Raw genomic sequence first — 51728 nt, forward strand, 5'->3', positions numbered from 1 at the left:
CAAAGCGCAGGCGGTCGTAATCGGCCCAGCCGGTGAGAACATGGTCCGCTTTGCCTGCGTGGAGAATAACTACTGGCGCTCGTCCGGCAGGGGCGGCATGGGCGCCGTGATGGGCAGCAAGAACGTGAAGGCAGTGGTCTTTCACGGAAGCAAGGCGGCGGCAATTGCCGACGAGGAGACGCTGAACAGTTTTGTAAAAAACTTAATAACCTCCTCCAAAGACCTGCCGGGCGTTAAGAATTACAAAAAATACGGCACCGCCCAGATGGTCGCTCTCCTGAACAGCGCCAAAGCATTTCCCACCAGGTACTGGTCAAAAGGAGTAAAGGAAGGCTGGGAGAAAATCAGCGGCGAGGCTCTGATCAGCAATTTCAAGGTAGTGCCGAAGACCTGCCCGGGCTGTTTTATCTCCTGCGGCGACCTGACCACCATAGAGGAGGGGCCGCGGGCGGGCCTTACCCTGGAAGGGCCGGAATATGAAACGATCTACGCCTTCGGCGGGCTGTGCTGTATCGACCGGCTCGACGACATAATTTACTTAAACGACGTCTGCGACCGTCTGGGCATGGACACGATCACCGGGGGCAACCTGGTGGCGCTGGCCATGGAGGCACGCGAAAGAGGCCTTAATAAAGACTTTCCGCAGTACGGAGACGCCGACGGCGCGGCCAGGCTGCTGGAAGACATGGCCTACAGGACGGGTCCCGGCGCAGTCTTTTCCAACGGCATTATCGCGGCCGCCAAAGCACTGGGCATGGCCGGCGAAACTATCCACGTCAAGGGGATGGAGCCGCCCGGTTACGATCCCCGCGTGCTGAAGGGGATGGGCCTGGGCTATGCCACATCCGCCCGCGGCGCCTGCCACCTGAGGGCTACCTTCTACAAGCCGGAATTGTCCGGGATAATATCACCTGACGCCATTGAGGGCAAAGCCGCCCTGTTTATCGAATACGAAGATAGGCTCACCATCTTCAACACTTTCATCAACTGCACCTTTTACCGGGACCTGCTGCAGTGGAACGAGCTGCAGACCGTGATCAAGGCGATCACGGGCTGGGAATATACCGTGGAGGAACTGCGGCGCATGGCCAACGAGATCGTTACCATGACCCACCTCTTCAACCTGCAAAACGGCCTGGGCAAAGAAAGCGACGCCCTGCCCAAGCGCCTGCACAAGCAGCCGCTGCCCGAGACCGGCGCTATCATCAAGGAAGAAGACCTGGCATACATGCTCAAGGATTACTACACGCTGCGCGGATGGGACGAGTAATGAGGTATTCTAACCTGGCGGCTTACCGGCCTGCCCGGTTAGTTAGCTGAATAAAGCGAGACGGACTAATTTAAAAGGGGGCTGGGAAAAGCTAAACAGGGTTATCGGCGATTAAGGTAGAGCGGCCTTATAGTCCTTTAGTAAGAAAATAATGACAGGAGGTTAATTAAAGAATATGGATCAAAAATATTATGATGTCATATTAGACAGGCTGCCCGAAGCCGAGTCAAGGCCGGAAGTGCTGTTCAGGCAGGCCGGGGACGGCTTCCTCCAGGTGGAATACGGCTCCGTGCCGAGATTTAACCTGGTGGACTCTTTCCGCATCCTTACAGTTAACGACGGCGTAAAAGGGAAAAAAGTAAAAGGTCTGTATGAGACCGTGCCCGGGATCAGGACAAACATGTTCCACTTCAACCCGGAAGAGCTTTCCGCGAACGAATTAATCAAAGCAATCGAAGAGGAAGAGGATAAACTGGCCCACGTGGAGGATATCGAATTTGAATCCCGCCTCATCTCCCTTCCGATCGCCTTTGAAGACAGCGAGACCAAAAAAGCGGTAGAAAAATATGTTAAGGAAATAAGGCCCGGCGCCCCCAACGTGATCGACGGCTACAATATTGAATACATGGCCATGTGCAACGGCTGTGACGTGCAGGAAATCAAGAACATGGTCTGCAGCACGGAATGGTACAACAGCGGCAACGGCTTCTGGCCGGGCGGCGGATTTTTCTGGCCCTTGGACCCCCGTTACGCTATCGTAGTGCCCAAATACAACCCGCCCAGGATATGGACTCCGGAAGGCACAGTCGGTATCGGCGGGCCCTGCCTCTATGTTTACCCGACACCCACCGGCGGCGGTTACCAGCTGTTCGGCAGGACCATCCCCATCTTCCAGTTCGCCCAGAAGCACCCCATGTTTAAAGACGGCCCGACATTCTTCAGAGCCGGCGACAGAATTAAATTCCACGAAGTATCTGAAGAAGAGGTTCTATATATTTACAAACACGTGCACGAGGACACCGATTACGTTTACGATATCAAGACCGAAAACTTTAAAGTCAAAGACTGGCTTGATTTTTACAATTCGGCGAATGTACAGAAAACTGTCAAAGAGCTGTTGGCCAGGCAGGAAGCAGGCACAAAGGCCGCGCCGAGCGTTTAGTCCCAATATTATAATAAGGAGGAAATATGCATGTTGAAGATAATCAACGGTGGAATTGAGACTGTCGTTGAGGACTGGCCCGGCAGGATAGGCTACCTGGACAACGGGATGTCCTCTTCCGGCGCCTTTGATAATGTAGCCCTGGGGCTCGCCAACGTCCTGGTCGGGAATCCCTCCGGCGAAGCCGGACTGGAGATTGCCGGCGGTTATTTCCAGGCTGAGTTCGGCGCGGACGCGGTTATAGCCATAACCGGCACGGATATGAAACCCACCGTCAACGACCAGCCTGCGCCCCTTTGGGAATCGATCAAAGTGTGCAAAGGCGATGTAATCAAGTTTTCCCACTTCAGTGAATTCGGATTCAGGGCTTATATCGGCGTGGCCGGGGGCATCGACGTGCCGCCGGTGCTGGGGAGCAAGTCCACCTGCCTGTTCGGCAGCTACGGCGGCTATGAAGGCAGGAAGCTGCAGGCCGGAGACGTCCTTACATTCGGCAGCCCGGCAAAAGACCTGGACAGCCTCGCAGGCAGAAAACTCAAGCCGGAAGCCATTCCCCAGTACTCCAGGGAATGGGTGCTCAGGGCCATCCCGGGACCAAACACCAGCCCCGATTACTTGAAAAAAGAAGGTATGGACTACCTGTTTGAGAACTCGCATAAAGTACAGCACAGCTCCAACCGCTCGGCCGTCCGCCTCGCCGAGGCCAAGGACCTGGCGTTTGCCAGGCCGGACGGGGGAGTGGCCGGCAGCCACCCGTCCAACGTGCTGGACCATGCCTATGCCATCCGCGGCTCGCTGAACATCTGCGGCAACACGCCGATCCTGCTCATCGCCGACGGCCCGACCCTGGGCGGCTATATGAACGCTATGTGCGTGATCAACGCCGACCTCTGGATGATCGGCCAGTGCACGCCCGGCAGGGACTTCGTTAAGTTTGAGTACTGCACCCCGGAAGAAGCAGTCGCGGCGCGCAAGCAGCAAAGGGAATGGCTGAGCGAAAAATCACTGGCTTAAGCCCGGTGGTGTTTTAGAAAGGGGTGACTGCTTTTAATGGACCTTAACGTTGATATGGGAGAAAGCTTCGGCAGGTACAAGCTCGGCAACGATGAAGAGGTAATGAAATATATTACTTCGGCCAATGTCGCCTGCGGGTTCCACGCCGGCGATCCCCTGGTAATGTATGAAACGGTGCGGCTGGCCAAGAAATACGGAGTCGCCGTGGGCGCCCACACCGGCCTGGAGGACAGAAGAGGCTTCGGCAGAAGGCGCATGGACATAACCCCGGACGAATTAAAAAGCGACACACTTTACCAACTGGGAGCGCTGGACGCGTTTTTGAAATTCAACGGCATGGCCATGCAGCATGTAAAACCGCACGGCATTCTCTACCGGATGGTGTCCGACGATGAAAAGTACGCCGGCGCCTACCTGGAAGCGGTAAAGAGTTTTAACCCGGAATTGTTCATCATGATCCCCAGGGGGACATTGATCTGGAAGCTCGGCACCGGTATGGGCCTGAAGATGGCCGCCGAAATCCTGGTCGATCTCAGCTATGACGACGACGGCAACTGGGTGCTGGAACGCACCAAGAAAGCCCGTTCGCCGGAGGAAGTCGCCGAAAGAGCTGTGATGGTCGCAATGAAAAAACAAATTAACACCATCAGCGGCAAGCTGATCAGCGCCGAAGCGGATACCATCTGCTGCCACGGCGATTCACCAAACGCGGCTGAAGTAGTAAGCAAAATCAGGGAAGCATTTGAAAAGCAGGGTATCTCGCTGAAAAGGCTTGATTCTTAAAAATTACGCACAAGAGGGAGGAATAAAAATGGAAGTAACAGTAAAGGCGCACATGCCGGGTCTGGTAGCGCGGGTAGTTGTCAACGAAGGTGACAAAGTGACCGCGGGGCAGGAAGTGGCCGTGATCAACTGTATGAAGACCGAAATCCAGGTCTTCGCGCAAAACGACGGGGTGGTCAAGAGCATCCTGGTCAAAGAGTGGGACGAGATGGAAATCGACAGCCCCATGATAGTGCTGGAAACATAGGAACACACGAAAGAAGATGAAATGGTGATTAAAAAACTACTGATAGCAAACAGGGGAGAGATCGTCCCCAGGGTGATGAGGGCCTGCCAAAACCTGGGCATCAAAACGGTTGCCGTATACTCCGAGGCTGACAAAAACATGTTTTATCTGAAAAATGCCGACGAGACCTACAATATCGGGCCGGCAAACCCGGTCAAGAGCTATCTCAACATAGAGTCAATTATCGACGCGGTAAAGAGCTCCGGCGCTGACGCGGTCCACCCGGGATACGGTTTTCTTTCGGAGAACGCGTCTTTCGCCGAGGCGGTTTTCGCGGGCGGCGCCACCTGGGTCGGCCCGCCTCCTGCCGTATTAAAATCAATTGACTCGAAATGCTACTGCCGCCAGATAGCCACTGAAGCCGGCGTTCCGGTTGTGCCCGGGACAATAACCATAATCAGCGACGTGGACGAAATCTACCGGTTTGCTTCTGAATACGGCTACCCCATAGTCTTAAAACTGGATAAAGGAGGTGGCGGGAAAGGGATCGAGCTGGTCAAAGAGGAAGGGCAGGTACAAGCGGCCTTCGAGAGGCTCTCCAGGATCGGAACGCTGGCTTTCGGACATCCTGAGTGCTATATCGAAAAAGAAATTATCAACCCGAGGCATATTGAAATCCAGTTCCTGACGGACAGTTACGGCAACTGCGTCTGCCTGGGCGAAAGAGAGTGCTCCATCCAGCGGCGTTATCAAAAAATAATTGAAGAGTCGCCTTCCACGGTAGTCACGGAAGAAGAAAGGGCCGCGCTCTTCGAATATACCTGCAAGCTCGCCCTGGCCATGGGTTACCAGGGAGCGGGCACGATGGAGTTCCTCAGGTCGGAAAACGGGGATTTCTACTTCATGGAAGTAAACGCCAGGCTGCAGGTCGAGCACCCGGTAACAGAGTTTTTGACCGGGATCGACATAGTCCAGAACCAAATCAAGATCGCTTCCGGCAGTGAGCTGGGGCTCGCTCAGGAAGACGTGGTTATGAACGGCCATTCGATCGAAGCCAGGGTTTACGCCGAGGACCCGGTTACATTCTGCCCGTCGCCAGGTAAAATCAATAAGCTTGTCTTCCCCCAAATGGACGAAAAAACACTCCGGATAGACCACACCATTGAGGAGGGAGGCGCCGTTCCCCCTTACTATGACCCGCTGCTGGCCAAGGTGATATCCTGGGGGCCCACGCGCCTTGAGGCCATAGCCAACTTGAGCAGGGCGTTAAACGACTTCAAGATCGAGGGCATCAAGACCACTATATCGGTAAACCACCTTATCCTCAACAGCGACAGGTTTGCCAGCGGAGACCTGAACACAGGCTTTATCGAGGCCCTCTTTAAGACCGCCAGGGGAGATGTAAAGCCTTTGTGGCCGAACATGTAAATCTGAAAATTGTAGGTGCGAATTTATTCGCACAGATGTTACAAGGAACCTTAACCAGTAATTATAAATTTAAACGAAGGAGGTTCATATATGTCTGATCAGGTCAAAATAGCAGACGCCGGGGCAGCCGGCTGGATAGCTTATTCCATAGCTACCTGGATGGCGTGGGCATTTCTGTGCGGGTTTGTAAACGACAAAGCTCTTATCTATATGGCAGCCATTTCCCTGGCCTGCACCATACCTTACCTGGGAGCGGCCGTTACCCAGCTCAAGCTCGGCAACCTGGCCGGCGGTGTGACCTGGCTGTACTTCGGCTCGTTCTTTGCCTTTGCCTCAGCCATTAATTACGCCATAGGGTACTTCGCCGCAATCTACGGATGGGCTCTCGACGCCCGCATCCTCGGTTACGAGTGGGCGATATTAGGTATTGTGTTAATCCTGACCACGCCGATATTTGCCAAGTACTCTCCGGCCGCGGCAACGATTTCAGTAATCGGCGCCGACGTGGGCATCGCCTGCCTGGCCCTGGTCTACTTTGGAGTCAATTTGGCCGCGCTCAGCGGCTGGGGTTTCTTTGTGGCCGGACTGTTCGGCATTGTCATGGCCGCGGGCGGTATACTTGAGGGAGCCGGGATGAAGTTTCCCATGGGCAAGCCCCTGATCAAATAATATTGCGTCAAAACAAAGAGACCCCACAAAAAAAGGAGTGGGGTCTCTTTTGTCTAATTATAAGGTTCTAGGAGTTTTTTACGGGGAGGGTGCGCTGATGTGGCAACAAATACTAGATATGCTGCCGGTTGGTATAATTGTTTACGATAATAACAACGCCATCGCCCATATCAACAATTTGGCCAGGGAGATCCTGGATTACGACAGGTCTTTGCCGGGCGTGCTGGTAAACACCATTGAAGTGGCTAAAATTACCGTCAATGATAAAATATATGTCACCAGGCGGGTTAACCTGGACGGCGGGCTGGCCAAATCAGCTATCCTCTTAATAGATATAACCGACTGGCATTTCTACTGGGACGAATTAAAAGAGCAGAGAGAGCTGATCAAGGAACTGGAAGACACATTTAATTCATCGTTTGATGAAATTTATGTCATAGACGGCGACGGGGTAACAAAGCGCATAAACCAGGCCGGGGAAACCAACTACGGCGTGCCGGTGGAACAGCTCCTGGGCAAAAATGTTCGCGATTTGGAGAGAGAAGGTTTTTACAACCCTTCCGTCAGCAAGTTGGTCTTGCAGGAAAGGAAAAGACTTACCATCACGCAAAAGACAATACAGGGCAAGCACCTGATTGCCACAGGCAACCCGACCTTCGACGAGAAAGGCGATATCGTCCGCATTGTAGTCAACTCGAGAGACATCTCGGAACTGTTCAACTTAAAAAAGCAGCTGGAAGTCACCGAGCAGCTGGTGGAAAACTACCGGCGCCAGCTCTTGAAATTAAGCGAGGAGAAGATAAACAACTTTGAACTGATCGCCCAGAGCCAGCAGATGAAACGCGTGTTGGAAATAGTGGACAACGTGGCCAAGGTCGACTCGACGGTCCTGATCATGGGCGAGTCCGGCGTGGGCAAAGGCGTGATGGCGTCAAGGCTGCACAAACTAAGCAAGCGGGCCGGCGGGGCCTATTTAACCATCAGCTGCGGGGCTATCCCGGAGCAGCTCCTGGAGTCCGAACTTTTTGGCTACGAGGGAGGAGCTTTCACCGGCGCCCGCAAGGAAGGGAAGAAAGGCCTGCTTGAGCTGGCCAGCGGCGGCACTGTGTTCCTTGATGAAATAACGGAGCTTTCGTTAAACCTGCAGGTGAAATTACTGCAGGCGATCCAGGAGAAAAAACTGATGCGGGTGGGCGGCAGCAAATACATTGATATCGATGTCCGGTTTGTTGCCGCGACGAATAGGGATATCCAGAGGATGGTGGAGGAAGGGCAGTTCAGGGAAGACCTGTATTACAGGCTGAACGTAATCCCCATCATCATACCGCCCCTGCGCTACCGGCAGGAGGACATACCTGTTCTGATCAATTATTTCCTGGAAAAACTGAACTGCAAGTACGAAAAAGATAAAATTATCTCCAGTGAAGCTGTGGAAGTATTGTGCAACTACAACTGGCCGGGCAACGTCAGGGAGCTGGAAAACCTGGTGGAAAGGCTCCTGGTCACAAAGGAATGCAGCGAAATAACAGTGGGCCACCTGCCGGATTATATTTTCGACGGTAAGAGCAGGTTCCCCAACAGGGTCTACGTGGTCGATGTCTGCCCCCTCAAAGAGGCCGTGGAGGAACTGGAAAAGCAGCTGGTTACAATAGCCTACAAACGTTACAAAAACACGTATAAGATAGCGGAAGCGCTGGAAATAAACCAGTCAACCGCGGTGCGTAAAATCCAGAAATACCAGTTATCCCCCACCTCGGAGCAGCGCCAGGCCTTTAGGAAAGCAAGACAGAGAAAAAATTAAAAAGCGTATATGGGAGGTCACTAATCCTAAATGACAGACGGAGCCTGGTTTAAAGAATTGCCGGTAACAATTACTGTTTGTGATGCCGAGGGCATTATTCTTGATATGAATAACAAGTCCTGTGAAACGTTTGCTAAAGACGGGGGAAAAAATTTAATTGGGAAAAACGTGTTGGACTGTCACCCCGAAGACGCCCGCTCTAAGCTAAGTGAAATGTTAAAGACCCAGTCATTAAATTGTTACACTATCGAGAAAAATGGCAAAAAGAAATTGGTCTACCAGACACCATGGTACCAAGACGGTAAATATATGGGCTTTGTTGAATTCATTATAGAACTGCCTTAAAAGAAAAGAATGGGGTCAGGCTTGAAATATTTACTTATTCATTCGCTTTTGGGACTTTGCCCGGCTGCCGGCCGGGCTATATTTTTTCTAAATAAGTACTAATAAGACATTATACGACAATATCTCTAAAGGAATTATGTCAGTAATTGTATAATCATAAAAAAATATTTATAGTCTTTTAAAACATAACCGAGGTGTTATTTGGAGATGGAATACCGGTTCTCAGACCTTGTAGACATACGACATCTGCGGGAATTAATGCTGCCGTTTTATGAGTTAACCGGGATACCGTATGCGATACTTGATGCCGACGGCAACATCCTGGATAAGATAGGCTGGCGCGAGATCTGTGACGATTTTCACCGTGTCTGTCCCAAGTCTGAGAAAAATTGCAGGGAAAGCGACAGCTACATCAGCAGCCACCTGCATGACGGCCCCTTTATCCGGTATCAGTGTCTGAACGGCCTCATGGACTATGCCATACCTATCATCATTGAAGGACTGCACCTGGCCACCTTGTTTACGGGGCAGTTCCTGCACGAACCTCCCGATGAGGAATATTTCCGCAGGCAGGCGCGGGAGTTTGGGTTTGACGAAAGCGCTTATATCGAAGCGCTGCGCATGGTACCGATCATCCCTAAAGAGCGGGCTGAATCAATTGTGGTATTTTTTTCTCAGTTTGCTCAGTTTTTAGCTTTGCTGGGGCTTGAGAAAAAACGACAGCTGGAAGCGGCCGACCAGGCTTTGAAAAAACAGAAGGAACGCTTGAGGTTGGTACTGGAGTCGAGTGACGACGGTTTTTACGATTGGGATATAGAAACGGGCGAGGTGTATTACAGCCCGCGCTGGATTAAAATGGCCAATTCCTCGCCGGAGAGTATGGAGCCGCACATCCGGGCGTGGGAAAAGCTGATCCACCACGACGATAAACCGTCAGTAATGAAGCAGCTCTGCGAACACCTGGCGGGGCATACGGCTCGCTTCGAATCTGAATACCGGCTGCTGACCGGGTCCGGTGACTGGAAATGGGTCATGGGCAGGGGCAAGGTGATGGAAAGAGACGAAAATGGCAGGCCGCTGCGGATGGTCGGAACATTATTAGACGTTACTGAACTAAAGCAGGCGAAGGAAGCCCTGGAGGCTGAGCACTACAGGACCTTGTCACTTTTGGAAAGACTGCCTGCCTCTGTCTTCCTGATTACACCCGGTCATGAAGTTGTCTTTACCAATATTTTTATCAGGGAAATGTATGGTAAGTTGTTAAACAAGAGACCCTGCTACGAGATATTGCACGGGCTTAACGCCCCCTGCGGGGATTGTCCCATGGAAGATGTGCTGAAAAAAAACGCTACCGTGGAACGTGAGTGCGTTACTATATTAGGCAGGAGTATCCATAATTATTACTATTCCTTCGTTGATATCGACGGTTCCCTGCTGATGCTTGCATTGGGAATTGATATCACAGAACAAAAGCGACTAGATTTGGAGATAGCCCGCCTGGACAGGTTAAACCTGGTGGGGGAGATGGCGGCCGGCATCGGCCACGAGATAAGGAACCCGATGACCGCGGTGCGCGGGTTCCTGCAAATGTTGGGTGAGAAAGATGACTGTGCCAGGTACAAGGATTATTTTGAGCTTATGATCGATGAGTTGGACAGGGCGAACTCAATCATTACAGAATTCCTGTCCCTGGCCAAAAACAAGGCGGTTGAATTAAAACCGAAGGACCTGAACAACATAGTCCATGCCATCCTGCCGCTGATCTCGGCTGACGCTATCGTTACAGATAAATATATTGAAGTGGTCCTTAATGACGTTCCAAATCTGCTCCTGGACGAGAAGGAAATACGACAGCTGATCCTGAACCTCGCCCGCAACGGGCTGGAAGCAATGTCTCCCGGCGGGCTCCTGACCCTCAAAACGTTTTTTGAAAGCGACGAGGTTGTACTGGCGGTAGTTGATCAAGGCGGGGGAATTGAACCCGCCGTGCTCGAAAAAATCGGCACACCGTTCTATACCACGAAAGATAACGGCACGGGCCTGGGGCTGGCGGTATGTTACAGCATTGCCGCCAGGCATAAAGCCTCCATAACAGTAGACACAGGGCCGGCAGGGACGACCTTTTCTGTGAGGTTTAAAACTGCAGAAAAAAACGGATCCTGACAAAAAGGCAGGCCTTTAGCCTGCCCATAGTGCGGAAGAATGCCTTTAACAAGTAGAAAGTTGCTGCTCAGCGGGAGCGTGTCAAGGGGTCGGTTTTCTTAAACTATTTCTTGAGAAGAAAGCCGCACTCGGAGCGTGTCTTGGGGACGGTTTTGTTGACACGATTACTATAATATAAGCTTGAGACAAAAGCGTGTCAACAGAACTGTCCTCATGACACGGTCCATGGTAAAAGTGTGTCAGGAGAACCGTCCCCGCTGTCGCAGTATTGTGCGGCTGAAGCCGCACCTACAACTAAATTCCCGTCTCCTGCCACCCATATCTAATGTAGCCTACTATATAGAGTCAATAGTTTTTAATTATATTTTTTCATAAGGTCTTTGCTCTTTGAGAATTACAAAGATTCGATTAAGTAACTTTCTGCAGATTGCTCCCGTAGCTGTACTGGGATGTTTGCCTTCAGATATCTTCTTCTCGTAGAAAGCCTGTAAGCCTGGATCACTCCTGCGGGCTGGCGTGGCTGCCAGCCATAACGCCCTGCGAAGATACGGTGAACCTCTCTTGGACATACGGTTCTTAGTGCTGTTATATTCGCCAGACTGAACGGTGGTGGGATCGATACCTGTAAAGGCAGCCAGTTGCTCTATTCTTTCAAAGCGGTTGATATCACCGATTTCACCCAGCAATACGGCCGCAGTAGTTGTGCTGATGCCTGGTATGGTGCAAAGATATTGATCCCGGCCTTGTACCAGCTCAGCCAGTTGAGCTTCAATATCAGCTATCTGGTCCTCTAAGAACTCGATGTGTTCTAAAAGGCACTTAATCTGCAGGCGGGCGGCATCCTGGCTAAAACGGCTGCCAACAGAACAACCTGCGGCTTTTTTTACTTCGCTGGCCTTGGCCTCCTTGAATTTACCCCTGCTGGCTCCGGCTAGTAAGGCGCTCAATTCTGAAAGGTCGAATTTTACGAGTTCCTCCGGCAGAGGGGCAGTCCTTAAAATTTCCCGGGCCGAGCGGATAAACGGGTCTGAAAAGAGTTTCTCGAATTCAGGGAAAACCCGGTCCAGCACGGCAATTAACTGCCGCTTTAAATCGCCTACCTGGTCAACCAGGCCAAAGCGGAAACGGGCTAAATCGCGCACTTGCTGTACCCACTGCTCAGGAACATAACTGGCATGTACTGCGTTGGTCCTTAAAAGCTCTGCGATTACCCAGGAGTCACGACGGTCTGTTTTTGTCTTTCTAATCTGCCCCCGCCGGAATGCCTCGGTTTGGATTGGGTTTATGACCAGAACTTTTTCTTCGTTGCTTACCAAGAAGGTATAAAGATTAAGCCAGTAATGGCCGGTACCTTCCATGGCGAATTGGCGCGGCTGGGCGGGCAGGGCTTCCCATAGCTTCCGGAAACCTTCTTCATCATTACTGAAGCGTATAGATTTTCCGACTGACCTGCCGGTATCGTCTAGAACCGTTGCTTCATGATGATTCTTACCTATGTCCACGCCAACAAAAAACATTTAAATCCCCTCCAGAGCATGATTTTCTGCCATCGAGAACCCTCAGCTTTGGAGCAATCTCAGCCTCGTTGGTTATGCGTCGCCTATGCGACTACCTACTTATTCGAGTCTTTGTCCCGCAAAGCCGAGGCAGCAATCTACATTACGAGGCCTTACCCTCAAGGGCGGGGACGCTGCCCTCAGACATTGCGAAAAGAATTCTATGTTATTGATAGCATGACCTTTATATTGTTTTAAGTTTCGTTACTAGTATATACGAGGGCGGGCTTTAGCCCGCCATATTACTCCTCGTTAAACAAACTGGCCAAAGCATAGAAGCGGCCGCATTTTTTGATCAGGGACTGGTAGTCGCCCGTTTCCACGATCCGCCCCTGCTCCAGCACAATAATCCGGTCGGCGTTCCTGATGGTGGAGATGCGGTGGGCAATAACCACGATGGTCATCTGTCCCCGCAGGTTTTCTACTGCTTGCTGGATACGCTTTTCATTTTCCGAGTCAAGGGAGCTCGTGGCTTCGTCTAAAATCAGGACAGAAGGCTTTCTCAGCAGAGCCCTGGCCAGCACAATTCGCTGCCGCTCACCACCGGACAGGCGTACCCCGCGGTCGCCCACCACCGTGTCAAGTCCTTCCGGCAGGCTGCCGACAAAGGTATCGACGGCGGCCATTCGCAGCGCGTCCCACATTTCTTCCTCCGACGCGTCCGGGCAAATCCAGAGCAGGTTTTTTCTGATGCTGGCGTTAAATAACAAAGCGTCCTGGGGCACGTAGCCGATGGAGTTCCGCCAGGAGCGCAAATTTTCCGACAGGGGAGCGCCGTCAATGAAAATGGCTCCACTTTGAGGTTTCAGCAGCCCGATTAACAGGTCCACCAGGGTGCTTTTACCCGCGCCGGAAACACCCACCAGGGCGGTAGTCGTCCCGGCCGGCAGGACAATGTCAATATCTTTTACAGCGAAACCGGCGCGGTCAGAGTCGTAGTTAAAGGTTACACCACGGAACTCCACCCCGCGCTTAAGCTCCATTCTGGCGGCCCCGGTCTCCGGCAGGTTTTCCCCGGCAGCAATACACTGTTCTTCCATTTCCCTGACTGTTTGAAAAGACGGCAGCACCATGTTTAAATTCTGCAGGCCCTGTTGGAATGAGGACAGCCTGGGCCAGAGGCGGGCGGCAATGACGGTAATGACGATAAATTCCTGGGGGTTAAGCTTAAAGACGTCGATGGCGCCGAATAAAAACAGGCTGATGAAAACAGCCGCGCCCACCTTGTAGAAAAGGCCGGTGCGGGTTTGGATAAGGTTGAAGTCGACCATGTTTTTCTTCATGGCCCTCCTGATCCTGGAGAAGTTATCGACCTGGGCCGCCTCAACGCCGTAGCTTTTAATCTCCTTGATGCCGCTTAAGTGCTCGCTGAGCTCATAATACAGGCTGTTGTTCAGTTCGATGATGTTTTTGCCTATTTCACGGGGATCCTTTACAAACTTTTGCATCAGCACAAACAAAACAGCGGCGCCGGCCATAACGAGAAGAGTAAGGCCGGGCGCGATAACAAAGGCGATCACAACCTGGATGGAAGTAATCAGGACATTTATGAGCAGCTGCAGAAAAATATTAATCCCTGAATAGACCCGTATTAATTCAGTCAGTATGGCGTTGGCGATATCGGATTTCTTCCGGGAAATTAAATACTGCCAGTCGGCATAAGCCACCGCCTTGAATACCCTGATCGTTAAAGATACGCTGAATTCCTGCTGGACGTTAAAATTCAGTATCGACTGGCAGCGCTGCAGCCAGCCCTGCCCGGCGATAAGGCCAACGTAGATCAACAGGATTACCGGCAGGTTCAAGGGCAGGCCGGCGCTATAAAAAAAATTATTCACCCAGGCCGTCAGGCTGTCACTTACCTGTACGCCCGGGATAATGCCCACCACCGTCAGCAGCGGTATGATCATCAAAATGCCGATGCCTTCCATCATACTCAGCAGGAGCATCAGCAGCAGGTTCAGGACATACTGAAAGCGCGATGTATTATATAAATCTTTGATGTAGGGCCATAGTACCTTCATAATTTTAACTTCCCGCTCTCCCGCGTCTGCCGTCATCGCCGAACTTGCCTACTACGGTAAAGTGCTCTCTGCCCTGGCCGCCCGTGAGGACCAACCCGCCGCACCTGAGCCAGGCGTGAGCGATAAGGATTTTGGCGTCGTCCCGGTCCACCCCCAGGTAAAGAGTGCTGCCGATGCCGCGCCGCCTGAGCAGGATTTTACCGGCTATGGCCTGGACCAGGCACTTGCTTTCCCACGGTGAATGGCGGCTGACTGTTTCCACCGCCAGGCCGACCCGCCTGGCTGCCTCAATTGCAGCGGCGTCTTCCTCCTGGGGCGACTCCACCATATGCTGGCCGAGATGCGGCGCCAGCCAGCGAAAAGGCAGGAGCAGTATTGCCAGCCGCACCACCCCGGTCAGGTAAAAGGCTTCCGTGTACAGGCATTTTTCCGGCCACGGCAGTCGAATAAACTTGATTAACTTTCTAAACAATATCTATGAGCCCCTGGTCATTTAGTTTATTTAAAAATGCCAGCAGGTCCCGCCGGCAGGTAACTTCATCGACGTCGTATTCCTTTACCAGTTCCAGTACCAGCTCGCGGACAGTATGCTGTTTTCCGATCAGTTCCCAAATGCGGCTGCCGATGCTGTCCAGCCCGTAATACTTGCCGCTTTCAATGCTCATCATCACTTTTTTATGATCCAGGTCAGCCGCAACCAGCCCGGCGGCATGGGTAACAACTGAATCTTCCCCGATGTCTATTATTGTTTTCAAATCGTATCGAGCTCCTTAATAAGATTTGTTTAAAAATTGAGCAGGCCAAGGCGCGCCAAGTCCTGCTCAACCAGGCGCACCTGTTCATCCAGGGAAAACACATCCGCCGGCCTGGTCAGCAGGGAAACGGCAGCCTGTTCAGCCGCGGCCGCGCACAATTTAAAGTGCGCTTCCTTCAGCCCGAGCCCGTCAACCAGCCAGGGACGGTAGGTGTGGCTGAGCAGCACGGCCAGCTTGTCCACGCCGCGGAGCTCCCGCAGGCCTACCTCCGGGTGGCTGCCCGCTTCGATCTCATATACAGCGGACAGCGGCGCCGGTGACTGCCAAAAACCCTGCGGCGCCGGCACAGCGTATTTCTCATGGTCCGCGCCGGTATAAAAAGGTGTCAGGGACACAGTATCCACCCCTACGGCCCTGGTGCTATCCCGCCACAGCTTCTGCTGGGGGTAGGAGGGAGAGACCCATGCGGCGCCGTCAGGGTCCACAGTCACTGCGACCACGTCGTCTGTTAAATAAAGATAGCCCTTTTTTCTGAAAGCTGCCAGCAGGGAAGATTTCCCGGCGCCGGACACCCCGGTAAAAACCACGGCGTGTCCGTTTACAACCACGGTGCTGCCGTGCAGGGGAAGGACCCCGCGCTGCATCAGCAGCGCGCCAAAAGAGGTGCCCAGGAGAAATAGCCGCACTGGATATTCCCCGGCCTGCCCGGCAGGCTCGACCACGATCCTGCCTCCTCCGGCCACATAATACCCGGCCACCTCCGGGACCCGCAGGAGAAACTGCCCCACTGCCGCCTGGCAGGCATCACTATTAAGAATCGGTCCGGCAACAGAGCCCGGTACTTTACCCAAAACAATACTTACCTGCGGCTCAGCCGGCGGGTCATTATCCCCAACCAGCTCCGGCAGCAATATATCCGACTCGACATGCAGGCCAAATACCTGGTAATGATGTTTATCAGTCACGGTACGCCTCAAGTGTTACATTAGTTAGTTAATTCTCGGTTGCAAATTGAGAAAGCTTTATCCTATTGTAAATAATAGTATTTTCAAAGTAAAGCATTTCCAGGAGTGCCCGCTCATTAAAAACTACCCGAAAGAGGTATATAGTACAACACAATCTTTTATTGCATGTTTCCAATAATCGACATATAATTATATTTACTCACAAACATATCTTGCATTTTATAGTGCACCACCACACTAGAGGAGGCGGCAGGTTGAGCAGTCCAAACGGCCAAAACGACACGGACAAACAATCAACAGACCAGGGTCACCTATACCTGCGCAGGGCCTTTCTGCAAGATCGTCAATACCAGATGGACGAGCAGTCCGTGGACCTGCGGTATGTAATCAAAGTTTTTAAGAAGCGCCGCTGGATGATCACCGTCATTACGCTGCTGGCGGTTGTTATCAGCGCATTTTACAGTTATACCATGCTGAAACCCAGCTACAGCGCCAAGAGCCTCCTGCTGGTGACACAGGTCACCGATACGGTAGGCAAGTACCAGGCAGGCGCTGTCCCGAAAGATGACCTGAACGCCATTCTCAGTTCCACCTACCGCACCCCTGTTCTGACCATGAACACATATACCGGGGAGATCAAGAGCGAGGCCCTGCTGCAGAGAGTCATCAATAAGCTGGGCCTGGATGAAAGTGGTTATACGACCCGCGCGCTGGCCGGCCAGATTAGTACCGTGGTGCCCAAGGACTCCAACCTGATCGAAGTAACAGTCAACAACAGCGACCCCGCCCTGGCAGTCAGCATAGCCAATACCCTGACCAGGGAACTAATGGCCATGATTACAGAAAAGAACCAGGAGTTAATCGACAACTCCGTCGAATTTTTGCAGGACCAGGTAAATGCCATCAAGAAAGAGCGCGCGGCTGCAGTGGACCCGGCGGAGATAGCCCGCCTGGACAGTGTCCTGGCCAGCCTGTCCAGGGGGATTATCGAGACCCAGATTGCCCGCAACGTGGACCTGGGAAGCACCAGCCTGATGGAGTTTTCTCCCGCTTTATCCCCGTATACGGTTATGCCCAACAGGCTGCAGATAATAGGCGTGGCTTTGGTCTTGGGCCTCATGCTCTCCGCCGGGCTAGCCTTTTTATTGGAAGCTGCCGGTAATGTGGCGCAGGAACCGGAGAATACAGGGGTGAACAGTTAATCTTGTGGTATTATCAATTTCTAAAATAAATATTTTATAATTCATTAATTTACGTTAATAATTTGTTTAAAAAGTATACTAAAGTATATAATTTCATAAAACCATTAATAAAAGGCTTATTTTAGTATAAATAGTACTTTTGTCCTATATAATATAAATTACATCGTTGTTAAAATTATAATACATTTATTGTAATTAAGAGGCAAACGACAATTGTAGACATATTACAGCAAAACCTTATATTTACAATAAATCATTTTTATAGTATATTTAATAACGACATAAAAAGTAAAATATTTCAATAATACTTTTCATAAAGGCAAACCCGTCGAGAGGCGGGGACGCAAAGCCTACGGGCCTAAGTTTACTGATAAGGCGGCCGGGTTGCTGAATAATATTTATTCAGTATCCCGGCTTTTTTCATCTTCAATGTTCTTCCAATATAATACACTGGATGCAATGAATCCCAGGCCGAATCTGGACGCTTATGGCCCGGGAGGAGTGAGTAGCGTAACCGGCCGGAAATGGCCGGTTTTATATTTTTAGCTGTAGAATGCAACCTTTTTTGTTAGGGGGGACCACCTATGAAAAGTTACCGGAGAATGCTGCTGCTCATGCTGCTGGACGCCGCCATCGTTAACGTAGCACTGGCCGTCCCTTTTATACTACGGTTTTACGAGGCCAACGAACTGCAGCAGTCCCTGCAGTCCTACTTCAGCCTGGCCCCCTGGATCACGGTCGCCTTCATCGCGATATTCTACGCGTTTAAGCTGTATAAACGGTCCTGGGCATACGCCAGCCTGGGTGAGCTTTTTGCCATCCTCTACGCGGTCTCGATAGGCAGCATGTCTACAATTGTTATCTTCTACTTTACCCACGTCCAGCTGCCGCGCAGTATCGCCCTTATGCACTGGGCACTGACCATCCTTTTGATGGGTGGCTCCAGGGTGGCGTGGCGCTGCTTTGTCGAGCATCAAAAGACCAAAGGGCATAAACCCGGACAGCGGGCCTTAATCATAGGCGCCGGCGACGCCGGGGTGATGCTGGCCAGAGAGCTTAAAAACCACAACGGCAGTTTTCTCCCGGTCGGCTTTATCGACGACGACCCCGAAAAAAAGAATATGGACATTATGGGCCTGCCCGTGCTGGGCGCCCGGGAGAGTATCCCGGAAGTGGTGGCGCTGCGCGGCGTGGACCTTATCGTGATTGCCATGCCGTCTGTTGACGCAGCCGTAATCAGGGAGATCGTGGGCATCTGCCGCAGTACCCCGGCCGAGCTCAAGATATTGCCGGGCATGTACCAGATCATCAACGGCCATGTCTCCATTAACCACCTGCGCCCTGTCCAGCTGGAGGACCTGCTGCACCGGCCGCCGGTCAAAGTCAGCATGGAAGAAATTGCAGGCTATTTAGGCGGGGAGACGGTCCTGGTCACCGGCGCCGGAGGCTCTATCGGCTCCGAGCTGTGCCGCCAGGTCGCCGCCGTCAACCCTGATAAAATAATATTGATGGACCACAGTGAATACAACATCCACAGCATTTGGCTGGAGCTGCGGGACAAGTTCCCCGACATTCCCCTGGCCATTGAAATAGCGGACATCAGGGACAGGCCCAGGGTCCACCACGTTTTTCAGGTACACCGCCCCAGTGTGGTCTTCCACGCGGCAGCCCACAAGCACGTGCCCCTGATGGAGCTGCACCCGGCTGAAGCGGTGAAGACGAATATTTTCGGTACATACAACCTGGCGGACGCGGCCAACCTCGCCGGTGTAAAAGTATTTGTGATGATTTCCACGGACAAGGCGGTAAACCCGTCCAGCGTCATGGGCGCCACCAAGCGGATGGCCGAGATGCTCATCAAGCAGCAAAACAACACCAGCAAAACTATCTTTACCGCCGTGCGCTTTGGCAACGTGCTCGGCAGCAGCGGCAGCGTGGTTCCTCTTTTTGAACAGCAGATCGCCAGGGGTGGGCCGGTCACAGTCACTCACCCGGATATGGTGCGTTTCTTTATGACTATCCCGGAAGCCGTGCAGCTGGTTATCCAGGCCGGCGCCATGGCCGGGGGCGGGGAGGTCTTTGTCCTGGATATGGGCAAGCCGGTCAGGATTGAAGACATGGCCCGCGACATGATCAGGCTGTCAGGACTGGAGCCGGACAAGGACATCGAGATCAAGTTCACCGGCATCCGGCCAGGAGAGAAGCTTTTTGAAGAGCTGCTTACCGCCGAGGAAGGTTCCAGCGCCACCAAGCACAAGCGGATCTATACCGCCCGGCACACCCTTATCGATGTGAATGCCCTGACTCGCGAACTCGCGAACCTCAACCGGAAAGGGCTGCAGTGTACCGCTGAGGATATCTTCAGTGCTCTGAAAGCTATCACGCCCAGGTTCAGGGTCTATAGAAAAGAGCAGGCAGGTTAAGCAAAACATGTGCGAAAATTATTAATTAGTGCTAATTTTGACATATACTGCACTTAAAAAAAATGGTATTATTTAAATAAATTAGACTGTATGTATCCGAGGATTACAGCAGTCTTTTTTCAATAGATGGATGACTTTTTGATAATGAATTAAAGAATATATTTAACGATTACATGGGGCATACAAACTCAAGTCTCGAATCTATTTAGACGATATTTTAAGCATGAATAAAGCGTAAATGGCGAACAAGTTGTTGGATAATTTTTTTAGAAATTGGAGAGTGGGGAGGAATGGAAGATATAAAAATCAAAAATATCTCATTCTCACCACCGGATATCACTGACACCGAGATAGAAGAGGTAGTAAAAGCGATGAAGTCCAGCTGGATTACAACAGGGCCGAGGACGAAACTCTTTGAGCAAGAAATAGCCGGGTATGTTGGAATTTCTAAACGTTGGGCTCAATTCAGCCACGGCGGCAATGGAGCTTACCCTGCGCATCCTGGGGATCGGGTCCTGGCGACGAGGTTATCACCAGCGCCTATACATATACCGCGTCCGCGTCAAGGGCTCCTAAAGCAGGCATTATTAATTTAGTTCTGTTGAAATTGAGCCTACATTGTTATTTTCATCTCTGGCGACACCACGTCAGAGGCATATGGTGCGCTAGCCAGATATGGGAGGCTTAAGTAATGGATTTAGGAATCAGAGGTAAGAATGTACTCATTGTGGGAGCGAGTAAAGGTATAGGGAAAAGTATTGCTCTTGGTTTTGCTCAAGAGGGTGCGAGAGTAGCCACCATCGCCCGCAGCGAGGATTTATTAGATGAATTAGACAAAGAATTGAAACAGCAGTATGCAACAGACCATGCATACTATGTTGCGGATGTTATGGAGAGTGACGCTAATCAATTAGCTCGTAGATTGATTGAAGAACGAGACGATTTTGATATTGTAGTTCATAACGTTGGGGGCTCTTTGGTAAGCAGAAATGCATTAGGAACTTTGGAAGAGTGGCAGCATGCTTGGAAGTTTAATGCGGGAATTGCAATAGACATGAATAATATATTAATTCCGCCAATGATAGACAAGGGATGGGGGCGTGTAATACATATTTCATCCATATCTGCCGTTATGCTTCGAGGGAACCCATTGTACGCATCAGCAAAAGCCTTTTTAAATGCTTATGTTACAACAGTCGGTCGAGCTATTGCATCATCTGGAGTTGTTATGTCAGCAGTAATGCCGGGAGCTGTAGCTTTTCCCGGTAGCTATTGGGACCAGTATACGGTTACGAATCCTGCGCGTTGTGAAGATTTTTTAAGACATCATCAAGCAGTAAATAGATTCGGTACAACAAAAGAAATCGCCGATGTAGTACTATTTATGGCCAGCGAACAAGCTTCTTTTATGCAGGGAGCACTTGTGCCGGCAGATGGAGCAAATATGTAGTTGACGAGGTAGAATATGATAAAGCGATTATTTGATATAGTATGCAGTTTAATAGGTCTTATTATTTTATCTCCATTGTTTTTAGTTTTAGCGATTATTATTGCTGCGACATCTGCCGGTGGAGTCTTTTTTAGAGGCGTACGGGTAGGGCAATATGGTAACTCCTTTAGAATATTTAAATTTCGCTCTATGTTTAAAGATGCTGAAGGCAATGGAAAGTGGAATGTAGGAGATAACGATGACCGCATCACACCGATAGGTCATTTTCTAAGAAAAACTAAAATTGATGAATTGCCACAGCTTATTAATGTATTGATTGGCGATATGTCATTAGTAGGTCCACGGCCTGAACTGCAAGTGTATGTCGATATGTATACCGAAAAAGAAAAGCCTATCTTGGATTTGAAACCAGGAATCACAGATTGGGCATCAATAACTAATTTTGATCAATTTGAGGTATTTACTAAAGCAAAGGATCCAGATGAAGCTTATTTGGAATATTTCCGCCCACTTAAACTTAAACTTCAACTGTATTACAGGGAACATAATTCCTTCCTCAATGATATAAAGATAATATTTTGGACTATTTATAAAGTTATTTCGCGAACAGAAAAACTGCCTGCTGATATAGCTCATATTGTTGAGGCTTATAAAATAAGACAAGCTGAGAATAAACATTCAGAGACTGGTAGAGAAGTTGCAGCGAGTAGAGAAATAACGCTTACATATGGAGGTTTTTCAAATTGACAAGTGAGCAACTTGCATGGAAGATAAGACGACATGGAATTGAAATGACTCATATATCTCACGGATCTCATATAGGAGCAATTTTGTCAGTAGCAGATATTATTGCAGTACTTTATAACGACATTGCAAATGTGGATCCGGCGGATCCTAAAATGCCAGATAGAGACAGAATTATACTAAGTAAAGGCCATGCCGGTGCTGCCATATATGCTGCACTTGCAGAAAAAGGCTTTTTTAATGTAGAGGAATTAAAAACACATTATGCTGATGGCAGCAGACTTTCTGGTCATGTTTCGCATAAGGGTATTCCCGGTGTTGAATTTTCTACCGGTTCTCTTGGGCATGGATTATCTGTTGGGGCTGGTATGGCTTATGGTGCGAAAAAGGATAACAAGCAACATAAGGTATTTGTTATTTGCGGTGACGGTGAATGTGACGAAGGAGTTGTATGGGAAGCAGCTTTAGTTGCTCAACATTATAATCTAAATAACCTTGTTGCAGTCATTGACCACAATAAAATGCAAAGCCTTGATTTTTGTGAAAACACAATAGGACTTTCACCATTTGCAGATAAATGGAAGGCTTTTGGATGGAATGTAATAGATATAGATGGACATGATCATGATGCTTTGGGTGACGCATTCACCAAAGCAAAAGAATCAACAGATAAGCCCACTGTAATTATAGCAAATACTATAAAAGGCAAGGGAATATCCTTTATGGAGAACGACATACTTTGGCATTACCGATTCCCACACGAAGGTGTTGAGTATGACTTAGCAGTTTTAGAATTAAGAGCGCAGATACCAGAGGGTATAACTGATATGTACGAGGCAGAGGTAGCTTATAAAGAGATTGCCGCAACAAAGGAAGCAGAGTAACGATAACTATGAGGGATACTTTTGTAAAAACATTAATTGATATAGCAAAACAAGATAAAAATGTGTACCTTATCACTGGAGATCTAGGCTTTGGTGTTTTAAAGCCTTTTTGGGAACAATTACCTGACCAGTTTATAAATGCAGGAATAGCGGAACAGAATATGACGAGCTTTGCAGCTGGATTGGCTCTTCAAGGGAAAACTGTATTTACCTATTCCATAGGTAATTTTCCTACTTTGCGTTGCTTAGAGCAGATCAGAAACGATTGTGCTTACCATAATGCTAATGTGAAAATTGTATGTGTTGGCGGGGGGTTTGTATACGGTCCTCTTGGTATGAGCCATCATGCTACTGAGGATTTAGCTATTATGAGAGCTTTACCTAGTGTTACAGTTTTAGCACCAGGCGATTTGGTAGAAACAGCATGTGCTACAAGAGCTATTTATGAGCATCAAGGTACTTGCTATTTGAGGCTAGGCCGAGGAGGAGAAAAGAGAATACATAAAAAGATTGATGACTTTCAGATAGGGAAGGCAATTAAGATAAAAAATGGGGAGAAATTAGCAATATTCTCAACAGGTGCTATTTTTGATGAAGTAGTAGATGTTATCCAGTCGATGGAGGAATATAGCATTAATCCTGCTTTATACACATTTCCAACTGTTAAGCCGATTGATAGGGTAGCGATAAAAGAATGTGCTGAGCAGTATGATTTAATTGTAACAGTCGAGGAGCATAACATAATCGGTGGATTTGGAAGTGCTGTATCTGAAATCTTGGCAGAGTTAGGTGGAACCAGAGCAAGAATATTGAGGATAGGACTTGATGACAAGTATTCTAGTATCGTTGGAAGTCAGAAGTATTTGAGAGATGTATATGGGATGAGTGCTAGGTGGATAGTAAAAAAAATTAAGGAAGCTTTGGTAGAGTTAGATTCTGACGGAAATGATGGTGCAAATCGCTTCTATCAGAAGAATGGGTTTGTACTTGAACATACGTATATTACTACTGAAGGACGGAAGATGAATGAGTATAGTGACTCAAAGAATGATTGATTATCAGATGACAGAAAACACCTTTAATACAATATGGTTTTTGTGCCATTATGCACAGCAACCGCCATATAACACAATGCTACGGTATCACAATTGGGGCAAACAGCTTGTGAAAAGAGGTTGTAATGTTGTCATCATAGCGGCAAGCACTGTGCATAACACGGATATAGATGTTGTAGATAAGATTGGAAAAACTGAGTGCGTTTGTGACGGAGTGCGATACCTGTATGTAAAAGCACCTGAATATAGTGGCAATGGGGTACAACGAGTCAAAAACATGATAAAGTACTGTTTCGGACTTTCAAAGTTTTCTAAGAGAGTTCCGAAACCGGATGCAATAGTTATTTGTGGAGCCTATGTATTTCCATTCGCAAAGATATATTTCAAAGGCATCCCAATAATAACGGATATCTTTGATCTTTGGCCGGAGAGCATAGTCGAATATGCTGGTATGAGTGAGAAAAATCCTATTGTCCAAGTACTCTATGGACTAGAGAAAAAGGCATATCTCCAGTGCGACGCAATAATTTTTTCTATGGAGGGCGGAAAAGATTATCTTAAAGAAAGAAAATACAGCAACAAAATTGACTACTCAAAAGTATTCCATATCAATATGGGCTGTGACATGGAGGAAGTCGATAGAAATAGAGAAATTATAAACGACCCACTTCCGTGGGACATGAGAAAGTTCAATATTGTATATTGCGGATCAATTCGGCAGGCAAACAATGTACAGCAGATTTGCGATGCTGCTAAAGAGCTTGAAAAGCGCGGTATCAATGATGTTGCATTTCAAATATATGGGAACGGCGATGAACTGGATGCTTTGAAAGCATACATTGAGGTACATAGCATCAGCAATGTGAAGTTCTACGGCAGAATAGAAAAAGCAAAAATTCCACATATCTTATCAAATGCCAAAGCCAATATATTGACATATAAACAGGTTCCCTTGATGAAATATGGAGGTAGTCAAAGCAAGTTATTTGATTACCTTTCTAGTGGCAAACCTATTATTTGCAATGCAAAATTTGGTTATAACCTCATTACTCGATATGATTGCGGTGTTGTTACTGAAAATCAGACTCCAGAGGCATTTGCTGATGCAGTTGAAAAGCTGTATCAACTGCCCAAAGAAGCCATGGAGAGGATGGGCGCAAATGCAAGACAAGCTGCTAATGATTATGACCAGCCTGTTTTAGTAGATAAACTCTATCAGGTTATTAATTATGTGATCGCCAAAAGCGGGGATAATAGAGCATGAACATACTTGTAATTTCACAGTTATATCCACAACCGGACGATGTAGGTGATAATAAGCCAACTAAAACAGTAGAGTATTTTGCTAAAGAGTGGGTTGAAAGTGGAAACTATGTTGTTGTCATGCATTGTCCGAGTAAGTTCCCTCTTTTATATTACCTTGTTCCCAGTGCTATCAAAAATAAACTGGCTGGACAATCCTCTAATATTATTCCTCCGATCGAATCCAGAAAACCATTGTTTAGGTGTGACTATGGCATTCCTGTATATAGACTGCCAATGTTTAAGGTGTTCCCGGGCCAAGGCTACTCGAAAGTCATGATGCTAAAGCAAACCAAAGAGATCATTGAGATCTTACAGAAGATAAACTTTACACCAGAAGTAGTCATTGGGCATTTTGCAAATCCAAGCCTGGAATTGTCGGTAAACCTAGCAGAACACTATAAGGCTAAATCCTCAATTGTATTCCACCATGATTGCAATGAAAGAAATATTCAAAGATATAGGATAAATGAGCTAATAAACAGAATAGGAGCCGTAGGGGCACGATCTATTGTTGAAGCAAAAGAGGTACAAGAACTGCTCAAGTTGATAAGAACACCTTTCATATGCTATTCCGGAGCTCCGGATGATGCAGTTGATGCCTGTACAAAATTTTGTAAAAAACATGATTTCAGCAACGGTATTAAATACATCTATGTTGGAAGTCTTATAAAGAGAAAACATCTTGATGCAGTAATAAACGCCTTTGTTGAAAAGTATAGGAATTCGGACATGGCAACTTTAGAAATCGTCGGCGGTGGTCCGGAAGAAGATAATATAAAGTCGCTGCTATCGCAGTTGAATGTAGATGGAAAGGTCATATTTACTGGTAAAGTTCCGAGAGAAGATGTTCTAAAGAAGATGGGCGATTCAAATATATTCACACTCATCAGTGACGGTGAGGCCTATGGAATGGTTTATATAGAAGCGATGCTTCAGGGGTGCCTTACGATAGCTTCAAAAGGTGGTGGATTCGATGGAATCATTATTGATGGAGAAAATGGCTTTATTTGTAATCCTGGTGATGCTGAGATGCTTAAAAGCATATACGACTGCATCTGCAATATGACAATGGAAGAAAGAAACCGCATAGGCCAAAACGCAATTGATACAGCAGTTAACTATTCAGAAAAGGTAGTAGCAGAGCAGTATCTGAACGATGTATTAGAAAGAAACTGATTGGAGAATCAGAGATGAAAGTTGAATTTACAGTATTAGGAAGGCTGTACACAAAGTATCAGAGTGAATATGAAGAGGCGGTTCTTCGTATACTTCGTTCCGGTTGGTACATTCTCGGAAATGAACTAACGAAGTTTGAAAATGACTTTGCTGCATATCATGGAGTGAAGCACTGTGCCGGTGTAGGAAACGGGCTTGATGCACTTTGTTTTGCAGTTTCTGCACTTGGAATCGGTCCAGGCGACGAGGTAATTGTACAGGCGAATACTTACATTGCCACAGCTCTTGCTGTTTCAGAAACAGGCGCTATACCGGTTTTCGTTGAGGCAGATAAATTCTTCGGTATAGACCCAGAAGGAATTGAAAAAGCCATTACTGAAAAGACAAAATCTATCATGGCAGTTCATCTCTATGGCCAGCCTTGCAATATGGACCAAATTATGGAGATTGGAAATAAACACAACCTTCATGTTATCGAGGATTGTGCACAAGCTCATGGCGCTAAATATAAGGGAAAGCTTGTAGGCACGTTTGGCGATGCAGGGTGTTTTAGTTTTTACCCGACCAAGCCAGTTGGCGCTATGGGAGACGCAGGTGCGGTTATTACTAACAGTAATGAACTTGACGATAAGGTCAGAATGATCCGCAATTACGGAAGCAAAGTTAAATATAAGCATGAAATTATCGGTATCAACAGTCGAATGGATGAAATTCAGGCGGCAGTAACCTGTGTTGCTCTTAAGCACATAGAAGAAGGCAACGGCGAGAGAAGAGCTATTGCTCAAAAGTACCTAGATGGAATAAAGAACCCTAAGGTGGTCCTTCCAGACCTTCGCCCCGACAGCGAGCATGTTTACCATGTGTTCGCAGTTCTTTGTGAAGAACGTGATAGACTGCATGATTTCCTTGAAGAAAACAATATCCATGCACAGATTCACTATCCGATTCCTTGCCATCTCGCGGGTTGCTATTCGAGCCTGGGCTCTAAGTCAGGGAAGATTCCTACGGCTGAGTCTTTCGCTAAGCAAGAGCTAAGCCTGCCGATTTATGTTGGTATGCCGGAAGACGAAGTTGACTATGTTATTGAAACTATAAATCGGTTCAAGTAAGACAATAGAGGTGCTGCATTGTTATTGCGAAAACTGGAATTAAAAGACGCTCCGCTCATGCTGGAGTGGATGCATGATGATGATGTCACTTGCGTTTTAAATACCGACTTTGCATCAAAAAGAATGGAAGATGCAGAGGCTTTTATACTCGAAAGCGCAGACACCTCAAATGATTTACACATGGCTATTGTGTCTGATACAGATGAGTATATGGGTACGGTTAGCCTCAAGCATATTGATAGAGAACATGGTAATGCGGAATTTGCCATTACAGTACGTAAAGCAGCAATGAGCCGGAGTTATTCCTGGTATGGAATGGCAGAGATTATCCGCATTGCATTTGAGGAACTTGGCCTGGATAGTGTGTACTGGTGCGTTTCCAAGAAAAATGAAAGAGCAGTCAGATTCTACAACAAACATGGGTTTAATCAGATCGTGGATATTGCCCAGAATGTCCTTGATAGATATAAGGGCAAAAATGACTTGCTTTGGTACGCAGTCCTTCGTGGTAATGATTATACTAATGTGGCTGTTACCAGAGGTGAAGTGGCCGGTTGCAGAATAATTAGTATAAAAACTGTACCCACGATTGATGCCGGAGAGCTATCTTTCTTTGAAGCAAAACATGATATGGATTTTGCTATAAAGCGGATCTATTACATCTCGAAGGTGCCAGAAGGTGTCAGAAGAGGATTTCATGCACATAAGACATTGAAACAACTCTTGTTCTGCCCATATGGGAAGATTCAGTTAATCCTAGATGATGGCAATAAAAGAGAGGAAATCACATTAAGCGATCCTTCCATTGGTGTTGTTATCGATCGCCCAATATGGCGTGAGATGATTTGGATGCAGAGGAATTCAGTCCTTTGCGTTGCAGCATCTGACTACTATGAGGTTGAAGATTACATTAGAGATTACAACCAGTTCAAAGAATTTGTGGGAGGCTAACATGAAAGGTATTATTCTCGCCGGAGGAGCCGGGACGCGGCTGTATCCGTTGACTATGGTGACATCAAAACAGTTGTTGCCTGTCTATGATAAGCCGATGATTTATTACCCGCTTTCCACATTAATGCTGGCGGGAATAAAAGACATTCTTATCATTTCCACACCCGCTGACTTACCTAATTTTGAGCGCTTGCTTGGAGATGGACATCAGTTCGGTATAAATCTGTCATACAAGGTTCAACCCAGTCCGGATGGACTAGCACAGGCGTTCATCATTGGCGAAGAGTTCATCGGCGATGATTTGTGCGCAATGATTCTTGGTGACAATATTTTTTATGGTGGTGGACTTGGAAAGTTCTTACGTGAAGCAGTAGCTAATGCAGAAAACGGCTATGCCACTATTTTCGGTTACTATGTCAACGCTCCAGAACGTTTTGGTATTATGGAGTTTGATAAGGATTGGAACATTCTGTCCGTAGAAGAAAAGCCGAAGAATCCGAAATCAAACTACTGCATAACCGGTCTTTACTTCTACGATAAACGTGTCGTTGAGTTCGCAAAGAAGGTTAAGCCTTCTGCAAGAGGGGAATTGGAGATAACAACGCTTAATGACATGTATCTCAAGGATGGGACGCTTAAGGGGCAAATATTAGGACGTGGTTTTGCATGGCTTGACACTGGAACAATGGATAGCCTGATTGATGCCTCAACGTTTGTTCAGATGATTGAAAAACGTCAAGGTGTGAAGATTTCCGCACCAGAAGAAATTGCTTATAGAAATAGTTGGATTTCCAAAGAAGAATTGCTCAAATCTGCTGCACGTTACGGGAAATCACCATATGGTGAACACCTGAAAAAAGTAGCAGACGGAACACTCATATATTAATCGGTGAGAAAGTATGACAATTATTGTTACCGGCGGAGCTGGATTTATTGGCTCTAACTTCATATTCCATATGCTGGAGAAGTATCCCATGTACCGTATTGTGTGCTTGGACAAGTTGACCTACGCAGGAAACCTGTCAACCCTCGCTTCTGTTATGAATAATCCGCGGTTCAGATTTGTGAAGGCGGATATCTGTGACCGTGAGGCTATGTACAAACTGTTCGAGGAAGAACACCCAGACATTGTTGTAAATTATGCAGCTGAAAGCCATGTTGACCGTTCCATAGAGAACCCTGGCGTTTTCCTGGAGACCAACATCATGGGCACTGCCACAATTATGGATGCTTGCCGGAAGTACGGTATTCAAAGATACCACCAAGTTTCAACTGATGAGGTTTATGGCGATCTGCCGCTTGATCGTCCCGATTTGTTCTTCACAGAAGAAACGCCGATTCACACATCAAGTCCTTACTCTAGCAGTAAGGCAGCAGCGGACCTTCTTGTTCTTGCATACCATAGAACCTACGGTTTGCCTGTGTCAATCAGCCGTTGCTCTAACAACTATGGACCGTATCACTTCCCGGAAAAGCTGATTCCGTTGATGATTGCAAACGCCCTTAACGACAAACCTCTGCCGCTCTACGGGGATGGAACCAATGTCCGTGATTGGCTATATGTAGAAGATCATTGTAAAGCAATTGACCTGGTCATCCACAAGGGCAGAGTCGGAGAAGTCTATAACATCGGAGGTCATAACGAGATGCGCAATATTGACATCGTTAAGATGATCTGTGACGCTCTTGGAAAACCTTATTCCCTCATAACCCATGTTACTGACCGTAAAGGACATGATATGAGATATGCCATTAATCCGACTAAAATTTATAATGAACTCGGATGGTTGCCGGAGACGAAGTTCGCCGACGGTATAAAGAAAACCATCCAGTGGTATTTAGATAACCGCGAGTGGTGGGAAACCATCATCTCCGGCGAGTACCAGAACTACTACGAGAAAATGTACGGGAACCGTTAAGAGGAAAGAAGATGAGCATATTAAGGGCAATTTGGTTTCGTATATATAATGACTATTTTCTGCCATCTAAGGTCGCTGATTATGAAGAGATACTAGTAAGCGCAAAGAATGCATGCTATACATTTGAGACGTTCTCCTCCTTTGATGAGTTGATTAATACCGGCACAGTCTACGATGCCAAGAGAATGATTATCCGGCGCGATGTAGATACAAAGGCAGTTTGTGTTATGAAAAAGTTGATCGATGCAGAAATAAAGCACAGTGCAAGAAGTACATGCTTTTTTAGAAACAAAACCATAATGCGGACACTAATCCCACAAATCGTAGCGGGGGGGGGTATGGCTTCTTACCATTATGAGGAGCTTGCCACCTATGCTGAAGCTAAACGGTTGCGGCAAAAAGAAGCTGTGTCGAATGCCCTGCCGGAAATCAGAGCATTGTTCGAGAGAAATATCATGCGGTTTAGAAGCATGACTGGTATGCCGTGTACGGTAGTTGCTGCCCATGGAGATTTCATTAATGTGAAGCTCGGAGTGAGCAACACAGTAATACTGGAGGATATAGAACTACGAAACAGACTTGGTATTCAACGAGAAGCATACGATGCGGCACAAATGCAGTATGTTACCTGTAGGATAGCTGATCACGCTACAGACAAATTCAAAGAGGAAACATTACAAGCAATTGAAAGAAATGAACCAGTAATATATCTTCTTACGCATCCCAGACAGTGGGGAGCGGCTCCTTGGGCAAATACAAAAGAGAATGTTTCAAGATTAATAAGAGGCATAAAGTATAGATAATTATTATGCCTTTGGATGTGGAGTAATATGGTGGAACCGAAGATATGCATAATTGTACCTGTGTACAACATCAGTGATCTACTTGACCTTTTCATCGAGCAGAATTATATAAATAACACTACAAGGTGTATAAATGTATAGACATAGCTATTGGAGGCTCTGATTGAATGAAAAGGATTAAGAAATTATGTATAGTTACAAATGAGTATCCTACAGATCTGAATCCCGGAAATGCATTTGTGGATCAGCTTGTCATTGAATTATCAGAGCAAGGCATAGAATGCAATGTAATTTCACCCTATAGTTTAACAAAACATTGGATACGCGAAAAAATTGAGGCTCCACCAAGGAGTCGGGTTAAAACTGTGGGAAATGGGAATATAATTAGGATTTTTTCCCCAAGGTTTTTTTCTTTTTCTGATAAGCACATCTTAGGGGTTAATACGGTAATGATGACATTACACAGTTTCAAGAGAGCAGTATTACAAGAATATAAGAGAATTCGATTTGATGCTGATGCTTTTTATGGGCACTTTATATACCCCACAGGTTTAGCTGCATCTGAATTAGGTATAAAATTTCACAAACCATCTTATATAGCTTATGGTGAAAGCTCAATTGATGTCATTAAAAATGTCGACCGTGACTATGTTTTGAGAGCTATGGATAAGGTAAATGGAATAATAGCTGTTTCCAGAGCTAATAAAACTGAACTTCTCAAAAATGGGATAATCGAAAAAAGCGAAGAGAATAAAATTGGCGTGTTTCCGAATGCAGTTAACAATAATCGATTTTTCCTGATCGATAAACAGAATGCTCGTAGAGAATTTGGCTTTCCGAAGGAGTCGTTTATTGTAGCTTTTGTAGGTCACTTCATTGAAAGAAAAGGTATAGGAGTTTTATCCAGCGCATTAAAAAGCTTTAAAGATGTTTATTCGATTTTTATCGGCCAAGGGCCCTTACAACCAACATGCTCAAATATATTATTTAAAGGACGCCTCAAACATGAGCAAATTTACAAATACCTCAATGCAGCTGATGTGTTTGTATTACCGACTTTGGCTGAAGGGTGTTGCAATGCAATAATCGAGGCAATGGCTTGTGGATTGCCTATTATTTCTTCTAATCAATCATTTAATGATGATATACTTAATTCGGATAATTCAATACGGGTAGATGTGAATAGTATTGATGCAATTACAGATGCAATTCAATTTTTAAAAAACAATCCAATTGTTCGTGCTAAAATGTCTAATGCCGCTCTTCATAGTGCTTCAAACTTAAGTATTAAACAGAGGACTCAAAATATAATACGTTTTATGGAATCGAAAATACAAAAGTGAAGTAGGCACATTATGTGGATTAGAAACAGTAAATTATTTTATATATTATTAGTAATATATTATGGGTGGTTTCAAATCGTTTTTTATCAAATTCCCAATATGATGCTGTTTCTAGGTTCAGGTATGATTTACTTTATTCTGTTACATGCAATACAATCGAGGATAAATATTTTTAAATCGTTAACAGGGGAATTAAAACTGTGGATTGTATTTGCATTTACTTCTTTTCTTTTTGGACTAATGGTTGCGGTAAATAAAGTTTATCTTATCAATTCTGTAGCAACGTTTGTTCAATTTACAATCCTAATATTTGGAATTGTATATATATCAAATCAAGACAGAAAGATAGATTTCTTCATTAATGTATTCATTATATTTACATTGCTTTGTGCGGTTACAACTGTTTTTTGGGGTTTAGATTATGGTCAAGGCAGAATTACTATGGGAATAAATAATAATCCAAACGAACTTGGCATCACGATGGTTTTAGGGGTAGGAAGTATTTTATATAAACTTAACTTAAAGAAACTAGGATATTCGATAATTGCTTTTAGTGCTATATTATTGCTGGTTTATGTATGTATTCTAACTGGATCACGAAAAGCTTTTATTAGTATTGTATTATTAATTATATATTGGCTTACATTTATTGTATTCAAAGATATCAGAGCTTTGCGATTAACTGAAAAGGTGAAAGGGATAATTTCACTACTATTAATAATTGGCTTTGCGTATTTTATACTAGTTCCTAATTTTAATGACTCTGTATTAATCTTGAGATTAACTAACTTATTTGAATTTGGAGATGAGACTAGACAAAACATGTATATTGAGGCGTTCCAATTTTTTAAACAAAGTCCTTTAGTAGGAATAGGTTTAAATAATTTTAGGGCCATGTCAATTTATCAAGGATATTCTCATTCTACATATGCAGAAACTCTGGCTTGCACAGGAATCGTTGGATGTATCTTGTATTTATCAGCATATATATTAATAATTTTTAAATATGGAAAGATGGTTATAAGTAATTGGGATGATTTTTCCCTTAAGCAAGCAAGAATTATGTTGGGGATATTTGGTGTGTTGTTGTTTTTAGGTATAGGAATAATTCATTTCTATGAAATGACATCAAGCATAGCGTTTGGGATGATTATTGCTTATAATAACATAAACAAACATCGCAAATAAAACCTTCTGTCTTTCGGGAGATTCTGTACACAGAGGTGATAGTAAATGGATTTAAATTCTGTTTTGAAACTGATCAAAAAACCACAGAAAATAGTAAGATATTTAGGCAACAAAAATTTTTTTTGTTGGTTGAGTGATACAAATTATTTAAAATTAATTTATCGATGTGAAACTGGTAAAAAGCTGAACTTAGATAAACCTCTTACTTTTAATGAGAAACTGCAATGGCTCAAACTTTATGATAGAAATCCGGAATATTGCACATATGTTGATAAATTCGAAGTAAGGTCTTACATAAAAAACACTATTGGCGAGAAATATTTGATACCATTAATTGACGTTTACGACAAAACAATAGATATCCCATGGGATACTCTGCCAGATAGATTTGTTCTTAAATGTACGCATGGCTCGGGCTGCAACATCATTTGTTACGATAAGAGCAGGTTAAACATTGAAGAATCAACAGTTAATCTCAACAGATGGATGAAAATGAGTTGGTATTGGTTTGGGAGGGAATGGCCATATAAGAACTTGAAGTCGAGGATTGTTTGTGAAACATTTATTTCAGATACAGATAAAACACCAGATGATTACAAGGTTCTATGCTTTAATGGAAAAGCAAAACTTATTGAGGTACACATCGATAGATACGGTAACCATACGCAAGACTTCTATGATTCAGAATGGAATAAAACTACAATATCACAAGGCAGCCCAACGTCTAAATTTGTGTGTGACAAGCCACCCCAGCTTAAAAAAATGATTCAATTATCTGAGCAGCTAGCGTCAAATATGCGCCATGTTAGAATCGATTGGTTTGTGGTGCAGGATAAACTGTATTTTGGTGAAATAACATTTTATGATTCCTCTGGTTTTGATCTTTTTGGCAATGAAGAGGATGATTATCTGCTAGGAAGTTGGATTGATCTAGGAGGAGTAAATGATGTTTGATTACTTTGAAAAAAATGAGTCCAATGTGCGGTCATACTGTAGAGTATTTCCAGTAAAATTTGAGAGAGCACAAAATGCAGTAATAATTTCAAGTAATGGCGTGCGGTATATTGATTTTTTTGCTGGCGCCGGAGCGATGAATTTTGGACACAATAATCCATACATAAAGAGCAAAATACTGGAATATCTGGAAATGGATAATATCATTCACGCTCTCGATATGTACACAGTGGAAAAAGAAAAATTTTTGATAACATTTATCAATAATATATTGTCGCCTAAGGGATTAGATTACAAAATTATGTTTTGCGGACCTACGGGAACTAATGCTGTTGAGGCCGCATTAAAGCTTGTAAGAAAAAACAAAAAGAGAAGTAATGTTATAGCATTTTCTGGCGCTTTTCATGGTATGAGTTTAGGGAGTCTTGCTATAACGAGCGATAGTTTCAGTAGAGCAGGTGGAGGGGTTCCTTTAAACAATACAATTTTCGCTCCATATTGTAATCAGTTTGAAGACCACCAAAAATCTCTTGACTACTTAGAGTGGATGCTTACAGATGATCATTCCGGTATAGATAAGCCTGCCGCTATATTCTTTGAATCAGTACAAGCTGAAGGCGGTGTTAACGTAGCTGATATCGAATGGCTTCAAAAACTACGTGACCTGTGCACAAAACATGATATACTCCTTGTTTGCGATGATATTCAAGTTGGTGTGTGTCGTACTGGTAATTTCTTTTCATTCGAGAGAGCTAATATTGATCCTGATATAGTTGTTTTGTCAAAATCAATTAGCGGTTTTGGTTTGCCAATGTCGATTTTATTAATAAAGCCGGAATTAGATATATTTAGCCCTGCTGAACATAATGGTACATTCAGAGGTAATCAGTTAGCTTTTGTTGGTGCAGTTGCCGGATTGGAATATTACAAGAAAAGCAATCTGCCTCAAATGGTAAAGGAAAGAGAGAAAGTTATTTCTGATTTTCTTATTAATGCTATTTTGCCGATTGACAGCCGTTTATCAGTTAGAGGAATAGGAATGATATGGGGGATAGATTTTTCTAAAATTGACTCCTCATTATCTAACGTTGCGATGCAAAACTGTGTTAAAAACCATCTGATAATTGAAAGAGCCGGTAGTGATAATTGTGTTCTCAAGATATTGCCTCCCCTTACTATTGAGCAAGAAACATTAGTTGAAGGCTTAAGAATTATAAAAGAGGCTGTAACTGTGACGCTGGAAAAATATTATCATAGGTAAATAATTAAATACGAAGACCGTCTATCTCAACTATATAAAATTTCAGTCTTCAACTAGGATCAACACTACCTGTATTGCACTATTATATTAACCTCAAATTTATGATATCTAATACTGTATGCTTAGAGCTTAAATCCAAAGATCTATTTAATATTTTGTTATATATAGAAATATTTCGAATTAGGATTAATAAACATCATATGGAGTTGCGTAATAGATCATAATAAAGGTGTAAAGAATGAATAAGTTTAAAGCTATAATTAAAGTTGCATGTAATTTTATACGTATTGTCATTTTACGTATAATTTATGGGAGCAAAATAAATGTTGCGCTTATTCAAATGTTTTCTATTACTACAAGTATTAATGTTGAAAAAGGTAGCCTAAATATTGGTGAAAAGGTTACAACATATCCTTATGTACATTTATCTGCAGCGGAGGAAGGAATACTTGATATAGGGAGGCGTACCTTTTTTAATAGACATTGTACGGTAGTTGCAAGAAAATATATACACATTGGAGAAAAATGTTTATTTGGGCCTAACGTTTGTATTTATGACCACGATCATAGATTTGATTCAAAAATAATTTATTCAGATGAATATGTAACTGGAAAAATCGTGATCGGTGATAGATGTTGGATAGGTGCCAATGTGATTATTTTACGAGGAACAGAGTTGGGTGATGATTGTATCGTTGGATCAGGTACTATTCTAAAGGGCCACTACCCTTCGGGTACAATGATAAAATCAGATGCAAATATTACTGTAAGCAGCATTAAAGAGATGGGATAATTAGCAAAAGCTGAACAATAGAGCTACGGTTGGTATTATATATTAAGCGCATACAGAAATGGAACTTGAAAGGTCCAAGGAGAACATCTTTGTAATGAGTGGAAAAGTAAAAGTACTATTTAATTCGGGGTTATATACTTTAAGTTCTTTACTGATAAAAGCGTTTGGTTTTTTATTGTTGCCTGTTTATACAATGTTTCTTACTCCAGAGGATTATGGCATAACAAATATGGTCAATGGTTTTAATAGTGTTGTAATGTTTGTTGTTGGGTTTTCACTTTATTCGGCAGTTGTCCGTTTCTATACAGATTATAAAGAAGACAGGGAGAAACTCAAGGAATTCTATGGAACTATTGTGATATTTGTATTTTTATCAGGTTCTATTTTTACAGGACTGGGGTTTATCCTGCAAAAATTATTAATAAGTTGGTTCTTTAAGGGGATTGCATTCTATCCAATTATTGTTATCGCATTGATTATTTTAACTTTTGATTGCTTATATAATGTACACCAGTGTATCATGCAGGGTATGCAGTTAGGCAAAAAATTAACTATTAGAAATTTAACAGTTTTTGGCTTCCAAGTCGGATGTACCCTGCTTTTTATTGGTGTGTTTAAATTAGGTGCAGTTGGAGTTTTACTTGCAACATTAAGTATGCTTATCTGCTATTTTATATATATGATATTTGACCTAAAGTCTAATGACTTGATAACATTTTGCATCAATAAATCACTATTGCATAAAGCACTTAGATACTCAATACCTCTTATGCCTCATAGTCTTTCAACCAGTATCGCTACTTTTGCTTCACGTGTTTTTATTAACAATAACTGGAGTTTGTCGTCGGTAGGTTTATATAGCGTAGCATCGCAGTTTGGCAATATTATAGATACTGTACAAGCATCCGCGAATCAAGCTTTTTCCCCCTGGTTTTATGATGTGATGACGCATGGAGATGATAATACAGGGAAAGAAATTGTTGATTTATCACGGTTACTGATAATACTTTACTCAATATTTTACATAGTGATTGGGCTCTTTTCGCAGGAAGTTATTATTCTCATGACTGACGAAAGATATGTAATGGCTTGGACAGCTGTACCAATTCTGGTAATGGCTTTTTCTGTTAAGTCAATATATTACTTTTATGTCAATGTACTTTTTTACTACAAAGAAGCGGCTAGGAAAATATTCATCGCAACAATTATCGGCAGTCTTGCTGATATCATACTGGCATATATTATAGTACCGGTTTACGGGATGTATGGTGCTGCTGTGGCGTTTTTGAACGCAAAAATTATTGTAACGACGATTGTGATTGTGATGAGTAAAAGGTATAAAGATATCGGCTATAAAGTTACTGAAATGTTGAAAATAGTAATTCCAAGCTTATTATTTATGGGAGCAGGATTATATTTCAGTTATACGAAGTACATGACAGTGTTCAGTTGGGGAAACTTACTCTATAAGTTTGGTGTAGTTGGCATATATTTAGGTTTTTTATATTTTACTAATAGAAAAATGATAAACAAAATTATAAAGACAGGGCAATATCAAATTAAGAAGTTTTTTTTAACAAAAGGAATTTTTCAATGAAAATCATTTTTATTTGTTTCAATTATCTAACTTTATATAAAGCTATCAATTATATAAAATATATTTATTCAGATTGCGAATGCATAATTATATTCAGAACAAGTGTTGCAGATGTCCCATCGGGCATTAAACATTACTTTAGATTGGTTGAAATCATTATTGACAGAAAAAAAAGTGCTTACAAGATATTCTCAAAATATAATAATTTAATTAAAATACTATTAGTTATCAAAAGAACAATAAATGTAATTAGAAAGGAAATTGATGAATCAAAACAAATGAATTTAGTCGTTTTTAAAGATCATGAAATAATGGAGAGCACATTCATCGAGAAATTTAGACTATTTACAAGAAAGAACGGCAAAGTGATACTTATAGAAGAAGGAAATGCACTATACGAAAAACGAATACCAAGGAAGAGGCTTGGATATTGTTGGTATATAATACAAAAATTATTTGGTTTATCTGATTATTTTTTAAATAATTACCCGCAAGGTTATAACTTACTAGTTAATGAAATTGTATGCTCGGATGCTGAAAGATTTACGCAATTAAAAAACAGGGTAAATCTCAAAATTGTTGAACAAAACAACTACTTCACATTTGAGAATTGTCAGTTTTTTATTGAGAATATTCTGGGTTATAACTTTGAAGGATTAAAACGATATAAATCATTTGATTTTGCGTTCTTAACTCAACCACTAGAAGAGATTGGCTTGACAGAAGATATGGAAGAGAAAATTATTGAAAGGTTGTTAATCACAGGAAAGAATGTGCTAATTAAGAAACATCCGAGAGATATGGAGAAGAGGAGATACTCAGATGGCTGTAACGTGCATGAATTACCAGAAGAATTAAATGTGATACCATTTGAGTGTCTTTATGGGATTATAGGTGAACCGATTATCGTCACGTTTTATTCATCAGCATACAAGAATATGCTATTAGATAATAAGGACACAAGAGTAATACTGCTGTATAAACTATTAAATAATGAGAGAATTAATAGCCTTATGGATGACTTGGAAAAAGAATTCGATAGAAGAATTTTCATTCCAGAATCTATAGAACAATTAGATGACGCAATCAATTGGTGGAGGAAGCTACAAGTATGAAAAAAATCCTAGTCACTGGCTCGGACGGTTTTATTGGTAGCCATCTAACTGAAGAATTGGTAAAATTAGGCTTTAAAGTAAAAGCCTTAGTATATTACAACTCATTTAATAAATGGGGATGGGTGGATACTTTCCCCCAAGTAATACTAGATGAAATTGAAATCTTCCAAGGCGACATTAGAGACCCCTATGGCGTCAGAGAGGCGATGAAGGACGTGGATGAAGTGTTCCACTTGGCTGCCCTTATCGCCATTCCTTTTAGCTACCATTCGCCTGATACGTATGTTGATACCAACATCAAGGGGACTCTGAATGTGTTGCAGGCCGCGAGAGACTTAGGGACAAGCCGTGTGCTTATCACCTCTACTTCAGAAGTGTACGGCACGGCTCAGTATGTGCCGATTGATGAGAAGCATCCCTACCAGGGGCAATCGCCATACTCAGCCACCAAAATAGGTGCGGACAGACTGGCAGAGTCTTTCTATAGGAGCTTCAGTATGCCGATCACAATAGTAAGACCATTTAATACTTACGGCCCTCGCCAATCCGCTAGGGCAGTTATTCCTACAATCATTACTCAACTGCTGGCGGGGAAAGAAGAGATACATCTTGGTGCGTTGAGCCCTACCAGGGACTTCAACTACGTGAAGGATACCGTTAATGGCTTTATTGAAATAGCCAAGTCGGAAAAGACCATCGGCGAGGAAATAAATATAGCAACTCAGCAGGAGATTTCCATCGGGCAGCTTGCAGAGGAACTGATCAGGCAAATCAACCCGAATGCAAAGATTGTCTGTGATGAGCAGAGGCTAAGACCGGAGAAGAGTGAGGTCAACAGGCTTCTTGGTTCAAATGAAAAGATAAAATACCTGACGAATTGGTCACCACAATACACTTTTGAGAGTGGGCTGGCTGAGACTATCGACTTCCTAAGACATAATCTGGCTAATTACAAGGTTGATATTTATAACCTATAGCGGAGGATATTAAAATGAGTAAATTCATACCATTATCTGTTCCCAACTTGAAAGGTAATGAGCTGAAATATGTAACTAAAGCAGTGGAAACTGAGTGGGTGTCTACCGGTGGGCCGTATGTAAATGATTTTGAAAAGAACGTTGCTGAATATGTGAAAGCGAAGGGTGCTGTATCCTGTCAGAATGGAACATCTGGGTTGCATATAGCACTTCTGCTCTGCGGAGTGACAAGGGATGATGAGGTTATTGTTCCGACGCTAACGTTCATCGCTGCAGTTAATCCGGTCAGATATATTGGCGCTGAGCCGATATTTATGGACTGCGATGATTCGCTCACAATGGATGCAGATAAGCTTGATGAGTTCTGCCGGGAAGAGTGCATCTTAATTGATGGGAAGCTCATTAGCCATAAGACTAATAAACACATCAAGGTTGTGCTGGTGGTCCATGTCTTTGGCAATATGGCCGACATGGAGCGGATAATGCAGATAGCAAAGCAGTACAATCTCATAGTAGTAGAGGACGCAACGGAAGCTATCGGCACTTACTATACCAAGGGTAAGTACAATGGCAAGTTTGCCGGCACTATCGGGACAATTGGTGTTTTCTCCTTTAACGGCAATAAAATAATAACCACCGGCGGTGGCGGGATGATAGTGTCCGAGGACAAGGAGTTGCTAAAGAAAGCCAAGCATCTCACAACGCAGGCCAAGAGCGATGAGCTCTACTATACACATGATGAAATAGGCTACAACTATCGCATGACCAACCTACAGGCGGCTTTGGGTTTGGCGCAGTTGGAGCAGCTTGAGGGTTTCATTAAAACAAAGGAAGAAAACTATAACCTATATAGAAATAAGATACAAGAAATAAAAGGCTTGACTATCCTCGATTTTAGAGCGGATATAAGAAGTAATCACTGGTTCTACGCTCTCCATTGCGATGAGAATTATCCATTAAGCAGAGATGAGATTATACGATACCTGGCATTAAAGGGCATACAGTCGAGACCGATTTGGGGTTTAATAAATGATCAGGAGCCCTATATCGGGAGCCAGGTATATAAGATTGAAAAGGCAAAATATTTCTGGGAAAGAGTTGTTAACATACCATGCAGCACCAACCTTACAAAAAAGGATGCGCTGTATGTCATAGAGTGTTTGAAAAATGCAGTTTAAATATTTTAGGTAGACTTTATCAAGGTAAAATCATAAATGCAGGTGGCTGTTATGAGTATAAGTGACATATTAATTGATGAAGACAGTACTATGATACAGGCTATGGAAATGCTAGATAAAGCTGCGAAAAAGGTTTTATTTATAGAGCGGGATGGCGTACTCACCGCAGCTCTTACGGACGGAGATATCAGACGCTGGATACTGGCAAAGGGCAACCTCAATGCCACAGTTAGGGACATAGCAAACTACAATCCCAAGTTTGTATACGAAAAAGACAAGGCGAGGGCGAAGGAATACATGAAACAGTATTCAGTTGAAGCCTTGCCCATATTAGATGAGAATAATAAGATAGTTGCAGTTACCCTTTGGGACGATAGGGATATAGAACCTAAGAAGGAGCTTAATATCCCTGTCGTTATTATGGCCGGAGGGCTAGGAACAAGGTTATATCCGTATACGAAGATACTTCCCAAGCCATTGATCCCAGTGGGTGATTTGCCTATAGCGGAGCATATCATCAATAGGTTCTGCAGCTATGGCTGCAAGCGTTTCTACTTAATAGTGAACCACAAGAAGAATATGATTAAGGCCTATTTCAACGAGATAGTGAAGGACTACGAAATAATTTATATTGATGAGGACAAGCCCCTGGGGACCGGTGGCGGGATAAGTTTACTGAAAGGGAAAATCGACTCTACTTTCATACTCTCCAACTGTGACATTATTGTCGAGGAAGACTATGAAAAGATATATCGGTATCACAAGGAAACAAACAATTTGATTACTATGGTATGTACTTTGAAGAATTTCACAATACCCTACGGGGTGGTGGAAATAGGAGGAAACGGTGAAATTGAATCCATGAGAGAAAAGCCGGAGATGGCCTTCTTCACAAATACGGGCTATTATATTGTGGAGCCACGGGTTATTGAAGAACTGGAATATGAGAAACTTATAAGCTTCCCTGACATTATAGAGAGATATAAACAAGCCGGGGAAAAGGTAGGCATTTATCCTATCAGCGAACATGCTTGGTTGGATATGGGGCAGTATGACGAGATGGAAGAAATGAGGAAAAGGTTGTGCGGTGATGAATAAGAAATTGCTTCTGTTGGGTGGGGGGGGACACTGTAAATCTGTATTAGACAGCCTCCTGCCAAGTGGACAGTATGTTGAAATGGGAATAATTGATAAAAAGGAAAATGTGGGTAAGTCTATCCTCGATGTTCCCGTCATTGGTTGCGATGATGATTTGTCGAAGCTGTACCAACAGGAATTTAATTATGCGTTCGTAACTGTTGGCAGCATAGGCAATCCGTCACTTCGTGTAAAGCTGTTTTCGGAGATTGAGCGTATCGGATTTAAAATACCCAATATTATAGATGCAACCGCCGTTGTTAGTCAGCATGCCAGCTTAGAGAATGGCGTATTCATCGGGAAGAATGCAGTTATTAATGCGGGTTCTACCATAGGTAAAGGTGTAATTATCAATACTTCAGCTACAATAGAGCACGATTGTACCATTGAGGACTTTGTCCATATCGCGTCTGGTGCTGTTCTGTGCGGAGAGCTGCATATAGGGTACAATACTCATATTGGAGCAAACAGCGTTATTAAACAGCAATTAAGAATAGGTTTTGACTCTATCATCGGCATGGGGAGCGTAGTGTTGCACGATATTGGCGATAATATAATCGCCTTTGGCAACCCATGCAAGGAAGTAAAAAAATCATGAGTGTTTTTATTATTGCTGAGGCCGGAGTAAACCACAACGGTAAGTTGGATTTAGCTAAAAAGATGGTGGACAAAGCTAAGGAAGCTGGAGCAGACTGCATTAAGTTTCAGACATTTGTGTCGAAATATATTGTTTCAAAAGGAGCCGATAAAGCGGACTATCAGAAGAAGCAGACTGGGGCAGATGAAAGCCAGTTATCCATGCTGAAAAAGCTGGAGTTGTCCTTTAATGACTTCATTGAGTTGAATGAATATTGCAAAGCGAGCAGAATCCGATTCCTCTCCACGGCATTTGATTTTAATAGTATAGATTTTTTGAATAATCTCGGTATGGGGATGTGGAAAGTTCCCTCCGGGGAAATAACCAATCTTCCTTATCTCATTAAAATAGCAAAAACCCATCAACCAATTATCATGTCTACGGGCATGAGTACCCTGGATGAGATACAAACAGCAGTAGATGCTTTAAATAGATATGACAGTGGAGCTATTACCCTGCTTCACTGCACAACTGAGTACCCTGCTCCGTACACAGATGTAAATCTAAATGCGATCAAGACAATGCGAGACACTTTGCATTTGCCAGTGGGATATTCCGACCACACGAAAGGAATAGAAATACCAATGGCTGCCGTTGCCCTGGGCGCTACAGTAATAGAGAAGCACTTCACATTGGACAAAAATTTGGAAGGCCCCGACCATAAGGCGAGTTTGGAACCTGATGAGCTTGCGAGTATGGTGAATGCAATCAGAAATGTTGAGTTAGCGATGGGAACCGGCGAAAAAAAGCCTGCTGAATGCGAGTTGAAGAATATGGCTGTCGCCAGAAAGAGCATTATAGCCAGCCGCAGTATAAAAGAAGGAGAGGTCCTTTCAGAAGATAACCTCACTGTTAAACGACCGGGTACCGGCATCAGCCCAATGCTGTGGTTTGAAGTGCTAGGACAGAGGGCCATTAGAGAATTTGAAGAAGACGAGTTGATAGAAATATGAAAAATAAAATAAGCATATTAACAGCAACCAGAGCTGAATACGGTCTATTAAAGCCAATTATACAAAAATTGATTGAAGTTCCGGAATTTGATGTGCGAGTAGTTGTGACAGGTGCGCATCTGTCATCGGAATTCGGATTAACTTACAAAGAAATCGAACTTGATGATATTGCAATAGATGAGAAAATTGAGATTCTCTTAAGTGCAGATACACCTTCAGCAATTTCTAAATCAATGGGGTTGGCAATGATAAGCTTTGCTGATTATTTTGATAGAATAAAACCAGACATGTTAATTGTGCTTGGCGACCGTTACGAGACATTAGCTGTTTGTATTGTAGCAATGAATCAGAGAATTCCAATTGCCCATCTCTATGGCGGCGAAAGTTCTGAAGGATTAATAGATGAATGTATAAGGCACTCTATCACCAAAATGAGTTACTTGCATTTTACTAGCACAGAAAAATATCGTAAACGGGTTATCCAACTTGGAGAAGATCCTTCTAGAGTTTTTGATGTAGGGGCAATAGGAGTAGAAAATACCAAAAAATTAAGACTGCTGGAAAAATTAGAATTAGCAAAATCGATAGATTTTGAAATAAATAAACCCTATGCAGTTGTAACATTTCATCCTGTAACCCTAGAAAAGGAAAGTTCTCGAGAGCAAATGATACAGTTGTTAGAAGCGATTGATTCCCATAAAGAATTAAATTATATTTTTACAAAAGCAAATTCAGATACAGATGGTAGAATAATTAATTATTGTATTGAGCAATATGTCTCATCTAATTCGAATTGTATAGCGGTCACATCGCTCGGCGTTAATAGGTATTTAAGCGCAATTAAATACTGCGCCTTCGCAATTGGAAACTCTTCAAGTGGTATTATTGAAGTACCTTCTTTTAAAAAGCCAACAATAAATATTGGAGACAGACAAAAAGGACGGATACAAGCTAAAAGTATTATTAACTGTAAACCAGATTCTGAACAAATTAAAAAGGCTATGGATGTGGCAATGTCAGATGATTTCCGAAAACAACTAAAGAATGTTGTGAATCCTTATGAAAGACCTGATACTTCAAATAGAATAGTTGCTGAAATAAGAGAATGGGTACTATCAAGCAAACTTGAAATCAAGAAAAAATTTTACGATGTGGAGGTAAATCATTGAACATTCTGTTTATTGGCTGTGTAAAGAGCTCGTATGTGTTATTGGAAAAACTTTTGATTAATAATAAAAATATTTGTGGAGTGGTAACAAAAAAAGAGAGTAATTTTAATGCTGATTATGAGGACTTGATTCCTTTGTGTGAAAAATACAATATAGAGATTGAATATACTAATGATATTAATGATGATAAAACCATAAAATTTATTAAAGATAAGAACCCTGATATTATCTATTGTTTTGGATGGTCACAGCTATTGAAAAAACAAGTTATAAATATACCAAAATTAGGTGTCGTTGGCTTCCATCCTACGAAACTACCTAATAATAAAGGCCGGCATCCAGTTATTTGGACTTTGGTATTGGGCTTAACTGATACTGCTTCTACATTTTTCATGATTGATGAAGCAGTTGATAATGGAGAAATTGTTTCGCAATATTCAATTAAAGTAGATCTACATGATGATGCGAATGATTTGTATAATAAAATTTTATTAGTTGCAGGGCATCAAGTGATTGAATTTACTGAGCAATTTGAAAATAATAAAGTTAATTTTATAAAGCAAAATCAACTAAATACAAATACTTGGAGGAAAAGAACTAAAGAAGATGGCAAAATTGACTTTAGAATGTCAGCGTTAAATATATACAATTTGGTCAGGGGATTAACAAAACCATACGTAGGCGCGCATCTCGTTTTTGAGGGAAAAGAATACAAAGTATGGCGCTGTGAAGTTGTAAAAGATGTGAAAGAAGAATATTCTAATATTGAATTTGGGAAGGTATTACAAGTGTACTCACCTACATCATTTTTAGTTCGAAGCGGAAAAGATCTAATAAAAATTATCGATTGCGACGAAACTGATCTAAAAGTTGGGGATTATCTATGAGTAATAAGAATGTTATTGTTGTAGCACCTCATCCCGATGATGAAACTTTAGGCTGTGGTGGTACGATATTATTGTTGAAAGAGCAAAGTTACAAAATATTCTGGCTAATTACAACAAGTATATCTCAAGAAAATGGTTTTACTAAAGAACGAATTAAAAAACGGCAAAAAGAAATAAAACTAGTTTCTGACACATATGGATTTGAGAGTGTCATTAATCTTGAAATTCCGTCAACTAAAGTCGGCGAAGTAGCATATGGTTCATTAATTCAAATGATTTCCAAGGAATTTAATGAAATAAAACCAAACATATTATTTCTGCCATTTTATAATGATGTTCATACTGACCATAAAATTATTGCTGAGGCATGCTTAAGCTGTACAAAATGGTTCCGCTATCCGTATATAGAGACAGTTTTAGCTTATGAAACATTATCCGAAACCGACTTCAATATTAATACATGTAATAAGAAGTTTGAACCCAATGTATTTATAGATATATCTAATTATCTGGAACGAAAGATTCAAATAATGAATATTTATGAAAGTGAAATGTCTGACTTTCCATTCCCGAGAAGTGATAAGGCTATAAGAAGTTTAGCATATTTAAGGGGATCCCAGAGTGGTTCAATGGCTGCAGAAGCTTTCGAATTGCAAAGGGCAAATGTCAAAACATCTAAATGAGACTTTTGCATAATTACTTTATTTCACCACCTCATCACATAAATATCGTTGATCCAGTAAGGAAGGTTGCAAGCGGATAGCGTTATCAATTGCCATCCTGTACGTGTTGAAATCGAAGAAGTAATGTTCTTGGCTTCAACAGATAGATTCAGGGAAAAAGCGAGGAAAACCGTCAATCCATATGGAGACGGTAAAACATCGGTAAAAATTGTCGAAACCATAAAAGAATTCTTGATGGAAGACAAGATAAACTTAATGAAAAAGTTCTATGACATCGTGAGGTGAGAGGTTTGAGAAACATTGCGATTATTCCGGCGAGAAGCGGCTCAAAGGGGCTAAAAGATAAGAACATAATGTTACTCAACGGAAAGCCTCTCATGGCCTATACGATAGAAGCTGCAATAGAGTCTAGAATGTTCGATGAGGTATTTGTTTCTACCGATTCAGAAAAATACGCTGAAATTGCACGAGAGTATGGCGCCAGTGTACCATCCTTGCGTAGCGAAGATTTGTCATCAGATACTGCTTCATCATGGGATGTTGTTAAGGAAGCTCTGGAGCGATATGAGGAACATGGGCAATTCTTTGACAGCTTTACGCTTCTTCAGCCGACATCTCCGCTTAGGAAGGTAGAGGATATAGTTAAGGCATATAATTTATTCCAAGAAAGAGATGCTAATGCCATAGTTGGAGTAACTGAAGCGGAGCATTCTCCTTTATGGTGCGGTACTTTACCAGAAGACCAGTCACTCGTTGGATTTTTCAAGAGTGAGCATGCAAATCAGCCAAGACAGAAACTTGAACCCTATTTCAGAATTAACGGCGCAATATATATAGTTAAGACAGATTATTTTATTAAAGTAAAAGATATATATGAAAGCAAGTGCTATGCTTATGTAATGAGCAGAGAAACTTCTATTGATATAGATACAGCCTTCGACTTTATTATCGCTGGAATTTTGGCAGAGCATGTTATGAAGGGCATTCAATAAATATGATCATTGATGGAGGCGTATTATGTCTCAAATAGCAGTAATTGGTACTGGCTATGTTGGCCTTGTGTCCGGCGCGGTCTTATCAGATTTCGGCCATACGGTAACGTGTGTTGATGTTGATGAGAATAAGATCAAAGGGCTTAAAGAAGGAATAATTCCCATATATGAGCCGGGGCTTGAGAGGATAGTCAAGAATAACAGCTATTATAAACGGCTTGATTTTACAACTGATATTCGCTCTTCAGTTGAAAACAACGATGTTATCTTTATTGCCGTAGGCACTCCCCCGGCGGAGGACGGCGGAGCGGATTTGCAACATGTCATTGCTGTGGCAAAGGATATTGCCGCCTATATGAATAGCTATAAGGTTATTGTAAACAAGTCCACTGTGCCAGTGGGCACGGGTCAAAAGGTCAAAGAAGCGGTGCAGTCTATCCTTGCTGAACGCAGAGTTGACTTAACTTTTGATGTAGTGTCTAATCCTGAATTCCTGCGCGAAGGTTCAGCTATTCAGGACTTCATGCATCCAGATCGTGTTATCATTGGCGCTGAAAGTGACCAAGCGATTAACATAATGAAAGATGTTTACAGAGTACTTTATATCAATGAGACCCCTTTTGTTGAAACCAACCTTGAAACCGCGGAGATGATCAAGTATGCTTCAAACGCGTTTCTTGCCATGAAGATCACGTTTATCAACGAAGTAGCCAACGTTTGCGAAAAGGTCGGCGCGGATGTGCAGAAAGTAGCCAAGGCGATGGGGAGGGACGGGCGTATTGCGCCGAAGTTCCTGCATGCGGGCCCTGGTTACGGAGGTAGCTGCTTTCCCAAAGACACCAGGGCCCTGGTAAGAATTGCCCGGGATTATGGCGAGGCAATGTCTCTTGTTGAAACAACAGTAGTTGCAAATGAGCGACAAAAAATGAAGATGGTCCAAAAAATTGTAGGCGCTATGGGTGATGATCTTGCTAACAAGAATTTTGCCATCCTTGGCGTGACCTTCAAACCTAATACAGATGATATTAGAGATGCGCCATCGCTGGTTATCCTACCGGAACTTGTAAGGCTCGGCGCAAAACTAAAAGTCTATGATCCCGCGGGAAAGAAAGAGGGCAGCTTGCGTTTTTCTAGTATCAAGGACTGCCTCACTTGGTGTGCTGATGCCTATGAAGCCTTGGAAAATACTGATGCCACAGTTATTCTGACGGAATGGAACGAATTTAGAAATCTCAATTTTGATAAGTTTAAGCAAATCGGCGCCGGTAAATATTTTTTTGATTTGAGAAACATATATGATAAAAAGATCATGGTCGAAAAAGGTTTTAAATATTATGGCGTGGGTGTATAATAATGCGGCTAAAACCAGTTGATAATAAGAAGTTGTATTTATAACAGGTGCAGCTGGGTTTATCGGCATGCACCTGTCAAAAAGGCTTTTGGAGATGGGCTGTACCGTTATCGGACTGGATAATATGAATGATTATTATGATGTACGGTTGAAATATGCCAGGCATGATGTTCTCAAAAAATACGATAAATTTACCTTTTATGAAATAGATATAGATGAAAAAGATTCACTCGCAACCTTGTTCAATGATAACAACATTGATGTTGTTATCAACTTGGCGGCGCAGGCTGGTGTACGATATAGTATTGAGAATCCGGATGTATACGTACAGTCCAACATTGTAGGTTTTTTCAATATCCTTGAAAGCTGCAGAAAACATAATGTAAAGCACCTGCTGTATGCGTCTTCCAGCTCGGTTTACGGTACTAATAAAAAAATTCCTTTTTCTACTGAAGACAAAGTGGATCACCCGGTCAGCCTTTACGCGGCCATAAAAAAATCCAATGAACTTATGGCTTATACATACAGTCACCTGTATAGAATACCCGTGACAGGATTAAGGTTTTTTACTGTATATGGACCGTATGGAAGGCCTGACATGGCTTATTTTTTATTTACGAAAGCGATCATGGAGAATAAACCGATCTGGGTTTTTAATAACAGTGACATGTACAGAGATTTTACTTATATCGATGATGTGGTGGGAGCAGTTCTTGCTTTAATCGAAAACTCTCCTGTTCTTTCTATGACAGATGTACCATATAAAATATATAACATTGGCAACAACAAGCCGGAAAAACTGATCGATTTCATTACCGTTATTGAAAAAGCATTGTGTAAAATAGCAGTGAAAGAGTTTTATCCCATCCAGCCGGGTGATATCTATCAGACCTATGCTGACGTGACTGATTTGATGAATGATGTTGGGTTTATACCCAAAACACTTATTGGTGAGGGTATTGGCAATTTTGTGACATGGTATAAGGAATTTTATAAATGCTAAAAAAGCTTATTGGTAAATTCCCCCCTGAATTGCTGTTAGTATTGGCAAGTGCCGATGGTGATTTAGACAAAACAAAATATCTACTTCAGCAGCCCATCAACTGGGATAATTTTTTGCGTCTGGCAGATCGTCACAGTGTGTATCCCTCAGTTTATAAGACATTCAGCTGCTCGGACAATGATCTTGTGCCTGGTAATGTACTTAACGTTTTGAAGCAAATGTGTCAGGACAATACGATGAATACGCTGCGGGTAACCGGAGAAACCATAAGGCTCGGAAGCCTACTTGAAAAATCCAATATCAATACGGTGGTTTTAAAGGGGACGCCTTTATCCTGGCGTTTATATGGGGATATAGCAACTCGGCCATACGGTGATATCGATATACTAGTTGCTGCCGATAAGTTAGAACAGTCAATAACAATACTGATAAACGAAGGTTACCGCAAAATTACGGAATGTGATTCATATGATTTAACACCACGGCAGAAGCAAATATATTTAAAGAACCGCGAACATAGCAGCCATTTTAGATATTGGAATAACGAGAAAGAAGTAATTCTAGAAATACACTGGAGGCTTAGTAAATATAGTAATGTGCTTCCATTCGCTGATGGAAGTATCAAAGAAATGGTGGTAGCGGGGAGCCCTGTAAAGGTACTTTCTGACGAGGAATGGTTATTATACCTTGTCCTGCACGGGGCGGGCCATAAATGGCATCGTCTGCGTTGGTTGCTTGACATAAATAAGTTTATCCAGCAAGAAAATATTGATTTGGTAAGCTTAAATCACCTGGCAGAAAAATACAACGTAAGGCTATTTTTGCACCAGGCAATGATACTGGTCAACCAAGTGTTCAAAGCGCCCTTGCCCTCCGATTTAGAAATAGGTACAACTACTGACAGAACCGCTTGGCGGCTGGCTGCCTTGGCATTGCAGGACCTTATATCAGAATTTTGTAATAAAGCCGGGAGTTCGGGGATATACTCCGTATTTATGGATAATTTATATGGTTTATACATGAGCAGGGGACTGATAAACAAGTTTAATTATGTATTAAAATTATTTGGACCTACAGTTGAAGATATCAAACGGGTAACTCTGCCAGATAAGTTGTATACATTGTATTACATCATAAAGCCATTTGCTTTTATTGCCCGGCGAATGCGTAGATTACTAGCAAGAAAAAAATATACCTGAGCTTTGAACTGCACCCCAAATGTTAGACATGTGATAAAGTATATATGTCTAACGAAAGGTGGTGCAGTTTTTTAATGGCGAAATATACTCCTGAATACAAGTTAGAAGTAGTAAAAAGCGTATTAGAGG

At 43.5% G+C, this 51728-nt stretch carries 49 protein-coding genes and 2 riboswitches (1 of these 51 only partly in view); of the genes, 44 read left to right on the forward strand and 5 right to left on the reverse strand.

Features of this window, described 5'->3' with window-relative positions; all coding sequences use genetic code 11:
* The 10 genes from ACOBQJ_RS13665 to ACOBQJ_RS13710 form a co-directional block, all read left to right on the forward strand.
* A protein-coding gene (locus ACOBQJ_RS13665) for an aldehyde ferredoxin oxidoreductase family protein (RefSeq protein WP_421072317.1) crosses the window boundary here: on the forward strand, positions 1-1270 show its 3' portion. It extends 470 nt beyond the left edge of the window; only the last 1270 of its 1740 coding nucleotides appear in the window; its start codon lies beyond the left edge, outside the window; its stop codon occupies positions 1268-1270.
* A 175-nt stretch (positions 1271-1445) separates the two neighbouring features.
* Positions 1446-2432 (forward strand): 5-oxoprolinase subunit B family protein, encoded by a 987-nt coding sequence (locus tag ACOBQJ_RS13670; RefSeq protein WP_421072318.1) that lies wholly within the window; start codon positions 1446-1448, stop codon positions 2430-2432.
* A 30-nt stretch (positions 2433-2462) separates the two neighbouring features.
* Complete coding sequence (locus ACOBQJ_RS13675; protein WP_421072319.1) at positions 2463-3446, forward strand: biotin-dependent carboxyltransferase family protein; 984 nt, start codon at positions 2463-2465, stop codon at positions 3444-3446.
* 36 nt (positions 3447-3482) lie between these two features.
* Entirely contained in the window at positions 3483-4229 is a 747-nt protein-coding gene (locus ACOBQJ_RS13680) for a 5-oxoprolinase subunit PxpA (protein ID WP_421072320.1), read from the forward strand.
* 28 nt (positions 4230-4257) lie between these two features.
* Positions 4258-4476 carry a biotin/lipoyl-containing protein gene (locus tag ACOBQJ_RS13685; RefSeq protein ID WP_421072321.1) on the forward strand — a complete coding sequence of 73 codons (219 nt, stop codon included), beginning with the start codon at positions 4258-4260 and terminating at the stop codon, positions 4474-4476.
* Positions 4477-4497: 21 nt separating this feature from the next.
* On the forward strand, positions 4498-5883 hold the full coding sequence (locus ACOBQJ_RS13690) for an acetyl-CoA carboxylase biotin carboxylase subunit (protein WP_421072322.1): 1386 nt from the start codon (positions 4498-4500) through the stop codon (positions 5881-5883).
* Between the two features lie 90 nt (positions 5884-5973).
* The gene (locus ACOBQJ_RS13695) at positions 5974-6552 is read left to right on the forward strand and encodes a hypothetical protein (protein WP_421072323.1); all 579 of its coding nucleotides are present in this window, start codon (positions 5974-5976) and stop codon (positions 6550-6552) included.
* A 97-nt stretch (positions 6553-6649) separates the two neighbouring features.
* Positions 6650-8353, forward strand: coding sequence for a sigma-54 interaction domain-containing protein (locus ACOBQJ_RS13700; protein WP_421072324.1), 1704 nt, complete (start codon positions 6650-6652; stop codon positions 8351-8353).
* Positions 8354-8383: 30 nt separating this feature from the next.
* Positions 8384-8698, forward strand: a complete 315-nt coding sequence (locus tag ACOBQJ_RS13705) for a PAS domain-containing protein (protein WP_421072325.1) — start codon at positions 8384-8386, stop codon at positions 8696-8698.
* A gap of 207 nt (positions 8699-8905) precedes the next feature.
* Complete coding sequence (locus tag ACOBQJ_RS13710; RefSeq protein WP_421072326.1) at positions 8906-10861, forward strand: PocR ligand-binding domain-containing protein; 1956 nt, start codon at positions 8906-8908, stop codon at positions 10859-10861.
* A 359-nt stretch (positions 10862-11220) separates the two neighbouring features.
* On the opposite strand, the gene ACOBQJ_RS13715 is transcribed toward ACOBQJ_RS13710, so the two are convergent.
* The 5 genes from ACOBQJ_RS13715 to ACOBQJ_RS13735 form a co-directional block, all read right to left on the reverse strand.
* Positions 11221-12378, reverse strand: a complete 1158-nt coding sequence (locus ACOBQJ_RS13715) for an IS110 family transposase (RefSeq protein WP_421072327.1) — start codon at positions 12376-12378, stop codon at positions 11221-11223.
* 281 nt (positions 12379-12659) lie between these two features.
* Positions 12660-14441 (reverse strand): ABC transporter ATP-binding protein, encoded by a 1782-nt coding sequence (locus ACOBQJ_RS13720; RefSeq protein WP_421072328.1) that lies wholly within the window; start codon positions 14439-14441, stop codon positions 12660-12662.
* A gap of 4 nt (positions 14442-14445) precedes the next feature.
* Positions 14446-14913: a lasso peptide biosynthesis B2 protein gene (locus tag ACOBQJ_RS13725; protein WP_421072329.1), complete on the reverse strand. Its 468-nt coding sequence runs from the start codon at positions 14911-14913 to the stop codon at positions 14446-14448.
* Positions 14906-15196 carry a lasso peptide biosynthesis PqqD family chaperone gene (locus ACOBQJ_RS13730; RefSeq protein WP_421072330.1) on the reverse strand — a complete coding sequence of 97 codons (291 nt, stop codon included), beginning with the start codon at positions 15194-15196 and terminating at the stop codon, positions 14906-14908. The genes ACOBQJ_RS13725 and ACOBQJ_RS13730 overlap by 8 nt, the downstream gene beginning before the upstream one ends.
* Positions 15197-15225: 29 nt before the next feature.
* Positions 15226-16161, reverse strand: a complete 936-nt coding sequence (locus ACOBQJ_RS13735; protein WP_421072331.1) for a hypothetical protein — start codon at positions 16159-16161, stop codon at positions 15226-15228.
* A 254-nt stretch (positions 16162-16415) separates the two neighbouring features.
* Between ACOBQJ_RS13735 and ACOBQJ_RS13740 the strand changes: the two genes are divergently transcribed.
* From ACOBQJ_RS13740 to ACOBQJ_RS13905, 34 genes are all read left to right on the forward strand, one after another.
* Positions 16416-17363, forward strand: a complete 948-nt coding sequence (locus tag ACOBQJ_RS13740) for a YveK family protein (RefSeq protein ID WP_421072332.1) — start codon at positions 16416-16418, stop codon at positions 17361-17363.
* 308 nt (positions 17364-17671) lie between these two features.
* A riboswitch (cyclic di-GMP riboswitch) is annotated at positions 17672-17755 on the forward strand.
* 51 nt (positions 17756-17806) lie between these two features.
* A riboswitch (cyclic di-GMP riboswitch) is annotated at positions 17807-17890 on the forward strand.
* 57 nt (positions 17891-17947) lie between these two features.
* Positions 17948-19786 (forward strand): polysaccharide biosynthesis protein, encoded by a 1839-nt coding sequence (locus ACOBQJ_RS13745; protein WP_421072333.1) that lies wholly within the window; start codon positions 17948-17950, stop codon positions 19784-19786.
* 435 nt (positions 19787-20221) lie between these two features.
* Positions 20222-20362 (forward strand): hypothetical protein, encoded by a 141-nt coding sequence (locus tag ACOBQJ_RS13750; RefSeq protein WP_421072370.1) that lies wholly within the window; start codon positions 20222-20224, stop codon positions 20360-20362.
* A gap of 115 nt (positions 20363-20477) precedes the next feature.
* A complete protein-coding gene (locus ACOBQJ_RS13755; RefSeq protein ID WP_421072334.1) occupies positions 20478-21236 on the forward strand; it encodes an SDR family NAD(P)-dependent oxidoreductase in 759 nt (252 codons plus the stop codon).
* Positions 21237-21251: 15 nt separating this feature from the next.
* Positions 21252-21983 carry a sugar transferase gene (locus ACOBQJ_RS13760; protein ID WP_421072335.1) on the forward strand — a complete coding sequence of 244 codons (732 nt, stop codon included), beginning with the start codon at positions 21252-21254 and terminating at the stop codon, positions 21981-21983.
* A complete protein-coding gene (locus ACOBQJ_RS13765) occupies positions 21980-22864 on the forward strand; it encodes a transketolase (RefSeq protein WP_421072336.1) in 885 nt (294 codons plus the stop codon). The genes ACOBQJ_RS13760 and ACOBQJ_RS13765 overlap by 4 nt, the downstream gene beginning before the upstream one ends.
* An 8-nt stretch (positions 22865-22872) precedes the next feature.
* Positions 22873-23919 (forward strand): transketolase family protein, encoded by a 1047-nt coding sequence (locus ACOBQJ_RS13770; protein WP_421072337.1) that lies wholly within the window; start codon positions 22873-22875, stop codon positions 23917-23919.
* A complete protein-coding gene (locus tag ACOBQJ_RS13775; protein ID WP_421072338.1) occupies positions 23912-25183 on the forward strand; it encodes a glycosyltransferase family 4 protein in 1272 nt (423 codons plus the stop codon). Before ACOBQJ_RS13770 ends, ACOBQJ_RS13775 begins: the two co-directional genes overlap by 8 nt.
* Positions 25180-26400, forward strand: coding sequence for a glycosyltransferase family 4 protein (locus ACOBQJ_RS13780; RefSeq protein WP_421072339.1), 1221 nt, complete (start codon positions 25180-25182; stop codon positions 26398-26400). Before ACOBQJ_RS13775 ends, ACOBQJ_RS13780 begins: the two co-directional genes overlap by 4 nt.
* Before the next feature lie 14 nt (positions 26401-26414).
* Positions 26415-27509, forward strand: a complete 1095-nt coding sequence (locus tag ACOBQJ_RS13785; protein ID WP_421072340.1) for a DegT/DnrJ/EryC1/StrS family aminotransferase — start codon at positions 26415-26417, stop codon at positions 27507-27509.
* Positions 27510-27533: 24 nt separating this feature from the next.
* Positions 27534-28460 carry a GNAT family N-acetyltransferase gene (locus ACOBQJ_RS13790; RefSeq protein WP_421072341.1) on the forward strand — a complete coding sequence of 309 codons (927 nt, stop codon included), beginning with the start codon at positions 27534-27536 and terminating at the stop codon, positions 28458-28460.
* 1 nt (position 28461) lies between these two features.
* The gene (gene rfbA, locus ACOBQJ_RS13795) at positions 28462-29346 is read left to right on the forward strand and encodes a glucose-1-phosphate thymidylyltransferase RfbA (RefSeq protein WP_421072342.1); all 885 of its coding nucleotides are present in this window, start codon (positions 28462-28464) and stop codon (positions 29344-29346) included.
* Positions 29347-29359: 13 nt separating this feature from the next.
* Complete coding sequence (gene rfbB / locus ACOBQJ_RS13800) at positions 29360-30379, forward strand: dTDP-glucose 4,6-dehydratase (RefSeq protein ID WP_421072343.1); 1020 nt, start codon at positions 29360-29362, stop codon at positions 30377-30379.
* Between the two features lie 11 nt (positions 30380-30390).
* On the forward strand, positions 30391-31182 hold the full coding sequence (locus tag ACOBQJ_RS13805; protein ID WP_421072344.1) for a hypothetical protein: 792 nt from the start codon (positions 30391-30393) through the stop codon (positions 31180-31182).
* Positions 31183-31349: 167 nt separating this feature from the next.
* Positions 31350-32525: a glycosyltransferase gene (locus ACOBQJ_RS13810; RefSeq protein WP_421072345.1), complete on the forward strand. Its 1176-nt coding sequence runs from the start codon at positions 31350-31352 to the stop codon at positions 32523-32525.
* 12 nt (positions 32526-32537) lie between these two features.
* Positions 32538-33713 (forward strand): O-antigen ligase family protein, encoded by a 1176-nt coding sequence (locus tag ACOBQJ_RS13815; RefSeq protein WP_421072346.1) that lies wholly within the window; start codon positions 32538-32540, stop codon positions 33711-33713.
* Positions 33714-33758: 45 nt separating this feature from the next.
* Positions 33759-34667 (forward strand): ATP-grasp fold amidoligase family protein, encoded by a 909-nt coding sequence (locus ACOBQJ_RS13820; protein ID WP_421072347.1) that lies wholly within the window; start codon positions 33759-33761, stop codon positions 34665-34667.
* The gene (locus ACOBQJ_RS13825) at positions 34657-35928 is read left to right on the forward strand and encodes an aspartate aminotransferase family protein (RefSeq protein ID WP_421072348.1); all 1272 of its coding nucleotides are present in this window, start codon (positions 34657-34659) and stop codon (positions 35926-35928) included. The genes ACOBQJ_RS13820 and ACOBQJ_RS13825 overlap by 11 nt, the downstream gene beginning before the upstream one ends.
* Before the next feature lie 238 nt (positions 35929-36166).
* A complete protein-coding gene (locus tag ACOBQJ_RS13830; protein ID WP_421072349.1) occupies positions 36167-36721 on the forward strand; it encodes an acyltransferase in 555 nt (184 codons plus the stop codon).
* 58 nt (positions 36722-36779) lie between these two features.
* Positions 36780-38318 carry an oligosaccharide flippase family protein gene (locus tag ACOBQJ_RS13835; RefSeq protein ID WP_421072350.1) on the forward strand — a complete coding sequence of 513 codons (1539 nt, stop codon included), beginning with the start codon at positions 36780-36782 and terminating at the stop codon, positions 38316-38318.
* Positions 38315-39433 carry a polysialyltransferase family glycosyltransferase gene (locus ACOBQJ_RS13840; protein ID WP_421072351.1) on the forward strand — a complete coding sequence of 373 codons (1119 nt, stop codon included), beginning with the start codon at positions 38315-38317 and terminating at the stop codon, positions 39431-39433. The genes ACOBQJ_RS13835 and ACOBQJ_RS13840 overlap by 4 nt, the downstream gene beginning before the upstream one ends.
* Complete coding sequence (locus tag ACOBQJ_RS13845; protein ID WP_421072352.1) at positions 39430-40410, forward strand: NAD-dependent 4,6-dehydratase LegB; 981 nt, start codon at positions 39430-39432, stop codon at positions 40408-40410. Before ACOBQJ_RS13840 ends, ACOBQJ_RS13845 begins: the two co-directional genes overlap by 4 nt.
* A gap of 14 nt (positions 40411-40424) precedes the next feature.
* Positions 40425-41588, forward strand: a complete 1164-nt coding sequence (locus ACOBQJ_RS13850; RefSeq protein ID WP_421072353.1) for a LegC family aminotransferase — start codon at positions 40425-40427, stop codon at positions 41586-41588.
* 51 nt (positions 41589-41639) lie between these two features.
* Complete coding sequence (locus tag ACOBQJ_RS13855; RefSeq protein ID WP_421072354.1) at positions 41640-42686, forward strand: nucleotidyltransferase family protein; 1047 nt, start codon at positions 41640-41642, stop codon at positions 42684-42686.
* Entirely contained in the window at positions 42679-43323 is a 645-nt protein-coding gene (locus tag ACOBQJ_RS13860) for an acetyltransferase (protein ID WP_421072355.1), read from the forward strand. The genes ACOBQJ_RS13855 and ACOBQJ_RS13860 overlap by 8 nt, the downstream gene beginning before the upstream one ends.
* Positions 43320-44315, forward strand: a complete 996-nt coding sequence (gene neuB, locus ACOBQJ_RS13865; protein WP_421072356.1) for an N-acetylneuraminate synthase — start codon at positions 43320-43322, stop codon at positions 44313-44315. Before ACOBQJ_RS13860 ends, neuB begins: the two co-directional genes overlap by 4 nt.
* Positions 44312-45484 (forward strand): UDP-N-acetylglucosamine 2-epimerase, encoded by a 1173-nt coding sequence (gene neuC / locus ACOBQJ_RS13870; RefSeq protein ID WP_421072357.1) that lies wholly within the window; start codon positions 44312-44314, stop codon positions 45482-45484. Before neuB ends, neuC begins: the two co-directional genes overlap by 4 nt.
* Complete coding sequence (locus ACOBQJ_RS13875; RefSeq protein WP_421072358.1) at positions 45481-46371, forward strand: formyltransferase family protein; 891 nt, start codon at positions 45481-45483, stop codon at positions 46369-46371. The genes neuC and ACOBQJ_RS13875 overlap by 4 nt, the downstream gene beginning before the upstream one ends.
* Entirely contained in the window at positions 46368-47054 is a 687-nt protein-coding gene (locus ACOBQJ_RS13880) for a PIG-L deacetylase family protein (protein WP_421072359.1), read from the forward strand. Before ACOBQJ_RS13875 ends, ACOBQJ_RS13880 begins: the two co-directional genes overlap by 4 nt.
* A gap of 129 nt (positions 47055-47183) precedes the next feature.
* The gene (locus tag ACOBQJ_RS13885) at positions 47184-47339 is read left to right on the forward strand and encodes a hypothetical protein (RefSeq protein ID WP_421072360.1); all 156 of its coding nucleotides are present in this window, start codon (positions 47184-47186) and stop codon (positions 47337-47339) included.
* Positions 47340-47344: 5 nt separating this feature from the next.
* Complete coding sequence (locus tag ACOBQJ_RS13890) at positions 47345-48046, forward strand: cytidylyltransferase domain-containing protein (RefSeq protein WP_421072361.1); 702 nt, start codon at positions 47345-47347, stop codon at positions 48044-48046.
* A gap of 25 nt (positions 48047-48071) precedes the next feature.
* Positions 48072-49397: a UDP-glucose dehydrogenase family protein gene (locus ACOBQJ_RS13895; RefSeq protein WP_421072362.1), complete on the forward strand. Its 1326-nt coding sequence runs from the start codon at positions 48072-48074 to the stop codon at positions 49395-49397.
* Positions 49398-49464: 67 nt separating this feature from the next.
* Entirely contained in the window at positions 49465-50400 is a 936-nt protein-coding gene (locus ACOBQJ_RS13900) for an NAD-dependent epimerase/dehydratase family protein (protein WP_421072363.1), read from the forward strand.
* Positions 50394-51599: a nucleotidyltransferase family protein gene (locus tag ACOBQJ_RS13905; protein WP_421072364.1), complete on the forward strand. Its 1206-nt coding sequence runs from the start codon at positions 50394-50396 to the stop codon at positions 51597-51599. Before ACOBQJ_RS13900 ends, ACOBQJ_RS13905 begins: the two co-directional genes overlap by 7 nt.
* The last annotated feature ends 129 nt before the right edge of the window (positions 51600-51728 follow it).

Origin of the sequence: Pelotomaculum propionicicum (assembly GCF_048984525.1) — a bacterium.
Classification (GTDB): Bacteria; Bacillota; Desulfotomaculia; order Desulfotomaculales; family Pelotomaculaceae; genus Syntrophopropionicum; species Syntrophopropionicum propionicicum_A.

What these genes read in the sequence shown, in the direction of transcription:
- ACOBQJ_RS13755 (WP_421072334.1), top strand. Translation starts at nt 20,478, where the DNA reads ATGGATTTAGGAATCAGAGGTAAGAATGTACTCATTGTGGGAGCGAGT.
- ACOBQJ_RS13850 (WP_421072353.1), top strand. Translation starts at nt 40,425, where the DNA reads ATGAGTAAATTCATACCATTATCTGTTCCCAACTTGAAAGGTAATGAG.
- ACOBQJ_RS13810 (WP_421072345.1), top strand. Translation starts at nt 31,350, where the DNA reads ATGAAAAGGATTAAGAAATTATGTATAGTTACAAATGAGTATCCTACA.
- ACOBQJ_RS13690 (WP_421072322.1), top strand. Translation starts at nt 4,498, where the DNA reads ATGGTGATTAAAAAACTACTGATAGCAAACAGGGGAGAGATCGTCCCC.
- ACOBQJ_RS13750 (WP_421072370.1), top strand. Translation starts at nt 20,222, where the DNA reads ATGTTGGAATTTCTAAACGTTGGGCTCAATTCAGCCACGGCGGCAATG.
- ACOBQJ_RS13835 (WP_421072350.1), top strand. Translation starts at nt 36,780, where the DNA reads ATGGAACTTGAAAGGTCCAAGGAGAACATCTTTGTAATGAGTGGAAAA.
- ACOBQJ_RS13780 (WP_421072339.1), top strand. Translation starts at nt 25,180, where the DNA reads ATGAACATACTTGTAATTTCACAGTTATATCCACAACCGGACGATGTA.
- neuB (WP_421072356.1), top strand. Translation starts at nt 43,320, where the DNA reads ATGAGTGTTTTTATTATTGCTGAGGCCGGAGTAAACCACAACGGTAAG.
- ACOBQJ_RS13895 (WP_421072362.1), top strand. Translation starts at nt 48,072, where the DNA reads ATGTCTCAAATAGCAGTAATTGGTACTGGCTATGTTGGCCTTGTGTCC.
- rfbA (WP_421072342.1), top strand. Translation starts at nt 28,462, where the DNA reads ATGAAAGGTATTATTCTCGCCGGAGGAGCCGGGACGCGGCTGTATCCG.
- ACOBQJ_RS13675 (WP_421072319.1), top strand. Translation starts at nt 2,463, where the DNA reads ATGTTGAAGATAATCAACGGTGGAATTGAGACTGTCGTTGAGGACTGG.
- ACOBQJ_RS13775 (WP_421072338.1), top strand. Translation starts at nt 23,912, where the DNA reads ATGATTGATTATCAGATGACAGAAAACACCTTTAATACAATATGGTTT.
- ACOBQJ_RS13845 (WP_421072352.1), top strand. Translation starts at nt 39,430, where the DNA reads ATGAAAAAAATCCTAGTCACTGGCTCGGACGGTTTTATTGGTAGCCAT.
- ACOBQJ_RS13680 (WP_421072320.1), top strand. Translation starts at nt 3,483, where the DNA reads ATGGACCTTAACGTTGATATGGGAGAAAGCTTCGGCAGGTACAAGCTC.
- ACOBQJ_RS13820 (WP_421072347.1), top strand. Translation starts at nt 33,759, where the DNA reads ATGGATTTAAATTCTGTTTTGAAACTGATCAAAAAACCACAGAAAATA.
- ACOBQJ_RS13685 (WP_421072321.1), top strand. Translation starts at nt 4,258, where the DNA reads ATGGAAGTAACAGTAAAGGCGCACATGCCGGGTCTGGTAGCGCGGGTA.
- neuC (WP_421072357.1), top strand. Translation starts at nt 44,312, where the DNA reads ATGAAAAATAAAATAAGCATATTAACAGCAACCAGAGCTGAATACGGT.
- ACOBQJ_RS13855 (WP_421072354.1), top strand. Translation starts at nt 41,640, where the DNA reads ATGAGTATAAGTGACATATTAATTGATGAAGACAGTACTATGATACAG.
- ACOBQJ_RS13700 (WP_421072324.1), top strand. Translation starts at nt 6,650, where the DNA reads ATGTGGCAACAAATACTAGATATGCTGCCGGTTGGTATAATTGTTTAC.
- ACOBQJ_RS13715 (WP_421072327.1), bottom strand. Translation starts at nt 12,378, where the DNA reads ATGTTTTTTGTTGGCGTGGACATAGGTAAGAATCATCATGAAGCAACG.
- ACOBQJ_RS13770 (WP_421072337.1), top strand. Translation starts at nt 22,873, where the DNA reads ATGAGGGATACTTTTGTAAAAACATTAATTGATATAGCAAAACAAGAT.
- ACOBQJ_RS13825 (WP_421072348.1), top strand. Translation starts at nt 34,657, where the DNA reads ATGATGTTTGATTACTTTGAAAAAAATGAGTCCAATGTGCGGTCATAC.
- ACOBQJ_RS13880 (WP_421072359.1), top strand. Translation starts at nt 46,368, where the DNA reads ATGAGTAATAAGAATGTTATTGTTGTAGCACCTCATCCCGATGATGAA.
- ACOBQJ_RS13815 (WP_421072346.1), top strand. Translation starts at nt 32,538, where the DNA reads ATGTGGATTAGAAACAGTAAATTATTTTATATATTATTAGTAATATAT.
- ACOBQJ_RS13745 (WP_421072333.1), top strand. Translation starts at nt 17,948, where the DNA reads ATGAAAAGTTACCGGAGAATGCTGCTGCTCATGCTGCTGGACGCCGCC.
- rfbB (WP_421072343.1), top strand. Translation starts at nt 29,360, where the DNA reads ATGACAATTATTGTTACCGGCGGAGCTGGATTTATTGGCTCTAACTTC.
- ACOBQJ_RS13670 (WP_421072318.1), top strand. Translation starts at nt 1,446, where the DNA reads ATGGATCAAAAATATTATGATGTCATATTAGACAGGCTGCCCGAAGCC.
- ACOBQJ_RS13830 (WP_421072349.1), top strand. Translation starts at nt 36,167, where the DNA reads ATGAATAAGTTTAAAGCTATAATTAAAGTTGCATGTAATTTTATACGT.
- ACOBQJ_RS13900 (WP_421072363.1), top strand. Translation starts at nt 49,465, where the DNA reads ATGCACCTGTCAAAAAGGCTTTTGGAGATGGGCTGTACCGTTATCGGA.
- ACOBQJ_RS13785 (WP_421072340.1), top strand. Translation starts at nt 26,415, where the DNA reads ATGAAAGTTGAATTTACAGTATTAGGAAGGCTGTACACAAAGTATCAG.
- ACOBQJ_RS13860 (WP_421072355.1), top strand. Translation starts at nt 42,679, where the DNA reads ATGAATAAGAAATTGCTTCTGTTGGGTGGGGGGGGACACTGTAAATCT.
- ACOBQJ_RS13905 (WP_421072364.1), top strand. Translation starts at nt 50,394, where the DNA reads ATGCTAAAAAAGCTTATTGGTAAATTCCCCCCTGAATTGCTGTTAGTA.
- ACOBQJ_RS13695 (WP_421072323.1), top strand. Translation starts at nt 5,974, where the DNA reads ATGTCTGATCAGGTCAAAATAGCAGACGCCGGGGCAGCCGGCTGGATA.
- ACOBQJ_RS13710 (WP_421072326.1), top strand. Translation starts at nt 8,906, where the DNA reads ATGGAATACCGGTTCTCAGACCTTGTAGACATACGACATCTGCGGGAA.
- ACOBQJ_RS13805 (WP_421072344.1), top strand. Translation starts at nt 30,391, where the DNA reads ATGAGCATATTAAGGGCAATTTGGTTTCGTATATATAATGACTATTTT.
- ACOBQJ_RS13705 (WP_421072325.1), top strand. Translation starts at nt 8,384, where the DNA reads ATGACAGACGGAGCCTGGTTTAAAGAATTGCCGGTAACAATTACTGTT.
- ACOBQJ_RS13840 (WP_421072351.1), top strand. Translation starts at nt 38,315, where the DNA reads ATGAAAATCATTTTTATTTGTTTCAATTATCTAACTTTATATAAAGCT.
- ACOBQJ_RS13760 (WP_421072335.1), top strand. Translation starts at nt 21,252, where the DNA reads ATGATAAAGCGATTATTTGATATAGTATGCAGTTTAATAGGTCTTATT.
- ACOBQJ_RS13720 (WP_421072328.1), bottom strand. Translation starts at nt 14,441, where the DNA reads ATGAAGGTACTATGGCCCTACATCAAAGATTTATATAATACATCGCGC.